Here is a 56537-nt window from a genome sequence, read left to right as displayed (position 1 = left end):
AAGGCATCCACATGATAGAGGCCCTTGCCGGTGAAGGTGCCTTCTCCCGTGATATCCTGATAGACGTCGGATACGGCGAAGACATAGGGATCGAGACCGCGATTGACCGAGAAAATGCGCTGGAACGCGGAGGCATCCTTGCCAGTCGTCAGCGACGGCGTCACGCGCGGCTGCAGAACACTGTAACCATCGACGACACGCTGGCTCTTGGCATCGAACACCGGACGGTTGATCGGGTGATGCAGCTTACCGACGAGCTTGGTAACGGTGTCGCGAATGATGCGCGTATCGCTGTCGAGCGTCATCACGTACTTAACGTCCTGCGGCACGATGTCGGCGCCAGCGATGAACGTGGTGTTTGGGTCGCCGCGCAGCAGCATGTTCAGCTCATGCAGCTTGCCGCGCTTGCGCTCCCAGCCCATCCAGGCGCCTTCGGCCTCGTTGTAAAGGCGGCGACGATGCAGGAGGTAGAAACGCTGCTTGCCTTCCTCGGCGTATCGCGCTTCGAGAGCGGCCATCTGGCGGCGTGCGTAGTCGAGGACTTCGCGGTCGCGATCGTTCTGCTCTTCCTGGCTGTCGGGCCAGTCGCTGAGCAGCGCGTAATAGACTTCGCCGCGCGGATTGGCGAGGTAGTGAACCTCGAGATTGCGGATCAGTTCATCGACGTGTTCGCGCCTGCCGATCAGGCTCGGAATGGTGACAAGCGTGCGCGCCTCTGCCGGCAGTCCCTTCTTGAATTCGTAGCCGATGAGACGGTCGGGAGCGATGAAGAACGTGGCGAAAAAGTTGAAAAGGCCAGTCGCACCTTCCGAAGCCGGAAGCGCGAAAGCCACCAGCAGAACGATCGTTGCGATGATCGGGATACCGGCGCTGACAAAAACGCTGCCGACAATGATCAATGCGAGCAGTGTGAGAGCAAGAACAGGCACCGCGATTGCAAGCCAGTTCAGACGGCGGATGATGCGCATGAACGAAAGGCCGATCGGCGGCCTGAAGCCAATTTCCTTTTCTAGAGCCGGACGCCCGGCGCCAACCAGGAAATAACCGACGTTTGCCGACGCCGACGACGGATCCTTGCCCCCGGTCGTTGCACGTTCGGCCAGGCTGATCGCCGCTTCGGCGATATCGAGCTCGGTCTTGTCGCTGCGCTTTGCGAGCTTTTCGATCTGACGGCGATAGGAGTTGCGCGAGCCGGAATCGAGCTCGGCATAATCGGTCTGCTTCCAGAGAAGCTTGTCGATCTTGCTGACCTCTTCGACCCAGGTCGACCAATCCGTATCGTTGATCTCGCGAAGGCTCTTAATGATGCTGCCCATCAGCGTATTAGCGGCCGCAAGACGGGTCTGCTCGACCGACATCACGGCTTCCGCATCACTGCCCTTGGCCGCAATTTTCGCCTCGAGCCAGCCAAGCGCAGCTTCGGTCGGCTCAAGCGCATTGCGCAGGCGATAATGCAACTGGGTGACGAAGGTCGGATCGTCGAGGTGTGGCGTCAGCGTATCGAGCAGCTCGACGGATTTTGCATCACCAAGCGCAATGACCTTGTTGGCCGCATCATTGGCGATGCCGCGCATCTCGCGGCTCTTGTCGATCCGGGTTGCAACACGGCGCAGATTGTCGATCAGCACATAGCGAACGAGGGACGGCAAGGCCCAGAGTTCGCCGATGTGCAAGGTCTGCTTGTCCTGGAAGCCTTCGGTAACGGCCGCCATGCCGGCATTGCTTATGTTGCTATGGGCATGCGCCATGTAGAGCCAGGCAAGCGCGAGCGTCCTCGGCACATCGACGCCATCAAGCTTGATCGTGCGCAATTCGCGATAGAACTTCTTTGGAAAGTCGCGACGAACTTCCTGAATCGCTTCTTCGACAATGTAGTGATTGTCGAGCAGCCATTCGGTCGCTGGCGTGATGCTTTCACCCGCATCGACATCGGCGGCGGCAGCGCGATAGACGCGCAGGATCTCGCTCTCGTTTTCGCGATGTCTTTGGAAGAAATCGAAATTCGCAAAGCTGGCGACGTCGAGTTTCCGGCTCTCGGCAAACTGCGCAGCCGCTGCTCTCAGCTGATCATTGGACAAAAGAGTAGAACGAATTCCAAAATCGGAGTCCGCGAGCGGCGATTTGGCCTGCGCGGTCGAGCCGCCCGTTAGATTTTGAGACACCATACCATCCTGCTCTTCTGTTGAAATCACGTCCGATAAGTCTCCTGACCAAACAAGGTGCGCCGGTGAGCGCGCTAACGTTTCCTGTTCGGTTTCCTCATAGGCATGAAGGGAAAATCACTCTGCTCGGACATGAAATTAGTGGAATCTGTTAAGGCTTCTAGATAGCGGCTGCAAAATGAACGCGCGATTAATCGATTTAGATATTTAACAAGCGGGTCCAGGGCTTCTGCCGGCCCACTTTTTTCGATGGAAGGCGCTTATCGGTAAACGCTTTGGCGAGAAGAGAGATCCCAAGTGAAATATTATAGCGTGCGCGCTCGCAATTTTTTGGCTCAAAACGCTTTGCTTCTGATTCAACTCAGAAAAATGGCAAAAGGGCCCCTTAGGGGACCCTTCGACACATCAGCAGGGAGGCTTTGTCCGCAAGATATTGGAGGCGATCAGGATCTCGGCGAGGTCTTGGCGTGCAATGGCTCCTTGCGGTGCCAGTTTTCCAGAACCCGGCCGTCAGTATGCTTCTGATGCGCCCAGTGAATTCCGTTGGAAATCACCCTCAAGACATGGGGGTTATGATAGACGGGATAGCTCTCATGACCAGGACTGAAAAAGAAGATCCGGCCGCGCCCGCGCTGGAAGGTGCAGCCGCTGCGGAACACTTCGCCGCCGGAATACCAGGAAATGAAGACCAGTTCGTCAGGCTGGGGAATATCGAAGGGTTCGCCATACATTTCCGAAGCCTCGACTTCGAAATAAGGTGGCAAACCTTCCGCGATCGGGTGAGAAGGATTGATGACCCATACCCGCTCGAGATCTCCTTCCGGCAACTCACGCCAGGAAAGGTTTGCATTGGTTCCCATCAGCCGGCGGAAGAGCTTGGAGTGATGCCCAGAGTGCAGGATCAGGAGACCCATCCCCTTCAGCACCCGTTGCTGGACGCTGTCGATCAGCCGGTCGCTCACCTCTTCATGCGCCACATGGCCCCACCAGAGCAGTACATCGGTATCCTCGAGCAGAGAGTCCGGTAACCCCTCTTCCGGATCGTCCATGGTGACACGACGGATTTCGAAATCCGCGCTTTCAATACCACTGGCGATCGCGCCATCCATGCGATCGGGATAAAGCTTCTGCACGATCTCATCGGTCTTTTCGTGCCGGCCTTCGTTCCAAATCGTCACTTTGATCGTCATCTTTACTCTCCTCCAATCGTATTTGAGCGTCGGCGAATGAGCCGAACAATCGTGTCGAAGACACCGGCACTATCGGGATCGGCCCACGCCTCTTCTGATCAGACTGATGTCTGCGATCGGCAGGAAAGCCCCCCTACCTCCTGCTTGTTCGACTTGCAACCAAGACGTACACACGTACGGCATTATTTTTCAAGTACATGTTTATGTCGCACCCAGATTTAAAGTTATACAGCTGTTTTCATGTTGAAAAATATTTCATACGCACTTAGATCAATTGTGCATACGTGTGCATAAATGGAGGAAATCATGTCACGTCCTGTTCGCCTTGCCGTCATCGGCGCCGGGCTGAAAGCGGCAGAATATGCCCGCAGCTGGGTTCGCCTGCCCGAGATTGAGTTTGTTGCGGCGGCCGATGTCAGCGTCGCGTCGCGTCAGCGCTTGATCGATATCTGCGTGAGCGCAGGGCGCGACGCCCCGAGGGAATTCGATGATTTCCGAGCGATGCTTGCCGAATGCAAAAGCGGACTGGATGCCGTTTATGTCTCGACGCCGCATGTTTTCCACGCCGAGCAAGCGCTGGCCGTGATCGAGGCCGGCCTCGATCTCTTCCTGGAAAAGCCGATGGTGACGACGGTCCCAGAGGCGAAGGCGCTGATCGAGGCCAGATCAAAGGCTGACAAGACTGTTGTCATTGCATTCAACGGCGCCTTGTCGCCGCTCGTAAGCGACACCCACAAGCGAGCCTCGGCCGGCGAATTCGGCGAGCTTGTCAGCGTCTCGGCAGCCATATGGGAAGGCTGGTCTTCGAAATATGACGGCCAGTGGAAGCAGAAGCCGGAGCTGTCCGGCGGTGGATTCATGTTCGATACAGGCGCGCACATGATGAACACCGTGTGCCTTCTGGTTCGTTCCGAATTCGAACGCGTCTCCGCATATATGAACAATTACGGCAAGCCGATCGACATCACCTGCGCGGTCGCCGCACGCCTTGAGAATGGTGCGCTCGTTACCCTCAATGCCGCCGGCGAAGGTCCACCCGGCTGCGCCTCGCACATCACTTTGTTCTATTCAAAAGCCATCGTGCGGATAGATGCGTGGGGCGCGTGGCGCGAAATCGAGCTTGAAGGGAAGCCCGGCGCACGTGAAGTCGCAGAGGCACCCCATCAGGAAAGTCCGCTGAAATCCTTCCTTGCGGTGCGTCGCGGCGAAGAGGAAAACCCGTCGACGGTGGAGAATGGGCTTCGCTTTGCGCGCCTTTGGGATGCTATCAAGGCGTCCGCAGCACGCAACGGAGAATCGGTGCGGATTTCCGACATCGGTTAGTCTTTAGGAAGCGGAATGAACAAGCGCATCACCTCGAAGGAAATCGCAAAGCTCGCCGGCGTCTCTCCGTCGACGATCTCCAGAGCCTTCTCAGGCGATGCGCGCATCAGCGAACGGACACGAAAGCGGATCATGTCCATCGCCGACGAGCATGATTATCGTCCCAACGCCATCGCCCGCTCGCTGAACAGCCATCGATCGGGCCTTGTCGCTCTCGTGGTGAATTCGATCGAAAATCCGTGCGAGGGGCAGCAACTGCAATATCTGGTCCAGCGGCTGCAGGAGCGCGAATTGCTGCCGATCCTGCTCTGCTGCGCTGGGTATGACGACAAGGCACACCTGATGCGCATGGCATCCGCCTATCAGGTTGATCATGCCGTCATTTTTTCCGATATGGTTTCGATGGCGGATGCCACGCAGATCTTTAGAACGGCACGGCCGATCATGGTCTCGTTCGAACCAATTTCCGATCCCAACATATCGCAGCTCGTCGTCAATGGCTCCAAGGCCGCGGACGAAGTTGTCGCGAAAGCCGTCTCCGACGGCCGCAACCGCTTTGCCTATCTGACCGGACGCAATTCGAGCTGGATTGACAAGCAACGCAAGCGCTGGTTTGCCGATGCGCTCGCCCGGCATGGCCTGAGCTTCATCGCGGAAAGCCATGGCGATTACTCCTACGATTCCGGTTTCAAGGAAGCGGTCGTGCTTCTTCGACGGTCTTCGATCGATGCCGTCGTTTGCGGCAATGATGTCATGGCGATCGGCGTTCGCGACGCAGCGACGCGGGTGCTGGGACGAAAGGTCCCCGAGGATCTCGCGATCATCGGGCAGGATGGCGTCAATCTGGCTCTGTGGGAATGCAACGACCTGACCACGCTCGCGTTGGATTACGCAGCCTATATGGATACGATCGTCGGCTTCATCGAAGACCAGGCCCTTGGCCGGGAAGGCGCTGCCACGGTAACCCACGACTATTTCGTCCGCTGGGGCACCACCTGCTGACGCCCCAAAGCTTCATAAGCTTCAGACATTGTCTTTGCGCGCGGGATCAGGACACGAAGCCCGTCGTCGCCAATGCCAGTGCGGCGTAGCGGCCAACCTTGGCAATGGCGACCAGCAGAAGAAACGTCGGCAGAGGCTCACGCAAGGCGCCTGCAAGCACAGTGATCGGATCGCCGACGATCGGGACCCAGCTTGCAAGCAACGACCATCTGCCATAGCGGCGATACCAGCCCTGCGCCCGGCCCAACGCACGATCGCCAACAGGAAACCACGATCGATGTCGAAAGCGCTCGATCCATCTTCCCAGGCACCAGTTGGCAAGAGAGCCCAGCACATTGCCGAAACTTGCGACGATAACGAGGGCAAGGACTGGATAAGTTTCAGTCAGCAGCATACCAACAAGCACTGCCTCGGATTGCATGGGCAGGATCGTTGCCGCGGCAAGGGCAGACAGGAACAAGCCGAGATATGCCGCAAGATCGATCATCGCGTCTCTATCCGGCAGCCGACTATGCAAGTCAACCCACAGACGAGAGGACATCGGCTCGAAGATCGCGCCTCTCATTCGCCTGTGCTCGGACTCGTTGACAAAGTATGAGAGCTAGATTTCAGCGGCGACTATAGTCAGAAGATCAGCTGTAATCTTCAAAGCATAGAATGAAGAGAAATTTGCGCAGGCAAATTCGAGTTTAGCAGATGGTCGCCCTGTTGAGGCAGCTATGGCCGGGCAGCCAGACCGGCGATTGGCTTCCCAGTCCGGTCCAAGTACGATTCCTGTCCGTCGGCCACAACTTTGATCAACTCGCCACAGTCCCATACCTCATTGTAAATAGGAGGCATCACCCACTCGAAAGTCGTGTCGAGAACGCCATATTTCCTGTTTGTTCCAGCGATTATGAGACCGGCTTCGGCGCTCCAAGCCACATCAAGGGTCGGCTCAAGCAGCCAATTGCCATGGATATCAATGAACCCGAATTGGTCGTCAAATTCGACGGGAGCCGTACCCTCCGCAAAATGCCTGACGCCTTGGAAACGTGGCTCGATCACCCATTCACCGTTGGTGTCGTGGAAACCCCATCTCTCGTTTTCGTTGTTATAGTCGTCTCCTTGTTCTCCCCTTTGCGCGCCAGCAAGCCCATTCCTGAAGCTGATGGCACGATGGAATTTAGGCTCTAGAAACCATTCACCCTGAACGTCAATATATCCTTCGAGATAGCCATTGTCTTTCCAATTCAACCCCACGGTTGCAGTATGAAATTCTTCCTCTTGAAAATTAGTTGCACTGGCGAATTGCGGCTCAATGGCCCAGTCACCCTGTCGATCAATAAAACCGACTTTTCCTTTAGGTAGCCGGGCGATCGCGAGCCCTCGTGAAAAACTGCCGAGTCTTTCGAAATGAGGTTCAATATGCCAATCGCCATTCATATCGACGAATCCATACTTTCCTGCATGGATAACCACCATTAAACCGGCATGAAAACTAAACTCATAACTGAACTTTGGTTCGACAATCCAACGGCCAAGCTCGTCAATTAATCCCCATTTGTCGGCGACTTTGGCGCGAGTTGGCCCCTCGCCGTAGGTGTTGATCATAGAGACGCCCGCGGGTGCTGGCGTCCAGCGTCCTTCCTTGTCGACAACACCCCATTTGCCGCTATATTTAGCTGCTGCTATTTCGCCATAGAATGAATGCGCTTCGTCAAAAACCGGTTCAATCGCCCAAGCGCCGCTACGGTGGATATATCCGGCTTTCCCGCTGACGTGAGAGCGAAGATCCCACAGATTCTTTTCCGAATATGGCGCTGATGTCATCGAAGAGCTACTCAATGTCGATCTCCACCTTCCCAATTCTACAACTAAAACGAGCCGGTCATCTGCCGTCACTGCATAAAGCAGTGTGGTCCTCTACGAGCTTTGTCAACAGAACCCAGGACTTATGATGAATCCAGTCTCCGAAGATGCCTGGTCCCCTTGGTCGCCAGCGGAACTCTCGAGCCGCCTCAGGCACGCTTCCGGCATATGGTATGTGGTTGGCGGATGGGCACTCGACCTTTGGCATGGCAACCAGACACGGGGGCATGAAGATCTTGAATTTGCGATCCTGCCGGAAAGCGCGCACGAGTTTCGCGCGACATTAAGCGAGTTGGTTTTCTTCACGGTGCACTCGGGGGTCATCAAGCCTCTTCCCGGAACAAGCGCGCCGCCACCGCACATTTCACAACTCTGGGGCCTCGATTCCCGCAGCGCTTGTTGGCGTGTCGATATGATGCTCGAAAGAGGAACGCCATCTACCTGGATCTATAAGCGCGATACGGCGATCCAAATGGCGCGATCCGAGGTGGTCAGGAGCAGTAAAACGGGAATACCCTATCTGGCTCCGGCGGCCGTGCTCTTATTCAAGGCGAAGCATCTTCGCGAGAAGGATGAGGCCGACTTCGCGCGCGCCCTGCCCCGCCTCGAACGGTCGGATCGGGATATGTTACGATACTGGCTGGATTTGTCTCATCCAGACCATCCATGGCTGAAGTCGCTATAGGCTGCGGAAGACGCGCCCAGCATCGGAAGACAAAATGGACAAAACCCGCGCAGTGAGAGCGCGGGTTTCGCAAATGTGCCGGCCTAGCGGCGTGCGCCGAACGGACGCAACGTCATATGGCGGTTGACGTCCTTATACAGTAGATAACGGAACGGCTCCGGGCCGCCGGCGTAGCAGGCCTGTGGGCAAAAGGCGCGAAGCCACATGAAATCGCCGGCTTCGACTTCGACCCAGTCCTGGTTCAGACGATAGACGGCCTTGCCCTGCAAAACGTAGAGACCATGTTCCATGACATGGGTTTCGGCAAAGGGAATGACGGCGCCCGGCTGCAGCGTGACGATGGTCACATGCATGTCGTGACGCAGGTCCGAGGGATCGACGAAGCGTGTCGTCGCCCAACGCCCTTCCGTGCCGGTCATGGTTGCCGGCGTGATATCTTTCTCGTTGAGGATCAGCGGCTCCGGATGATCGAGACCATCGACCGCCTCATAGGCCTTGCGGATCCAGTGGAAGCGCGCGTGTTGGCCTGAATGGTTGTGAAGCGACCATTTCAGACCCGGCGGCAGGAAGGCATATCCACCCGGCTGCAGAGTGTGCTTGCCAGTCGGCAACGTCAGCTCGATCTCGCCATCGACGACGAAGAGCACGCCTTCCGCTTCCGGATCTTGCTCGGGACGGTCACTTCCGCCGCCCGGCGCGACCTCCATGACATATTGGGAGAAGGTCTCGGCGAAGCCGGAAAGCGGGCGGGCAATTACCCAGCAACGCGTGTTGTTCCAGAACGGCAGAAAGCTGGTGACGATGTCCTGCATGACGCCCTTGGGAATGACCGCATAGGCCTCCGTAAAGACTGCCCTTCCCGTCAGCAGGTCACTTTGCGGCGGATGGCCGCCGAGGGAGGAATAATAGATCTTTTGCATCGTCTCGCCCTTCGTTCTCAGAATATCCCGGGAGGCTTCGGCCTTGCCCCACCCCATTGTTATTGGATGGCGACAAAGCCTTAACACCGCGTCACTTCGCGCCGGCTTTTTCCAACAATGCCGCAATCTTGTCGTAATCGCGGCCACGAGCATGTTGGAGCGGTGTCACACCTTCACGATCAGCGATATTGACATTTGCACCAGCCGTGATCAGCAACTCGACGATTCGCACATGGCGCGGGCCGCCATCGCTCAAAATAATCGCCTCCAGCAGAGCGGTCCAACCAAGCCGGTTGATATGATCGACGGCCACGCCGGCCTTGATGAGCGTTTCCACGGCCTCGACGTGACCGCGCTCGGAGGCAGGGATAAGCGCCGTGCCACCGTAGCGATTGACACTGCCAAGATCCGCTCCATGCGCCAGCGCAAGCTGAAGAATCTCAAGATAGCCGCGAGCGCCCGCATACAGATAGGTGCTATCCTGTATGTCATCCCTAGCGTTGACATCGGCGCCAGCCTCAATCAACGCCTGGGCCGCCTTCACCCTGTTACCGCGTGTTGCAACAAGCAGGGCGGTGGCGCCGCTTGCATCGCGCGCTTCAATATCCGCACCGGTGACGAGAAGCTGCTGTACGGCCGCAACATCGTCCGCCTCAGCCGCCTTGTGTAATCGAATATCCATTGTGTGACCTCTCGAAAAACCAGAAAAGACCAATGCCCGGGCGAACGCTAAGCCGGTAAAGAAACAAGCCAGTTCTCGATCACCTCGACCAGCAATTCCGGGCACTCCCTGTGTGGATTGTGACCGACATAGGGAAGGATGTGACAACGTCCGTGTTCGCCTGCGATGCGCCGCGGATGCGCAACGGAGCCGAATTCATCCCGTTCGCCGTGGATGGCGAGCTGCGGGCAATGCACTGCCCGAAGGGCCTTGTCGAGTGTCCAATCGCCGAACTCCGGTGCAAGCCATGTATCGATCCAGGCGCTCAAAACCCATTCAGCCTTTTTACCATGATATTTCGACAATCGGCCCATGCTGTCGGGCGACGCAAATTCCGTTTGGGCTGTCCTGATTCCAGCCAATGTTCGATCCTCGACGAAAGCCTGGGCCGCGATGGTGATCACGCCTTTGCACTGCCCCGGAAAGCGTGCGCCGGCCCCAACGGCCATGCCGCCGCCGACGCTATGGCCGCAGGCAATGAATTCCGAGAGCGACAAGGCCGCACAAAGAAGCGGAATGGACTGCTCAGCTTCGCGCGTGACGAAATCCTTGTCGAGCCGGTCGGTACGGGCATCTGAACGACCGAAACCCAGACGATCGTAGGCGATGATGGGCCGGCGTAGAGCCGTTGCCAGCAATTGCGGAAACGTCCTCCAGAGCGCGACGCATCCAAGCGAGTCGTGAAAGAGGATCACCGGCGGCGCCAGACGCGGCTCATATGGCGACCAGCTCTTGGCAAAAAGCCGTCCGCCCTCGGTATCAATCCAATGTTCCGTCTCTTTGATTTCTTTCACGTTTCTCGCTCTGGGCCTATGCATCGCCCTCCACATATAGCCAGCGAAAGCTTCCGAGGCCACCTCGATCGGCGGCCATGGATCGTCGTGAATTCGCAACTAGCGCTGATCTTTAGGCTTGCCACTCCCATAAACTAACAATATTAGGATAATGACTATATAAATTAGGATTCGAATGCGATGCCAAGAGCCGGTTTGACGCGGGCGCGGCTTATCGAGGCCGCTGTTAAGGTTGCCGACGAGCACGGATTCGATGCGCTGACACTTGCTGCGCTCTCCCGGCAATTCGACGTGAAACTGGCAAGTCTCTATGCACATGTGAAGAATTTGGATGATCTCAAATCCGGCGTTGCTCTGTATGCCCTGGCTGAGCTGGCTGATCGTGTGGACGAGGCCATAGCTGGTCGGGCCGGTGCAGATGCCTTGTTCGCTTTGGCCGATGTTCATCGTCGCTTCGCTCGCGAGCATCCAGGGCTATTTACGGCAGCGCGGTATCGTATCGACGCGGCGGATGCCGCGGCAAGTGGCGGAGCGCGATTGTCGCGTGCAAGCCATGCGATCCTGCGCGGATATCCGTTATCGGAAGACGATCGCGTCCATGCAATCCGTCTGCTGGGAAGTTTCTTCCTGGGCTTTTCGCTATTGGAAATGGCGGGAAGCTTCTCACACAGCCAGCCGGATACCGACACGTCCTGGCTGCGCAGCCTTCATGCCCTTGATGGACTTTTGAAGGCTTGGGCCACCAACATCCCTTCCACTCTTGCGAATTGATCGAGTTTTGCCGCGCCGATGACCTCTTCCTCCATCGTCACCCCCATCACCGCCGACATCTTGTTTGGCGCAATGGAGCTTGAACACACCGATGCCGGCCTTGTGCCGCATCGCCTGCCATCGAAGGCACGCTCCCAATGCAATGATCCGCAACTCCTGATGGCCGAAGCTCAACCATCCGGCGTGCGGCTCGCATTTCGAACCGAGGCGACAACCGTCGAACTCAATGTCATTCCGACCAAACGCGACTATATCGGAATGCCCCCTCGCCCCGACGGCATTTATGATCTGCGTGTCACTGGACGGCTGGAGAGACAGGAGAGTGTCTTTGGTGGCCGGGTTCTTCGCATCAACATGGCAACCGGCGCAGCCAGGCTTGAACAAGGCGAGGTGCAAACCCTTCAGTTCCTCGACCTTCCCGAAGGCATGAAAAGCTTGGAGATCTGGTTGCCGCATGACGAAGCGACGGAGTTGATCGCCCTGCGCTCCAATGCGCCAATCGCTCCGATCGAGCACGATGGCAAGCCGGTCTGGCTTCACCATGGAAGCTCCATCAGCCAGGGGTCGAATGCAGCATCGCCAACGGGCACCTGGCCGGCAGTCGCAGCCGATCTGGCGGAAGCGGAACTCGTCAATCTCGGCTTCAGCGGCAGCGCGTTACTCGATCCGTTCGTCGCGCGCACAATCCGGGACGCGCCAGCGGATTTCATCAGCCTGAAACTCGGCATCAACCTCGTGAACACCGACCTGATGCGGTTGCGCGCCTTCGGGTCGGCCGTCCATGGCTTCCTCGATACCATCAGAGAGGGTCACCCAAACACGCCTCTGGTGATCATATCGCCGATCTATTGCCCGATCCATGAAACGATGCCGGGACCGAGCCAAGCCGATCTTGTGGCGTTGAAGAAGGGTCGCCTGCTGTTTCAGGCGGCGGGCAACGCCGATGAGGTCAAAAAAGGCAAGCTGACCCTGACAGTCATTCGCGATCACCTCAGAGCGATCGTAGAGCATAGATCCAAAGCGGATGACCATATCCATTATCTGGACGGCCGGGCGCTTTATGGGGAAGCGGACAATCTTCGCCTGCCGTTGCCGGACGAACTTCATCCGGATGCTGAAACCCATCGTCTGATGGGATCACGCTTTGCCGATCTGGTCTTCGGGACGGGTCTGTTTTCGCATCAAGGCATCTCGAAAGGCGGGGACGAGTCCGATCGCTTGAAATAACGAGCCGGTGTCGTACCAAAATGAGCGCGAAACAGCTCGATGAACGCGCTGACCGTCTCATAGCCGAGATCAAAGGCGACCGTGGTTACGGAATGTCCCGCTGCCAACATTTCCAATGATCGCAAAAGCAGCGCTCGCTGGCGCCAGGTGCTGAAGGTCAGGCCGGTCTCCAGCACGAACCGCCGACTGAGGGTGCGGGGCGCAATGCCGGCCCATGCCGCGCGATCAGCCATGTTTTGCCGCGTGGCCGGATCGTCCGCGATGGTGCGGGCAATCTTCTGCAGACGGGGATCACTGGGCATCGACAGTCCGAGCGCCTCCTCCGGCGCGGCGGCGATTTCATCCAGAATGACGCCGGCAATGCGTGTCTGCGCATCACAGAGCGGCCCCTCCTTCCAGCTTGCCGCGCGAGCGACCGCTTCATTCAGCAGGCCGGAAAGACGGATGACCCTGGGAGCCGGCGGCAGCGCGGCACACGCATGCTCGGCCACGTAGACGCTCCAGCCATGGAACGCGCCGTGTGACGCAAGGTCGTGCTCGATATGTGGCGGAAGCCACACGGCGTTGACGGGCGGAATGAGCCACCGTCCCTGATCAGCACCAACCGTGACCACCCCCTGGATCGAGCCGAACAGCTGTCCCCTCGCATGACTGTGCCGATCCGTACGCCGCGTGACCGCCTGCTGACGGCGCGTCACCAAGATGAGGGGCTCGACGTTGGAACTGAGCCGGGAAGGATCGACAAGAAAATCGCTCATGGCCTCAAAGCCGTATTGAATGGCTCCGATACGTTAGCAGCGCAATTACCAACAGGCTAGATCTCAGTTGTACCAACCAACCCCATCTCGAGGAGATATCCATGGCGACGAATGACATCATGACACAGGATGAAGTGCACGATCTGCTCCGGCGCATGTTTGCCGCGTTTACCGATCCGGCCACCAAGCCGGAAGATTTTGCCGAGCTTCTGACCCCCGACTACGTGCAGCGGGTGGATGGCAAGGAGCTGGATTATGCCGGCTTTCTCCATCACAGCGCGGCGCTGCAGGCGAGCATCGCTTCGGGCAGCGTCAGCTTCGAACATATCGTTACCGACGGCGCTTCAGCGGCGACCGTCCACGTCGCAGACGCCGTCAAGAACAACGGCGAGCGCATACGTCTGAAGGTCATTGCCTATTATCAGTTTCGCGGAAACCGCATCAGCCTGATCGATGAGCTGACGCATCTGCTTGAGGGAACGGAACAGGACCGGGATCTCGGCTCACGCATGCCAGATTGAGCGCGTCCGAAACGGCTGGCCGGCGGATAGATACGGTCATTCCGCCGGCTGGCAAATTGAGGCGACGTCGGGCGACCCACGTTCGCCCGAGAGGCTTTTCTGACCGAGCGCGACGATCGCCACCGCCAGGGAACTTGAAATAACGGACACCCAAAAACCATTTGCGGCGCCGAAATTGTCGACGACCAATCCGGAGACGAAGGCGCCGAGCGCCATTCCGATACCGATACCGGTCATCACCCAGGTCACGCCTTCGGTCAGCATCGTTTCCGGAACGCGGCGCTCGATCAGTCCGAAAGCCGTAATGAATGTCGGCGAGATAGCGACGCCGCTCAGGAAGACGGCGAAAGCAAGCAGGCCAACCGACGAGGCTGCTATAAGTAGCGGTAAAGAGGTGATGACCAACACACCGACGGCGACGAACAACTGCTTGTGCAGAGGCGTTTTCAAGTTCAATGCACCGATAATCAGCCCGACGACAAAAGAGCCGACCGCGTAGACGCCGATAACGAGACTTGCCGCACCCGGCTGCCCAAGTTCTTTGGTGATCGCCACCACGCTGACCTCTGCGGTGGCGAAGGTCGCACCGACAAAGACCAAAGCCAGCGTGATGATTTGAACGGGACGAAGCCGGATGGCGGAATGTTGGACGTCATCTGCCGCAAGAGCGCGAACTTTGGGTTCAGTTGAGCGTTGCAGGAGAAACGCGATCGTCCCTAGCGCAAGAAACGTCGTGCTGGCGACCATCCCGGCTTCGGGAAACAGCGAGACGGCGAGGCCAACGGAGAGCGAGGCGCCCGATATATAGACGAGCTCATCGGCGGCGGATTCGAAGGCGAAGGCGGTATTCAGCTCCGGTCGATCGCGAAAAATCTCCGTCCAGCGGGCGCGGACCAGCGCCGGCATGCTTGGCATGGCCGCGGAAAAGAAAGCCGCCGCAAACAGCGTCCATATCGGCCAGTTCAGATTTGAGGCGAGGATCAGGAGGACGAAAGCGATCACTGACACGACGGACGCTGGTGCAACGATGGCACGCTGACCGCGCCTGTCGACCAGCCGCGATATCTGGGGAGAGATGAGTGCATTCGTGAGAGCGAATGTCGCGGCGACCGCGCCGGCAAGCCAATATTCGCCGCGCGTCTGAGACAGCATGGCGACAATGCCGATCGGCGCCATCGCGATTGGAAGACGCGCAAAGAAACCGGAGGCCGAAAATCCCTTGGCGCCCGGCGCCTGAAAGATCTGACGATACGGATTGGACATCGACATGCTCCTTGACCTTACCACGTCGCACACACATACGCGGCGTATATAAATTACTTAATTGCATACGTAACGTATGTCAACTAATATACGCGAGGTATGCAAATTCAAATTGAGCTTTGATGGAGGGATAATGCGCAAATCCCGGAGTGAAATGATTGCCGAGACACGGGCGAAACTGCTGTCTGCGGGGCGCCAGGCCTTCGGAAGCGTTGGCTACGCTGAAGCGTCCATGGATGATTTCACGGCGGAAGCGGGCCTCACCCGCGGTGCGCTTTACCATCATTTCGGCGACAAGAAGGGGCTTTTGCAAGCCGTTATCAACGAGATCGACGCGGAGATGACCGAAAGGCTGTGCGCGATTTCCACCAACGCGCCCTCGCGTTGGCAAGGATTCGTCGACGAGAATGTCGGCTATGTGCAGATGGCGCTCGAGCCGGAAATCCAGCGCATCGTATTTCGCGATGGTCCGGCCGTACTTGGCGACCCATCCGCCTGGCCAAGCGCCAACGGTTGCACTGCCGCTATTGCTCAAAGCCTTGAAAATCTGCGCGAAGAAGGCACCATCGCCGACATCGATCCGGAGGCAGCCGCCCGCCTCGTCATTGCCGCCAGCATCAGCGCCGCCCAATGGATTGCCAATTCAGATGATCCGGAAACAACCTCGAAGCGGGCGGTCAAGACATTCCGCATATTCCTTGAAGGGCTGCTGCTGAAACGCGATTGAGAGCGACCGAGATCGGATCATCGCTCTAGCGATAGAATTCCGACGGCGGCTTTCCGAAATGGCGCCGGAACATCGCCGTAAATGCGCTCTGGCTGGCATAACCGCAATCGAATGCGATGTCGATGACGCGCTCGCCATTGGCCAGGCGGCGAAGGGCGGACAGCAACCTTGCCTGCTCGCGCCACCGCCCGAAGCTCATTCCCGTCTCCCTGCCGAACAGTCGATGGATCGTTTTGGTGGTCACGCCGAGGCGGCCAGCCCACTGCGCCACGGTCGAGGTATCGGACGTGTTCTCGCTGATTACCTCGCAGATCCGTTTGATGCGACTATCGGTTGGCATTGGAAGATGCACGGGCAAGATATCGGAAACGCGAACCTCGTCGACAACCAATCGCATGAGGCGATCGTCCCTGCTGTTGTCCGCATAATCGAGCGGAACGTGAACCGCAGCGACGATGAGCTCCCGCAGCAAGGGTGAGACTTCAATGACACAGCTCTTTTCCGGCAGATGTCCGATGGCCGTCGCATCGATAAAGACCGTCCGGATTTTGACTTCACCCGACATTTTAACATCATGCTCCAGACCAGCCGCGAGCCACAGCGCCCGGCTCGGCGGGACGACCCATGATCCTTCTGCGGAGCGAACGACCATCACGCCCTCGATCGCATAGAGAAGCTGACCGCGTGGGTGGGAGTGCCATCCGGTCGACGCTCCATCCGGATAATTGACATCCATGGCGGCCATCGCCCGATGTGTATCGTGAAAATCCAAATGTTTGCGCGTGGGATCGCCGCTCATGTCTCAATCTCTACAATTATGGTCATCATAGAGCGATACGGACGAAAACGGAAAGGATAACCGTGGACCTTTCCGACAGTTCACGGTTATCGATCATGAAAAGCAAACTCGCATTCCTTTATCCTCTCATCGCCATCCTGCTCTGGTCAGGCAACGTCATCGTGTCCAGAATGTCCGCGCATACGATCGGACCGGAAGCCATCACCTTTTATCGGCTGCTGTTTGCCGTTCTTCTGATGAGCGGCTTCGTCGGCATACCCGCGTGGAAAAACCGGGCGGCCATCTGGCCGCATCTTGGCCAGTTCGCCATTCTGGGCTTCCTGGCAATGTGCCTGTTTCAGAGCCTTTCCTATTTGGCGGCGGAGTCTACAACGGCCACGAACATGGCGGTTTTCACAGCGTTGACGCCCTTGCTGACCGTGGCCCTCAGCGCCGCGGTCCTGAAGGAGACGCCGACGGTCGGAATGGTCGGTGGTGGCATCCTCTCACTTGTCGGGCTGATCTATCTGGTCAGCAGTGGCAACCCTGCCACGCTTGTTCAGAACGGCATTCATCTCGGCGATCCGCTGATGCTGATAGCCGCCATGGTGTATGCGCTCTATGGCGTGTTGCTGAAGAGATGGAACCTTCCCATCGCCGGCTGGCAATCGACCTACATGCAGGCGCTTTGTGCCCTAACGATCATGTTTCCGGCATTCCTCGCAACACCTGCACCCATGCGATCTCTTAACGCCGAAACTCTGCCGCTCATCGCCTATGCGGGTGGCTTCGCCTCTGTCGTTCTGCCATTCCTGTGGATTCGCGGCGTGCAAATTCTCGGACCAAGCCGCTGCGCCGCCTTCATGAACCTGCTGCCGGTCTTTACCGCGCTCGGCGCCATCATCATGCTCGGCGAGCCTGTGCATCTCTACCATGTCATCGGTGGTGGGCTAGCGCTGATAGGGGTCGCTTGCGTCGGAATTTTCCGCCGACCGTTGCGGACTGCCGCTCCGATCGCGTCGGAAGTCGTGGACTAGCGCCGCACGATCTCTGCGTCCTTATGCAATTCACTCCTTTGGAACCGGCGCTCTCTCAAGCAGGACCGCGCCGCTTCCCAGCCCGCTCAACCTGTCCCCCGGATTGCGGAGCGGGCAATCGTCCATGGACAGACAACCGCAGCCGATACAGCCATCCAACTCGTCTCGCAGCTGCGCAAGGCTGCGAATACGCTCGTTCAGCATATCGCGCCAACTCGTGGAAAGCTGCTTCCAATCATTCGCAGTCAGCGTTCGATCAGCCGGAAGTTTGTCCAATCCCTCCTTGATGATCGCCAGAGAAATCCCCGCGCGCTGCGCGATCTTGATGACGGCGACCCGGCGGAGAACGTCGCGCGCATAGCGGCGCTGATTGCCATCGCTGCGCCATCCCAGAATGAGCCCCTTGGCCTCGTAGAAATGAACGGTTGCTATCGTCACACCGCTGCGGCGCGCAACTTCGCCAACGGAAAGCGGTATCCGTGTGTCTATCGGCATGGCAAATAACCCTTGACCTCATCTATACATAAGGTTTTATGAGAGATGTCAGCTTGCTTGTGCAAGCCCCTTCATCGCGTTTGCGATCAACGTCCCAGAAGCGGAGCTGACATGGACTTCCCAAAAAAACCAACCGACGAACCGAGCCCTCTGCCGCGAGCATCTTCTGGCAAGGCCGCCACCATAGGCTGGGGCGCGCTGCTGGCCGGTGCCAATGGTGTGCGTTCGCTCGCCCTTGCCGGCGGTGTGGCATTGCATGCAATCAACGTTTATCTTGCAACCACCATATTGCCCTCCGTGGTGCAGGATATCGGCGGGCTGGGTCTCTACGCCTGGAACACCACGATTTTCGTGGTCGCATCCATCCTGGGATCCGCTCTTTCGGCAAAATTGCTGCAATTATGCGGACCGCGAGCAGCCTATGTGATCGCCGCGACGACGTTCGCTGCTGGTTCCATCCTCTGCGCGCTTGCTCCCACCATGCCTGTCATGCTCATCGGACGATCCGTTCAGGGATTGGGCGGCGGATTTCTCTTTGCACTGGCCTATGCGATGATCCGCGTGGTGTTTGACGAAGCGCTCTGGCCGCGTGCCATGGCGCTGGTTTCGGGCATGTGGGGCGTCGCGACACTGATCGGACCGGCGGTCGGTGGCGTCTTCGCAGAATTGGGAGTCTGGCGTGTCGCGTTCTGGTCCGTCGCACCGATTACCGTGTTGTTCGCCTTGCTGGCCGTGTTCGTTTTGCCTGGACGGGACAAGGGGCCGCCACAGCACTCTTCCGTGCCTCTGACACAGCTTAGTTTGCTCACCGCGGCCGTTCTTGCGATCTCGGCCGGAAGTGCATCCGTGGATCTCACGCGAAACATCGCCGGCATCGTCGTCGCGCTCGTTTTGGCTGGGTTGTTGATCACCGCAGAGGGGCGCTCGCGAAACAAACTGCTACCGTCAGATGCCATCCGTCCGGCCTCGACCATCGCAGCGCTTTATATCACCATGTCGCTATTGGTGCTGACGGTAACCAGCGGCGAGGTTTTCGTACCCCTCTTCCTGCAGGTCCTGCACAGCCAATCGCCGCTCGTTGCGGGCTATCTCGCCGCCTTGATGGCGGCAGGCTGGACGCTCGGCTCCATCGCCAGTTCGGGTGCGAGGGATCGCGGCGTTCAGCGCGCCATTATGATAGGACCGGCTCTCGGGCTGATCGGAATGGTTGGGCTTTGTGTTCTTTTGCCGAGAGACAGTGACGGAAACTGGTGGGCTTTGGCGCCGATCTGCCTCGCGCTTGTCGCCATCGGGCTTGGCGTTGGCATTGCCTGGCCGCATCTTCTGACACGTGTCCTGAAGGTGGCACCACCGGACGAACAGGAATTGGCCGGTGCCTCCATCACGACGATCCAGCTCTTCGCAACAGCGATCGGAGCCGCACTTGCCGGCATGGTCGCGAACGCCGCAGGCCTCATCGATCCGGGTGGCATCGCGGGGACGGCTGCGGCCGCGCGCTGGTTGTTCGGCATCTTCGCGCTGGCGCCTCTGCTTTGCCTTGCCAGCGCAAAACGGACTTCGACAAACGAATAGGCTAGACGCGTCAATCGTTGTTCAGGTCTGTCGTGTCGTCCCGCAGGCATGTGCAAGCCAGTCCGAAAACGCGCTGACTTTCTGTCGCGCCTCGGCACGCGCCGGCCATAGTGCATAATAGCCGTAGCCGCTGTCGATGATGCGCTCAAAGGGAGCGACGAGTTCGCCGCTCTCCAGGTCCTGCCGCGAAAAGGCAAGATCGCCCATCGTCACACCATAGCCGCTTGCCGCCGCAGTCATGGCAAAATCCTGAGTATCGAAAACCTGATGGCGAATGGCTTGAAAGGAATAGGCGCCTTCCGCCTGCAGCCATAGCGTCCAGTCGCTGTGGCGCGGATTGGAGTGCAGCAGCACGCAGTCTTGCAGGTTCTTCACTTCAGGCGGATCGCCGAGCTTGGGAAGAAATTGCGGAGAGCACATCGGCGTCAACCGCTCTTCCAGCAGCAACAAGACATCCATGCCGGGCCAATGGCCGTTGCCATAGGTGATGAGCATGTCGATATCGCCTACCGAGAACGTCGGACGCAGGAACCAGGCCGTATCGATATTGATGTTGAGATCCGGATGATGGCTATGCAAATCCGGCAGGCGCGGCAGGAACCATTTACGCGCAAAGGTCGGCGGCATACGGATTGTCAAAGTCCGGACGGTCGTTTTCGTTGCCTCAAACGAGGTCTTCAGAGAAGCAAGGAGGCTGTCGACAATCGGAATCAGCGCCATGCCGCGTTCCGTCAGCGCCACCTTGCGGGTGTGGCGTTCGAACAGGCTGCAGCCGAAATAATGCTCGAGCTGCTGAACCTGCCGGCTGATCGCGCTTTGGCTCAGATTGAGTTCTGCCGCCGCCGCCGTGAAGCTGCCCGTTTCCGCGACAACGGAAAAGGTCTGCAGCGTCTGCAGCGGCGGCAATCTGTTATGATCGAACCTCGGCTCCATTCCCTACCCGGCTTCTTTGCTGCTGTTTCGAACGGCAAGCATTAAAGCATGTGGATGGAATGGCAACCAACGGGACTCAAGCGATCGCCCGACGCACCGTCTCGATCGCTTGCCGAACCCTTCGCGGTGCTGTGCCGCCCTTGTGATCCCGGCTGGCAACGGAACCTTCCACCGTCAGCACCTCAAAGACATCCGCACGGATACCAGGCGCAAAAGACTGCATCTCGGCGAGCGAAAGCTCCGAAAGCGTCGACAACGCCTTGTCGCGGGCCGCACCGACGATTGCTGCGACGGCATGGTGCGCGTCACGAAAGGGCAAGCCGGCACGCACGAGATAGTCGGCAAGGTCAGTTGCCGTCGAATAGCCCTGATTGGCGGCAGCAAGCATTCTCGCATGCTTGACTGTGATCGTCGGGATCATCTGCGCCGTGACGCTGACGGCGGCGCGCACGGTTTCGAGCGTGTCGGTCAGTGGCGGCTTCGATTCCTGCTGATCCTTGTTGAAGGCAAGCGGCTGGCTTTTCATCAAGGCTGCGGAGAAGGCGAGATTGCCCATGACACGGGCGGCCTTGCCGCGCACCAGCTCGGCCAGATCCGGATTGCGCTTCTGCGGCATGATCGAGGAACCGGTGCAAAATTGGTCGCCGACCTCGATGAAATCGAACATCGGCGTGCACCAGAGAATAACTTCTTCGCTAAACCGCGACAGGTGCCCCATGATGATCGAGCCTGCACTGCAGACATCGACGACATAATCGCGATCGGAAACGGCGTCGAGCGAGTTGGCAAAGGACGTAGAGAAGCCAAGCTTGGACGCGCTGTATTCAGGATCGATGGGATAACCGGTGCCCGCAAGCGCCGCGGCACCCAGCGGTGAAATGTTGAGGCGTTCGCGCGCCGCACCGACCCGATCGAGATCGCGCAGGAACATTTCGACATAAGCCATGAGATGATGGCCGAAGGTCACGGGTTGCGCCACCTGCAGATGCGTGAAGCCGGGCATGATCGCATCGGCGTGCTTTTCAGCCAGATCCACAAAAGCGCCGATCAGAGTTTTCAGATCGTCGGCGAGAAGATCCAGTTGCTCGCGCGCATACAGACGAATGTCCGTCGCCACCTGATCGTTGCGCGATCTTGCGGTATGCAGCTTCTTGCCGGCATCGCCGATCAGCGCGATCAGCCGATCCTCGACATTGGTATGGACGTCTTCGAGTTCGGTCTTCCATTCGAAGGCACCCGAGCGCATCTCTTCGACCACCTGGTCGAGACCAGACTGGATTTTACCGTTTTCGTCAGCCGTCAGAATGCCGGCACGGGCAAGCATCTCGGCGTGGACCTTCGATCCGGCGACATCGTGCAGAGCAATGCGCTTGTCCTGGTCAAGGCACTCGTGAAAGCTCTCGAAATCCCTGGAGACAGCCTCCTTGAATAGCGGCGACCAAGTGGCTTCTTTCTGATTTCTCATCGCGGTCTTCCCTTTTGAACGAATGCCGCCCTCCTCCGGGCGCAACCTTTATTGAAGCAGCCCAAGCAGACTGCGGGCGTCGGTCTGATTTTCGAGATCGAGAACGTAGTCGCTGAGAACTTCGACCCTTGAAGCCGGCAGCACCATGCCGGCAAGCGCGGAATATTTGCCGATCAGTCGCTCATCGCTCAGCGGGTTCTGCGGACCTCCAAGCGGGAATTCGACGACGAGCCGATGTCGCGCACCCGCGGCAGTCACGATGGTGATTGCCGGTTCATCCTCGTCCTTCATGGCGGGATCGATACGCACCGTGATGCGCTCCATCAAGGGGCCGATCTCGGCGGCGGACCAGGCGGACTCCTCGAGTTCGGCCAGAAACACCTTGCCGTAATGTAGCCGGGCCGCCAGAGCATAGGGCAGGCTCATCTGGGCCTGCGCGCGGGACTCGATGACTTTGCCACCGCACATGCCGTACTGGAAGCCGCTTATATCCACCTCGATGCCTGCGATATCGGCGGGCTCGAGACCATGTTGCTGCAGCATGAGATCAAGCGCATCGATGCCCGCATGCGTGCCACGGCAAGTGGCGTGCGGCTTGATCGAGCATCGATTGAGCCGCCAGTAATCTCCGAAATCGCGCAAAAGCGCCTGTGGATCGCCCTTGCCCCCGCCGAAGGTCGCAAAAAAGCTGCCCCAGCGCTCCGCCTCGAAGGCGCTGTCGGGGCCTTCGAACCCATGGCGTGCGAGATAGGCGGCCATCAGGCCGCCTTCGGCGGCACGGCCGGCATGGAGCTTCTTGGTCGAGCTGCCATTGTGGATGAACGCCCAGGTGCCGCCGGCAAAGGAGCAGGCCGAGCCGAGAGCGGAGGCCATGGCATTCACGTCGAGCTTCACCATGCTGCCGACGGCGGCGGCAGCGCCGAATGCGCCGCACGTCCCCGTCGAATGCCAGCCAAGACCATTGTGCTCCTCATATCCGCCGACGGCTTCCAGCACGCGCCGGCCGACTTCATAGCCAAGCAGGACGCTGCGCAACAGGTTACGGCCACTTAACGGCTGGCTACGGTCGCCGAGTGCAGCAAGCACCGCAGGCAGGACGACGGCGCCGGAATGATCGCATCCACCGCTGTCATCGAGCTCGTAGGCATGGGCAGAAACACCGTTGACGAAAGCCGACGTTCTTGCATCCGACGCAATCGCTCGGCCCCAGATCAGGGAAGATCCTGTTCCGGCCTGGATATCGAGCATCGCGACGACGGCGTCGGTTTCGCGGGAAGCCGAACCGGCAATAGCAGCACCCAGCGTATCGAGAATATGAAGTTTCGCCTTTTGGATGGTCTCAGGCGGAAAGGCTTCATAGTTGGTCGAGCAGACAAGCTCCGCCAGCGCCTGGGTCAAATTATCGCTCACGGGACCGTTCCTCATCGACATAGGCTTCATAGACATTGATCGGGTGGTCGCCCGGTGCAGCAACGCCCTTGTCGGCGTGCCAGCGGGCGACGTCCGCAGCTGTCGCCAGCCACACGTCGTCGAAGCTCGTGATATGGGCAAGCAAGGCTTCAACGAGTGCGATCCGGCCCGGCGTGCCGGTCCACTCCGGGCGAAGCTGGATGACGTAACAGAGGCCGTATTTGCGGTAGGCATCGAACTCGGCGATCCAATTGCCCAGCACTGCCTCATAGGAGGGAATGCGACTTTGCCCCTTGGGGAAGGCGGGGGTGAAATTGAACTGGAAATAGGGCCGATCTTCCAGCTCGATGTGAACCGGGATCTCCACCAGCGACGAGGAATGGCTGTAGGGCACATCGTCGCCGTTCAGCGATGCAGACCAAGAATAGCCGGCCTCGACCAGCAGACGATCGAAGCGGCGCGGCCAATTGCCGGCCGGAAGCCGGAACCCGCAAACCTGGTTCGAGGCAATCGCACTCAGCGTCTCGCGGCTGCGCTTGAGAAGCTCGACAGCGGCAAGAGCAGACATCGCATCGTAGCGTTCGAAATTCCAGCCATGACTCTCAATCTCATGGTGCGGCACCACGACGTCGCGCAGCAGCGCTTCATGCTTCTCCGCGACGATACCCGGCACAAACCAGCTCGTGGAAATCCCGGCATCGGCAAAGGCGTTGCAAAGACGCTCGACGCCACGCGTGGCACCATATTGCCAGACGGAGAAACTCTTGCTGCGCCCTTTGAGGTCAGGCGCCTGCGCGACTGCATCAAGCCCGTCGTCAAAGATCACGGAGACGATTGCCGCGCATGTCTTGCCCTGCGGCCAGAAGCCTTTTGAAGCCGTATCGGTCATGCGGCATTCTCCGGATGTTGTGCGATCCACCACTTTGCGATTTCCGCACAGTGTGTTGCCCAGACGCTGTCGCCATGGGCCGTGATTGCCTTGAATAGACCTTCGAGGATCGCAAGCCGGCCGGGCCGGGCGCAAACTTTCGGATGCAGGATCGTCGTCCAGCAGAGTCCTTCGCGGTGATAGCCTTCGAATTCGGCGCACCAGTTCTTCTGAACATCGGCGTAGCCCGAGATGCGGTCGAGGCCGATGGGAAAATCAGGCTCTTCGGTATAGGCGAGCGCGGTATAATCATCGATATCCCAGCGCCCTGGAATCTCGACAAGCCCACGACCGCGCGATGTCGTATGAAAGTAAGGCCTGTCGTCGCCACGCATCGAGCTCGAATAGATGACACCGAACTCGTGCAGCAACTGCGCGGTCTCGTCGCTCCAGTCGCCAGACGGTGTGCGGAAGCCGACCGGCGTCACACCCATCCGGCTTTGAAAGATGTCGCGGGAGCGTCCCATGATATCGAGCTGCTGCTGGCGACTGCAGTCGATGAAGACCTCATGATAATGGCCGTGATAGGCGATCTCATGGGCATCGAGAAGGATTCGTTCGCATTGCGACGGCCAATGTTCGACCACCCAGGTCGGCACGAAGAAGGTCGCCTTGAGCCCATAAGCAGCCAGAAGATCGAGAAGCCGCGGCAGCGCTCGCCACGGGCCATAGGCGCCCTGCGTGAAATAGCGGGGATTGGAGAGCAGCGAGCCGTCGAGCATTGCATCGCCCGTCGGACCATCGACGTCGAAGGCGAGCGCCACAGCCGATTGCCGGCCTGCCGGCCACAGGCTTGGTCTTGCCGATTTGATTGCACTCTTCGCAGTCATGGGACTCTGGATGCGTTTCAAGGTGTTTTAGGACGCAACCACCCATCCGCGGGCGCTGACACGCCCCGGCCGATGGCTGCTTGCGATGGGAAAGAGAAGCGCCGTTGTTATCGCGGCGCTTCCTCAGGCGTTACTTGACGCCGTTGATCACGGCCTTCGGAACGGCATTGTGAACGAGGCCCCACTTCTTGAGGATCTCGTCATAGGTGCCGTCCTTGATCAGCCCGTCGAGAGCGCCGGCAACTGCATCGCGAAGCGCGGTGTGGTCCTTCTTGAAGCCGATGCCGAACGTGTCGTTGCTGAGCAGCGGCTCGCCGACGAGCGTATAGGTGTTGGGCTCGATACGCATCTGATAGGCGATGGTTTCGATGCCCTGCACGACCGCGTCATAACGGCCCTGCTTCATGCCGAGACGGGCAGCGTTCGAATCCGCAGTCCCCTCGAACTTGATGGCGGGCTTGCCCTTGCCTTCGCAATTCTCGGCACTCCATGCCTTGACGTTGTCACCGAAGGACGTGCTGCGGCTTCCGGCAACAGTCTTGCCGCAAAGGTCGCTCGGCTGCTTGTAGGTCGCGGCATTGGCGTTGACGGTAAAGAGGATCGGCCCGCTGGTGATGTAGTCGACGAAGTCCATGCTGGCCTGGCGCTTCACGTTGTCGCTCATGCCGGAGATGATCATGTCGGCACGGCCGGTCTGAAGGCCGCTCTGCAGTTCCTGGAAAGCGGACGTCACGAAGACGGTCGTAAGATTAAGCTTCTTGGCAATCGCGTTCGCCAGATCGACGTCGAAACCATCGATCGTACCGGTGTCCGGATTGACGAACTCCATCGGCGGATAGATCGGGTTGGTCATGATGCGGAGTTCGCCATCCTTGAGCAGATTAAGGCTCGAATCCGCGGAAGCAGCGGTGGCCGCAAGCGAAAGAAGGGCCGCCGAAACAGCAAGACGAATGAGTTTCATGAAATTCTCCTCTGATGATCTTTCTTCAGGTTCTTTTGTTGTTAAAGCACCGCAGAGATGAAGTTCTTCACTCTGGGATTCCTGGGGTTTTCCAATATGTCGCTGGGCGTTCCGGTCTCAACGATCATGCCGGCATCCATGAAGACGACACGGTCGGCGACCTCGCGGCAAAAGCCGATCTCGTGCGTAACGACAATCATGGTCGTTCCCGAAGCGGCGAGCTCCTTCATGACGCCAAGGACTTCGCCGACAAGCTCTGGATCGAGCGCCGAGGTCGGTTCGTCGAAAAGCATGGCCTTGGGCTTCATGGCGAGCGCGCGGGCAATCGCGATGCGCTGCTGCTGGCCGCCGGACAATTCGCCCGGATAGGCGCCTGCCTTGTCGGCAAGACCGACGCGCTGCAGAAGAACGCGCGCTTCGGCGATGCACTCCTGCTTCGGCCGCTTCTGCACGCCGACCGGACCTTCGATGATGTTCTGCAGGACCGTGCGATGCGGGAAGAGATGGAACTTTTGGAAGACCATGCCGACGGACTGACGCTGGCGGGCGATCTCACGATCCGGCAGCGGAAACAGCCGGTTGCCGTCGCGGCGATAGCCGGCGATCTCATCTTCGACCGTGACATAACCCGCATCGATCTGCTCAAGCTGGTTGATGCAGCGCAGGAAAGTGCTTTTGCCCGAACCGGAAGGTCCGATAATGCAAACGACTTCGCCCTTCCTGATCTCGAAATCGATGTCCCTCAGGACGTGAAAGGTGCCGAAATATTTCTGCAGGCCGTGTGCCTTGATGATCGTATCCATCAGGACGCCTCCCCGACCAGAGCCTGATTGGCGGCCTGCTGAGCGCTCGCATCGCGCCGGCCCCAGCCCTTGGAGAAGTGCCGCTCTATATAGACCTGTGCAATGCTGAGAATGGTGACGACGACCATGTACCAGATGGCCGCCACGATCAGCAGTTCGATGACACGCGAATTGACGTAGTAGATGTCCTCGACGTTTTTCAGAACTTCCGAATACTGGATGACGCTGGCGAGCGAGGTGAGTTTGACCATGCCGATGGTTTCATTGCCGATCGGCGGCACGATGACGCGCATGGCCTGCGGCAGCACAATCTTCAGCGTTGCCCGCAGCTTCGTCATGCCGATCGACTGCGCTGCTTCCATCTGCCCCTTGTCGATCGACAGAAGGCCGGCACGCACGACTTCGGCGGTATAGGCGCCCTGCTGGATACCAAGCCCAAGGAGAGCCGCAACGAACGGCGTCATGACATCGACGGTGCGGAGCGACCACAATCCCGGAATACCGATCGTCGGGAAAATCAGGGCAAGATTGAACCACAGGAGGAGCTGGAGCAGCGCCGGCGTACCGCGAAACAGCCAGACATAGCCGACCGAGATGCTGCGCAGAACCGGATTGTCCGACATGCGCATGATCGCGGCAATGACACCCAGAACGATGCCGACGATCATGGCGCAGAACGTCATGATGATCGTGTTGCCAACACCCGTCATGACGGCCCTAGTAAACAGGTTCTGTGCGACATATTCCCAGGCGATATCGCCCTTCCAGAAGGCTCTCGCCAGAAGAAGAAGGAGGATGATGCAGACTGCCGCCATGATCTTCGTGCCGATTTTTCGCTGCGGCACGATCACAAGCGCATTCACGTCCAGTGGCGCTGAGTTCGTCAAATTCGATCCCCTGAGCTCGTTGGTGAGCTTCAATCTTATAATGGGAAAAAACTTACGTTGCTTTGGAATTCATTCGCAAACGAGATTTAAGCATGTGATTTATGCAAACTACGCATAAATCAGAATTGCTGTTCCCGTTTCGCCCATGGCAAGGATCACGGGCAAAGCCGCGTCTAAGTGCCAGAAGGCCTGCCTCCGGAGCATCTGACAGTCGATAGGACCTACGCAGGACGGCACGAAACCTGATCCAGCCGGGTGGAAACCCTGGATTTGTGGGGTTGAAACCTGCCGGAACTAAGCCTTGCGGGGCTTGCGGCCGCCTGTCTTGGCACCGACTGGAGCCGCAACGGACGCCCGCTTGACGAGCGAGCATTCCAGCTTGGTCACCTGATAGCGCCGCTCGCGGGGCAGAACCGCCGTCTCCAGATGCTCGATCGCCCATTGCCCCATGGCCATGTGCGGGAGAACGGAAGTGCTCAACGGCGGCACGAGATGACGGCAGATATCTTCGTCATCGTAACCCATGACCGACATATCCTCGGGGATATGGAGCCCGGCTTCCTTGAGCGCCTCATAGCATCCGATGGCAGTTCGGTCATTCTGGCAGAAGATGGCGGTCGGACGCTCAGCAAGAGATAGCAGTTTCATCGTTGCGGAATAGCCCGCGCTGGCCGACCAGTCGCCTTCGATGACCAACTCTGGATCGAACGGAATGTCGGCGGTCGCCAGGGCGCGGCGATATCCGGTCAGTCGATCCTGCGCCGCCTGCATCCAAGGCTCGCCGGTGATTGTCGCAATGCGGTGATGGCCATGGGAGATCAGATGCCGTGTCGCCGTCTGGCCGCCGGCAATTTCGCTCGGAACGACAGCCGGAAAGGCATAATCCGCCGTGTAGCAGTTCAGCAGAACGATCGGGATATTGAGATCGTAGAGATAATCGGGGATTTCCACCTCGCGGGTGAAGATCGTCATATAGATTAGAGCCGAGATGCCGCTATTGCTGAGCGCCTTGATCGCTCGCGGCTCCATGACGGGGTCGCTCATGGTCTGGGCGACGAGCAATACATTGCCGGCATTCCAGCAGGCCTGACGCGCACCCTCGATCGCAACGACCGCTTCCGGGCTGGTGGCGAGCTGGTCGACGGCGAAACCGATAATGCCGTCGAGTTTCGATGATGACTGTAGTGCGGGGGGAGTTGAAAACACCGGCGTGACATAACCCAATTGACGAGCGGCCTCGATGACCCTGTCACGGGTCTGTTGCGACAGGCGCATGCCCGGCGTGTTGTTCAAGACGAAAGAGACCGCGGCCTGCGAACACCCAGCTGCCTTGGCGATATCCGTCATCGTCACTCTATTGCCGAGGCGACGGCCTTTGCGCTTCGCTGTCTTGGTATCGTCGGCTGCCTGGTCGCCGTCCGCGGCCGGTATCTTCTTCATGACAGCGTCTCATCTCCCCTGTGGCGAAATCGGTCGACGACCCCACCGCCGCTTCGCACGCTAATATTTATTATCATCAATGGAATGATTTCGGCAACTGCCGTCGCGATAAATAACGATCACAGTCTGCGGCGTTATCGCGCATCACCCTGCATTGCAATAAATATCGAGGTTTCCAAGGGGATGTTGGGCGGCGTAACGCAGATTCCCGTTGCTAATTCTATTTACTAATTAAAATTAGTCGTATACCGTCGCTCTTGTGGTTGGACGTGCCGCGTCTCGCTCGCGAGAGGCCCTAGGAGGGGGTGCAGGACCGATCTGCCGCGAATTGCAACTGGGCCCAGACAGAGCGGCCTACGGGAGGATTATCATGAAGTACCTAACAAGGGGCGCCGCCGCCTTTGCGGCAGGGTTGATGCTGAGCTACGCAACGGCGTCCTACGCCGCCGACAAGCCGACGCTGGCCTTTGTGGTCAACGGCGCTTCCGACTTCTGGAAGGCTGCCGAAGCCGGTGTAAAGAAGGCGCAGGCCGAACTACCCGACTTCAACATGGAATTGAAATATCCCGAGCAATCCTCGGTCGCCATCCAGCAGAGATTGATGGAAGATCTCGTTTCCGCCGGCGTGAAGGGCATCATGGTTTCCGCCGTCGATCCGAAGACGTCGACCGAAGGTCTGAACAAGATCGGCTCGCAGACGGCGCTCTTCACCACCGATAGCGACGCACCCGACACCAACCGTGTCGCCTATATCGGCTCGTCCAACGTCGACGCTGGCAAGCAGGCTGCCGAAATCGCCAAGAAAGCCATGCCGAATGGCGGCAAGTGCATCGGCTTCGTGGGCCTTCTCGGCGCAGACAATGCCAAGGAGCGCATCCAGGGCATGAAGGACGGCATCGCCGGCACGAAGATCGAGCTTGTCGATGTCCGCGGCGACGATATCGACCAGACCCGTGCGAAGAAGAACGTCGAAGACGCTCTTGTTGCAAGCCCTGACGTTACGTGCATGGTCGGCTTCTATTCCTACAATACGCCGCGCATCTACGAAGCGCTGCGCGAAGCAGGCAAGCTTGGTCAGATCACGGTTGTCGGCTTCGATGATGATCCGATCACCCTTGGCGGTGTCAAGGAAGGCACGATTGCCGGCACCGTCGTTCAGCAGCCTTACCTCTGGGCGTACCAGGGCATGAAGCTGATGGCGGCCTACCTGAAGGGCGACAAGTCCGGCATCCCTGCCAACAAGCTGATCATCATCCCCACGAAGATCATCGGCAAGGATGATGTCGACGCCTATGCGGCGAACCTGAAGGCGATGGCCGGCAATTAACGGTCCTCCCGCAGCAGCGCCGATTGCGGGGATCGGCGCTGCTGTTCCTTGAACGTCCACGACGCATCGGCTTGCAGGCCACATCGTACGGGCTTTAATTGGCATGAATGAGCAATCAGATACATTGGCGACGGACGCGACGGTGCCTTTTCTCAGCCTATCGAGAATTGGCAAGACTTATCCCGGTGTCGTGGCCCTCGATAACTTCTCCATGGATGTCACACCCGGCGAGGTCATCGGCCTCGTCGGCGAAAATGGCGCCGGCAAATCAACCCTGATGAAAATCCTCGGCGGCGTCGTCAAACCGGACCGGGGCAACATTCGGCTTGATGGCGTCGAGCAGACATCGTTCTCGGTCGAGACCAGCATCGCCTCCGGTATCGCGTTCGTTCACCAGGAGCTCAATCTTTTTGAGAACCTTGATGTCGCCGCGAATATTTTCCTGGGACGCGAGCCGCTTCGCGGCGGTCTCCTGAAGCTTGTCGACCGAGACCGCCTGCGCGCGATGGTCGCCCCTCTCCTGAAGCGCGTCGGTGCGAACTTTACGGCCGACACGCCCGTCGCCTCCCTCTCTCTTGCCCAACAGCAAATGGTGGAGATCGCCAAGGCGCTCTCGATCAATGCACGGCTCGTGATCCTCGACGAGCCGACATCCAGCCTGCCTCTGTCCGAGACAGAAAAGCTGCTTAACGTCATATCTTCGCTGAAGGCAGAGGGCATCAGCGTCATCTTCATCTCACATCGCTTGCACGAAGTCTCGCGCGTTGCCGATCGGGTGATCGTGCTACGCGACGGCACGCTGGTCGGCTCCTTGCCCAAAGAGCTGATCGATCACGACCGTATGGTCAAGCTGATGATCGGCCGTGCGCTGAGTGCACGCGACGCAGAGCCGGCTCGGCCCCCTGGCAATGTAGCGCTGAAAGTCTCCGCCATCCGGACCGCGGCCTACCCGACGCGACCCGTCGATCTCGATATACGCTATGGCGAAATCCTCGGACTTGCAGGCCTCGTCGGATCGGGCAGAACGGAACTTGCGCGTGTCCTTTTCGGGATCGATAGAAGCTATGGCGGTGGTACGACCGTGCTTGACGGCCGCGACATCAAGATCACCTCCGCCCGGGAAGCCGTTGCAAACGGCATCTTCCTTGTTCCTGAAGATCGCAAGCTGAGCGGCATCCTGCTGGATATGCCGATATCGCAAAATATATCCCTGCCCAATCTACCGGCCTATTCTCCGCGTTTTATGGTATCCTCCGAGCGGGAGAACGCCGCTGCCGAAAGCCAGCGCAAGCAGCTGAGCATCAAGGCGCCGTCGATCTCGACGCGTACGGGCACTCTTTCGGGCGGCAACCAACAGAAGGTTGTTCTCGCCAAATGGCTGTCGATGCGTCCAAGGGTCCTGATCTTCGACGAACCGACGCGGGGCATCGATATCGGCGCCAAGAATGAAATCTACAGCCTGATGCGCAAGCTTGCCGATGCCGGTGTCGCGATCCTGATGATCTCGAGCGACATGGAAGAGGTGATCGGTGTCTCAGATCGAATTGCGGTCATGCATGAAGGGCAGATAGCCGGCATTCTCGACAAGGATGAATTCAGTCAGGAAAACGTACTTTTGCTCGCCGTCGGCAAGACGCTACACTAACGGCTGCAGCCAACAGGAATTGAAATCGATGAGTAAGAAAGACCTTGGCCTGCTCCTTTTGATCATTGTCGTCGGCGTTGTCGTGACGGTCATCAATCCGCGCTTCCTTCTGCCGATCAATCTCGCCAATACGTCCAACCTGATCGGCCTCTTCGGGATCCTGTCGATCGGCCAGGCCTTCGTCATCATCACCGGCGGCATCGAGCTTTCCGTAGGCTCGCTGGTGGCCCTGCTGGGCGTGCTGTTCATCGATTTCATCGCCGTGCAAAACATGCCCTGGGCGGTTGCTCTACCCCTGATCCTGGTCCTCGGCGGCGTTCTCGGCGCCATTCATGGCTGGCTGATCACCAAGCTCAACCTCCAGCCCTTCGTTGTCACGCTGTGCGGCCTTCTGATTTATCGTGGTGCTGCACGTTTCTATACGGCAGACGGCACAGCGGGTTTCGCTTTCGGCCAGAATTTCCCTTCGCTGGAATTCCTGACGGCCGGCCGTTTTTATGGCGTGCCGAACACCTTCATAGCGCTTGTGATCATCGCGATTGTGATGTGGATCGTCCTCCACCGCTCTGTCTACGGACGCTATCTCTATGCCATCGGCAAAAACGAGGAGGCCGCAAAATATTCCGGCATTCGCACCTCGAAGATGGTGATGATCTCTTACGTCATATGCGGCGTGCTGACCGCGCTTTCGGCGATCTATTTCGCGATGTACACGCGCTCGATTTCACCGGCGAGCCATGGACAATTCTACGAACTTTATGCCATCGCGGCGGCCGTGCTCGGCGGCTTCTCGCTACGCGGCGGCGAAGGCTCGCTGGTTGGCGTGGTCTTGGGAACGATCCTGCTGCAGGAACTGCAAAATCTGGTCAACCTGCTGGGCATTCCCTCCTCCCTCAACTTTGCGGTCATGGGCGGCGTCATTCTGATCGGCGTGCTGATCGATCAGCAATGGAGCGCCATTCGCGCGCAGCGCCGCCTGCTGTCCGCCGCCCGGCAGGCAGACGTGCGACAGCCTGCCGAGTAGACGCAATCATGGCGGCCATCATTGGCCGCCATGGGAAAATACGACGGAATAGAAAGCAGAAGCGGCTGTGATTTCAGATCGCAGCCAGCTTCTTGACCCAGGCGCCAACCTCGTCACCGCTGCCCATATCGGCCTGCACGAGACCATCGATCATGAATGTCGGGGAAACGTGGATGCCGTTCTGTCGGGCATATTTGCAATGCCACTTGATCTCCCGATCCAGATCCGGGATCGAGAACGCCGACTTCAATTCGACACCGCTGTAGTTTTCAAGCCGCTCGATCAACTGGTTCGGCGTTACGTCCATGTTCGGCCCGCCGGCATGATGAGCAAACTCGAACTCCTCACGGTGGGCCGCGATTGCAGCCATCACCTTTTTCGCCGTCTCCTTGCCGCCGGCAAGTGTGGAGGCAGCCAGGATGCAGCGGACCAGAACACCGGAATACATGTGCCAGGGCTGAGACTGCAGCCGGATCTTGATGGTTATTCTATCCGCGCCCGCCTGTTCGAGGAGAGCGTCAAGCTTGTTGAATACCTTGACCGAGTATGGACACGTCGGCTCCAGAAAGACTTCGAAAACACGTGGGCCATGGCCCCAAGCCAGAGGATCCGCGCGCCAGGCTACATCGGTCATGCTGATTTCCCGTTGTTCGATGTAAGTTGCGATAGTTGCTTTCTCGATCCTTGCAGGAAGCATCGCGGGGATCAATGCATAGCATGAAATGATCCCCACAAACGCCATGCACTCTCAATGTGGCTAGTTCTGCGTACCGTTTCGGCTTGGCTGCTGCGGCGTACTGTTGATGCCTTGCTGGTTGTTATCCGTCCGATCGGTGGGGGCAGACTGGCTCGGCTGTCCGGCCGGCGGCGTGTTATCGATCGTACCGCCCTGCGGCTGATTGCCGTTGGTCGTGCTAATGGATGAACTGTTCGTTTGCGACTTATCGGGATCGATATGCCGACCCCAGATTTCGACGCCGACCCAGACTATTCCAGCCAACACGAGCGCAGCGATCAAGAGCGCGAAGAGATGCGTCCCACGGACGCCTTGCCGCGCTTCGGTTGCCGAAAGCGGCTCCTTATTATCCCTGGACATCATTGGAAGCCTCCGATTGTTGCGGGATGGTATTGTTACTTAACAAGCACCCACGGAGATGGTTCCCATATGGCCAGCCTTATTGACGTGCCGAAAGCGGGAACATTGCGAGCAACCGGACGTTAGCTTTATGAGGCTGCAGGTTGTGCCAAGCGGACGCGATGGTGCTGAAGAATATGGAGATTTTTCCGCTTTCTCTCCATAGCCAACGAAACGGCAGGCGAGCTTCTTATCCATCCGACCTGTGGCCTCTCCGACAACTCCGGCCAATTGGAAGTGCAACCGCTCCATTCGCCAAGAAGCAGTACGGAATTGGAAAATACGGTGCTGCAACCCGTAACATACGACGGCAAATGGCGAACCGAGCAATAGCTCCACGCCGTCATCGAGGTGAAAAATGGCAAGCAAGATCATGCGAAAACCGCCAATGGCGGGCCCATCAAGCACGGCATCAGGCCGTCCCTTTGGCGTTGCCGTCGCTCCTCTTTTACATCGACTTGTCGCGACGAACTGGCGGCCAGCCTTCGTGCCGATCGTCATTGCCGTCGCGGTCACAGGAGGCTCGGTGTTTGCGCAGCAGATGCCTGACGGCGACCGGTGCAAAGCGACCGGCTCTGACCATCAAGCCCAACAACAGAAAAACGAACCATCTGCCGATAGAAATAACAACAACGCTGACAAGCTATCCGACTGCAATGGCGTACTGAAACCACCAACGGTGGGCGACAGCGAGCTGGAAAAACCTGCGCCGCAGGTCGGACGCACACCTGTCATCAAGCCGGGTGATGCACCGAAGGAGCAGCAGGATAGTCAGCAACCCAAGCAATGAGGCTACGGTCAGGGTTTCGGTGCCGGCTTCTCGATAGGTCCGCTGGCGACGGTCGAGTCGTGGCCACTGTCGGAACTGAACGGTTTGATGACGAGGATGGCCAGAATTGAGGCGATCATCAGGCCCAAGATAACAAGCAGCAAGGTTCGCATCTAAACACCTGATTATTGTGTTTTGCGGACGATCAGATTTGTATGATGCGAAACAATGCCGTTTGCCTGACGACAAATGGCTTCCGCACGCTGCTTCGCTTCGTGGTCTTCGACCGATCCTTCGATCATCACACGGCCACGACTGACGGATACAAAGATTCCAGCAATATTTATGATAGGGTCCGCATCGAGCTGACGTTCTATCTCCTTGCGAATTGTCGCATCAGATCTTTCTGCGGCATGATGTTCGGTCGCCACCGCCTCATCGCGTTGCGCCGCTGTCGCGCCTGCATTTTTCGCCAGACGATCGAGCGACATCCGGTAGCCTCCCAGAGAAATTTCGTCGGCCTGTTGCTGCCTTTGCGCGTCGTACTCGGCAGTGTCTTCACAGCGCGCATCGTCTGTGCCGGGTTCAGGAGGAGCATCCTGCGAGGCCTGTGGCCTTGGTTCAAATCTTGTCTCTTCCAACCCACCTGCTGCCTGGTCAAGTGCCTGTACCGTGCGACTGACGCTACCATCTTCAGATGGTGACGCCGCTTTTCCACTTTTGAGATCAACCATCGTTCTCTCCCGTGTCTGATAGGAAAACAACCTTTCCCGCGAGCGAATGTTCCTGTTCGGCTCTGACCTCAGGCGTTGCTCTTTTCCATTTCAAAGGAAATAATCTTGTACTGCACCTGAAGCGACGCCAGCAGTTGCGCCCCGCCACCATCGACTCCTGCCCATTTCCAGCGAGCCTCAAAGGCAACGTTCGCACTCTCCGGAGTTGATCCGATCGTCTTGGCGACAAACGAAAAAGTACAATCGGATCTGCCAGGCATGCGGATTTCCGGAATGGCGATGTTCGCCCCCAGGGGAAGCTCGATGACGACGCGAGCCTTCTGCTTGCGCGGTATCAACCTGTCGCACCATTTGAGCAATGACAGGACGACAAAGGCAAGGATTGCGCCAGCGGAACCGATAATCAGCTGACCACCGCCGAGGCAAAGGCCTATCGCCGTCACGATCCACAAGGTCGCGGCGGTGGTGACCCCGGTCACGAGATCGCCACGCTTGAGAATGGCGCCGCCGCCTATAAATCCGACTCCGGTCAACACACCGAGCGGAAAGCGAAGGATATCCATCGAAGCAAAGGATTCCGGCGATTTACCCGATGTAGCAAGCAGGATGTTCGCCTGGATCATCGTAAGACATGCGGCCAGCCCGACGAGTATCGTCGTGCGAAAGCCTGCCGCGTGGCCGCCGCTTTCCCTGTTGAAGCCGATCAGAGCTCCGGCAGCGACCACAAGAAGCAGGCGCAGCAGGATATCCGGCCAGCTGGGGTTCAAAACCATGAGTTCAATCGTTGGACTGGGCAACGGACCCTCCGCAAACGGCGACACAGATCTCCGATTGCGGAACAACGTCAACGCATGTTTCGTTCCATCCTGCCTATAGCCCGGCTCCTCGGCATTGCGTGTCAACGTCCGCACCAGACGGACGCGATTTTCAATGAGCCCTGCTCAATGCGCCGGCGTTGCTTCCGGTTCCGGCTCGGCGTCTGGCGCCGTTTGCTTGTGATGGTCGGCAGCCAGCAGCATGTAGACGGCAGGTACAACGAACAGCGTGAACAAGGTGCCGATCGCAAGGCCCGTCGCGATGACCAGACCCATGTTGAAGCGCGCCGCGGCACCGGCGCCAGCCGCCAGAATGAGCGGAACCACGCCTAGGACCATGGCGCCTGTCGTCATCAGGATCGGACGAAGACGGATGCCGCACGCGCCTTCGATCGCCTCACGCTTGGTCTTGCCTTCGGCCTGCAGCGTGTTCGCCACTTCGACGATCAGGATACCATGCTTGGAAATCAGTCCCATCAGCGTCACCAGACCAACCTGTGTGTAGATGTTCATGGTCGCGCCGCCGATACCGAGACTGATGAAGGCGAGCGCACCTGCGATCGACATCGGCACCGACACGAGAATGATCAACGGATCGCGGAAGCTGTTGAACTGGGCAGACAGAGCCAGGAAGACAATGATCAACGCGAGGGCAAAGGTCGTCGCCATCCCGCTCGATTCCTGCACGAACTGTCGTGACTGACCGCCGTAGTCGACGGTATAACCCTGCGGCAACGTGCGCGCGGCGATCGATTTCAGCGTCTCCAAGGCATCACCGACGGCAACACCCGGCGCCGGAACGCCGGAAATGGTCGCAGAATTCAGCTGTTGGAAGTGGGCCACCGAACGCGGCGTCGCCTGGAGCTTTGCCGTCGCAATCGCCGAGAGCGGAATCTTCGAACCATTCACGTTGGCGATCGGATAATCCATGATCTGATCGATCGTCTGGCGCGAACGCTGTTCAACCTGCGGAATGACCTGGTAGGAGCGGTTGTCGATACTGAAATAGTTGACATAGCCGCCGCCCAGCATGGAGGCGAGCGCCGCACCGACATTGTTCATCGACAGCCCAAGCGCCGACGCCTTGCTGCGATCGATCTGGATCGAATATTGCGGATTGTCGACGTAGAGATCCTTTGTCAGGAAGATGAACTGTCCGGATTTTTGCGCTTCCTGCAGGAAAGTATTGGACACGTCGTTCAGCTGCTCGAAGCCGGCTGTACCACCGATGGCAAACTGCACGGGCAAACCGCTGGCGCCGGGGAGCGGCGGTATCTGAAAGACGACCGCCTGACCGCCCGCAATCTTGCCGAGGTCAGCCTGGACCAGCGGCTGAAGCTGGTCGGCCGTTCTTGTGCGCTGGTCCCATGGCTTCAGCACCATGCCTTCGAACGAGGTGCCAGGCACTTCCACCTGAAGCGTCTTGTCGGTCTCGGGGAAGCTTCGAAAGATCTTCGTCACTTGATCGGAATTCAGCAGTTTCTGTTGAAGCGTCGCGTTGGGTGCATTGGTGACCTGCGAGGCCAGGAAGCCCTGGTCTTCATTGGGAGCCAGCTCATTCTTGGCACTGCTATAAAGAAAGTAGATGCTGCCAAGCACGATGACGGCGAACACCAACGTCACCGGGATCGTATTCAGGCTGCCATGCAGCATGCGCGTGTAGGGTCGATGGATCTCCGAAAAGCGCCGGTCGATAAAGTCCGAAATCCGCTCTTCCCAACCGCTGCGATCGGTCAGATGCGGTTTGAGAATACGCGAACACATCATCGGCGTCAGGGTCAAAGCGATGATCATCGACACGGCGACCGCACCGACCAGCGTGAAAGCGAACTCGGTGAACAGGGCGCCGGTGAGACCGCCCTGGAAGCCGATCGGCACGTAGACGGCTATCAGCACGACGGTCATGGCAAGGATCGGCCCGACGAGCTCATGCGCGGCGTCCAGCGCTGCCTGCATCGGCGTCGCACCCTCTTCGATGTGTCGATTGACGTTTTCGACAACGATGATGGCGTCGTCGACAACAAGACCGATCGCCAGGACGAGGGCAAGCAAGGTCAGAAGATTGATCGAGAATCCGAAGATCAGCATCATCGCAAAGGTGCCGACCAGCGAAAGCGGTATGGCAATGATGGGAATGGCGACCGAACGCGGAGAGCCGAGGAAGGCAAAAACCACGAAGATGACGATGACAAGGGCTTCGATCAGACTTTTCACGACCTCGTCGATGGACTGTGTAACGAAGGTGCTGGAATCGTAGACGATGTAGCCTTGCAGGCCCTGCGGCAATTGTGCCTGAATGTCAGGAAACACCGCGCGAACGCCGGTGATCACGTCGAGCAGGTTGGCCGTCGGCGCAATCTGGATGCCCATGAACACACCATCCTGCGCATCGAACCCGATCTGGACGTCAGGGTTTTGCGACCCGAGCGCGACGGTGGCCACATCTTTCAGCCGAACGATCGAGCTGCCGATCTGCTTGACGATCAGCTCCCTGAATTCATCGGCAGAATGGAGGTCGGTCTGCGCGGTCAACACGGTCTGGGTCATCTGACCGCGCGTGGTGCCGATGCCGGAAATATAGTTGTTGTTGCTGAGCGCGATCCCGACGTCGCCCGCCGTCAACCCGTATGCGGCGAGCTTGTCCGGCTTCAGCCATGCTCGCAGCGCAAAGGTCCTGCCGCCAAGGATTTCAGCCGTCTGGACGCCATTGACGGCCTGCAATTTAGGCTGAACGACGCGCGTCAGATAATCGGTAATCTGGTTGCTGGCGAGAACATCGCTGCGAAAGCCGATATACATGGCATCGATCGACTGACCGACGGACACCGTCATGATCGGCTGCTGCGTGCCTGTCGGCAATTGATTGAGAACCGAGGAGACCTTGGCGTTGATCTCTGTCATCGCCGCATCCGCATCGTAGTTCAGGCGCAGGTTGACGGTGATAGTCGACGTGCCACTGGTGCTCGACGACGTCATGTAGTCGATGCCGTTGGCCTGCGCGATGGCGTTCTCGAGCGGCGTCGTGATGAAGCCGGCGATGACGTCCGGGGCGGCGCCCGGATAGGTCGTCGTGACGGTCACCACAGCATTTTGTGTCTGCGGATATTGCCGCACGGTCAGCGAGCGGAACGACTGGTACCCGATGACGATAATCAGCGCGCTCACGACCAATGCAAGAACCGGGCGCCGGATGAAAATATCGGTGATATTCATCGCCACACCTCAGTTCGGATTGGCCGGGTTTGCATTGGGATCGTTCGACGGCTGCACGTCATTGTTGATGATGACGGGCGAACCGTTATTGAGTTTCAGCTGGCCTGACGTGACGACCACCTCGCCGGCATCCAGGCCTTTGGTGACGGCGATCTGATCTCCCCGGGCCTGCCCCGTGGAAACGAACTTCTGATTGGCGACCAGCTGCGGCTTCCCATCGGCGGTCTTGCCCTTATCGGTAACGATATAGACGACGTTGCCATAGGGGTTGATGGTGACGGCGGTCTGTGGAAGCGAAACGTAGCTCTTCGGTTCCCCCACGACCACGGTGATATTGCCGAACATGCCGGGCAGAAGCTTGCGATCCGGATTTGCAAAAGTCGCGCGGATCGTCAGATTGCGGCTCTGCGTGTCCACCAGCGGGCTTATCGCACTGATCTTGCCGTCGAAGGTTTGGGTCCCATAGGCATCCAATGTTGCAGTGACTGCCTGTCCCACCTTCAATTGCGATAGGGCTTGCTGCGGCATGGAAAAGTCGAACTGGATCGGGTCGAGCGACTGAAGCGTCACAACGGCAGTTCCTGGCGCGAGATATTCGCCGAGGCTCACAAGCTTGATGCCGAGATGACCGTCAAAGGGTGCGCGGATCGAATATTGATCGATCAGTGCCTGCTGTGACGACACTTGCGCCTGCGCCGCCTTCAAGTTGGCGAGATCGCTGTCGACTTGGCTCTGCGCAATCGTATTCGCCTTGATCAGTTTGGAATCGCGATCAACGGCAATCTGCGCGTTCGCCGCCGATGCCTGATATTGCTGCAGCGTCGAGATTTGCTGGTCGGCCAGCAGCTGAACGATGAGGTCACCCTTCTTGACGTCCTGACCGTCTTCAAAACCGATCTTCTGCACAATGCCGGGCACCTGCGCGGAAAGATTGGCGCCTTCCACGGCATTGAAACTACCGACGGATTGCAGCGTCGTCTGCCACGGGCTCGTTGCCGCTGTTATGGTCGAGACAGTCTGCGGCGGCGACTTGAGGTTTGCCAGATAAGCGGCGATCATCCGGTTCTTGAAAGCCTGAAAACCGAAAATCCCGCCCAGAATCAGGCCTATGACGATCAGCATGATCACCATGCGTTTTATCATGTTCGCAAACTCTACTTTTTCAAGGATGGGTCAGTAGGAGATCGTCTCGATCGCGGCTCAAGGAAAAGACCTTTCAGCCCACGGAAGGCAGGGCGCACGCCACAATGATCGAGAAAGGTCACACCGAAATCGGCGTTCCCCATATAAACCGGACCAGTCAAACCTCATTGGCACGACTCCGTTTCTGATCAGGCGCAAGCGACCTCAATCATATTCAAGATAGCTGATTTGTTATAGCTGGACCATATCGAAGAGTCTAATTGCGGCAATATGGTAACGAAGAATGAACCCATGCGCATTGCATTCGCACTTTCTTGGAATTAATTCTTTGTTTTTACATGAGTTTTTCAAAACCTCGTTTGCCTTCAGCCGCGTGGGTAGGCGGTTCGGCAAACAGACATAACGGTATCGCGGAGCCAACGATGCGCCGGATCGGCGTCCATGCGAGGATGCCACAACGCTGAAATCTTGAACTCTGGCATGGGCAATGGAAGCTCAAAATGCTCTAGCCCGATCGTAATGGCATGCGCGTCCGACATGGTATTGCCGAGGCAAGAACGCGGCACCAGCGCCAGAAGATCCGACTGACGGGCAATGCGCATCGCGTCCGGATACCCCGGGACGACCACCGTTACGACTCGCTGAAGGCCAAGCTTCTCCAGAGCGACATCGATCGCCTCGACGAAGCCCCCGTCTCGTGACGCGGCAACATGCCTGCAGGCAGCATATCGTTCGGGCGTGATCGCGGCATCTGCCAGAAGCGGATGACCGGTTCGGGCAACACCGACAAGCTTGTCGTAGAAAAGAAGTTGCGTGCGGATTTCGGGCGCCGACGTGCCCAACAACCCGATCTCAAGATCGACCAGCCCTTCGCGAAGCGGCATAGCATCCTTATCCGGCTTGGCGACGAAGCGAAGGCGCACCGCTGGGGCGTTGCGGGCGACCGCGCTGACAACTGGGCCGGCCAGGAATTCCAGGAACGCCTCGCTGACGCGAATGGTGAACGTTCGTTCCAGCGTGGTCGCATCCACTTCGGTGGCCTGCGGCCGTAGGACTGCACGCACATCGCCGGTCAGCGCATGGACACGATCGCGCAATTCGATGGCGCGCGGCGTCGGTACCAGGCGACGCCCTGCCCGCACCAGCAGCGGATCACCCGTTACCGACCGAAGCCGGGTAAGCGTGCGGCTCATGGCCGAGATGCTCAGGCCAAGTCGTCGTGCAGCACCCGTGACACTGCCTTCCGCAAGCAGCACATCCAGGGCAACCAGAAGATTGAAATCGATATCGGCGTTATTCATGGGCCGAGCCTATCGCATTTCAAAAACCCAATATAGCGCTCGATGCAACTATACTTTGCTTTCGATGCGTCTGGCGCTCATAATGCCATGGACCATATCTATCGCGACACCACAAATGAGAGAGATAGATCGATGCCCACCAATCTTGTGAATGCCTCCTCCGGCACCATTCTTTTGATCGGTGCCTCCCGCGGTCTTGGTTACGCGATGGCGGTGGAGTTTCTGAAAAAAGGCTGGAATGTCGTCGGTACCGTTCGAGAGGACACAGGTCGCACGAAGTTCCATGATCTTGCCGACGAGTTCGTGGGCAGGGTCGAGGTCGAAACGGTCGATATTTGCGAACCGACACAGGTGACGGCACTGCGCGAGCGCCTGTCGGGCAGGACGTTCGATATGTTATTCGTCAATGCGGGCGTTACCAACAACCCGGTCGAAACGATCGCGGATGTGACGACCGACGAATTCATCAGAGTGATGGTCACGAATTCGCTGAGCCCGATGCGGGTTCTCGAAAGCCTGGAACATTATGTCCCGGCAACGGGCCTGATCGGCGTGATGTCTTCCGGACAAGGCAGTATCGCCAACAACGAGAATGGCCAACGCGAGGTTTATCGGGGCAGCAAGGCGGCGCTGAACATGTTCATGCGCAGTTTCGCCGCCCGCCACGCAGCAACATCGCGGGCCATGGTGGTGATGGCGCCGGGCTGGGTGCGCACCGAGATGGGTGGCCCCGACGCCAAACTCACCATCGAGGAAAGCATTCCAAGCCTGGTGAACGTCCTTCTTGCGAAACAGGCAAGGCCGGGGCTCGAATATCTCGACTATCTCGGGCGTACGGTCCCCTGGTAAGCCACCTACTCCGGAACTTCTTTCTGGACACTCAAAAGTCGACTTCGGTCGCCACGCCCTTCGCCACAGCAAGCTCGACTGCGGCGGAGGCAACGGCAAGATCCTGAAGGCCAACGCCAGTTCCGTCGAACAGGGTAATCTGGTCGTCAGACCTTCGGCCGGGATGCGTTCCGTTGATGACGGCACCGATCTCGACAATATCAGTGGCCCGGATCAGGCCGCGTTCAACTGCATGCTGGGATTCTCCGATAGTGATCGCTTGAGCGACTTCGTCGGTAAATACGGTTGCTATCGCCAGAATATCGGCTTCGACCTCCTGCTTTCCTTTTGTATCGGTTCCCATGCACGCCAGATGCGTGCCCGGCCGAACTTGCGACGCCTTGAGCATCGGCGCGAAAGACGAGGTGATCGAAATAATCACGTCCGCTTCGGCGCCCAATCGATCAAGATTGACTGCCTCGAAGGGAAGGCCCTCCTCCTTGGCAACCTCCTCCAGACGGCTCAGCATGTCGGGATGCAGATTCCAACCGACAACTTTTTCGAAGGCGCGCTGCTTGAGCGCTGCGCGCAATTGAAATGTCGCCTGGTGACCTGCCCCGATCATGCCAAGGACCTTCGCGTCTTTACGGGCAAGATATTTTATCGAGATTGCGGAAGCCGCTGCCGTGCGCAGCGCAGTCAAAAGATTGCCGCCCACGACGGCCCGGCATCTGCCGGTGTCTGGATCGAACAGAAAGACGCTAGACTGGTGGTTGGTAAGGCCCTTTTGAACATTATTGGGCCAGAAGCCACCAGCCTTCAGCCCCAGCACCAAGCCCTTGCGATCGAAGCCCGATTTAAAGCCGTAAAGAGCATCGGCATGCCCGATCGCCTCGCGGACGACCGGGAAATTATAGGCCGATCCGTCCGCCATCGAGGCAAACACTTTTTCGACCGCTTCTAAGCAATCGGCTGAAGTCACCAGCCCGGCAATTTCACTTTCAGGTACGATGATCATTGTCGCTTCCGCTTGGTTCTGGTGCATCCATCCAGCTTATCAGTAAGCCTTGCCGCGTGCTGAGATCGGCCACAGCGTCTCGACCTTTCCATTGCGCACTCCAACATACCAATCATGAACGTTGCACGTCGGATCGCAATGTCCGGGAACGAGGCGAAGTTTCTCGTTGATCTTGAGGACGCCGTTCGGGTCTTCGATAACGCCATGCTCATCCGAGCACTTGATATATTTCACGTCATCGCGACCGTGAATGAACGGCAGACCCGAGTCGACGGACTGCGCCTTGAGACCAGCATCGCAAATCGCCTTGTCGGCCTTTGCATGGCTCATGACACTGGTGAGGATGAAGAGGGCATTCTCCCATTCGCCCTGGTCGATCCGCTTGCCGTTCTCGTCGTGGATGCGCCCGTAATCCGCATCCATGAAAGCATAGCTTCCGCACTGAAGCTCGTTATAGACGCCTGAGTTGCTCTCGAAATAGTAGCTGCCCGTGCCGCCGCCGCTCACCAATTCCGGCTCCAGCCCTTCCGCCTTCAGTGCTTCGACAGCATCCTTGACCTGGGCAATCGCCGTATCGAGCTTGGCCTTGCGATCCTCATATTTGTCCATGTGCTGCATGGCACCCTGATAGGCCTGGATTCCTGCGAACTTGAGGCCTGGTGCTGCGTGGATGGCATTGGCGATCTCCACAACGGCTGCCGTCGTCGTGACGCCGCAGCGACCGGCACCACAGTCGATCTCGATAAAGCACTCCAACGTCGTTCCATATTTTTGCGTGGCCCGGGAGAGCTCGGCGACATTCGCCAGATCGTCGACGCAGACGATGATGCGCGCGCCGTGCTGCGGCAGAAGCGCCAGACGATCGATTTTCGCCGGGTCGCGGACCTGATTCGAGACGAGCACGTCCTTGATGCCGCCGCGAACGAAAACTTCCGCCTCCGAGACCTTCTGGCAACAAACGCCGATAGCGCCTCCCAGCTCTTGCTGCAGCTTCAGCACATCGACGGATTTATGCATTTTGCCATGCGCTCGGTGACGCATGTTGTGGGCCTTGGCGTAATCGCCCATCTTGCGGATATTACGCTCGAGCGCATCGAGATCGAGGATCAGGCAAGGCGTCTGAATATCGTTGACACGCATTCCGGGAAGAGCGGGTACGTCGTAGCCAACTTCCATGCCGGCAAATTTCGGTTCCATGTTCATTGCTTCTGCTCCCTATTGCCAAGGCAATTTATCGAGGTCGACGTTGCCGCCGGTTATGATGATACCGACGCGCTTGCCGGCAAAGAGGTCCCTGTTCTTCAAGATGGTCGCAAGCGGCACGGCACTGGATGGCTCCATCACCATCTTCATCCGTTTCCAGACGAGCTTCATCGCATCGACGATCTCCTCTTCCGAGGCCGTCAAAATATCGGTGACGTGGTTTCTGACGAAATGCCAGGTCAATTCCTTGAGCGGCACCTTCAGGCCATCGGCCACGGTATTCGGTGCATCATCGGCGATGATGTGGCCGGCCCTGAAGCTACGATAGGCGTCATCCGCCTGCTCCGGCTCGGCCGCATAAACCCGGATATGCGGGGCGAGATTGGAAAGCGTGAGGCAAGTTCCCGAAACCATTCCGCCGCCGCCGATCGGCGCAATGACAGCATCAAGACCATCCACCTGACCTATCAGTTCTTTCGAACATGTCGCCTGGCCTGCGATGACCCGCGGATCGTTGTAGGGGTGCACGAACTCGGCGCCTGTTTCCGCAACCACTTCCGCAAAAACGGCCTCGCGCGATGATGTCGATGGTTCGCATTCGACCACCTTGCCACCATATCCTCGCACGGCATCTTTTTTCGCCTGTGGCGCCGTGCGCGGCATGACGACGGTGCAGGGAATGCCGCGCCGACCGGCGGCATAGGAAAGACACGTTCCGTGGTTGCCGGACGAATGAGTGGCGACCCCCTTTGCGGCCTGCGCGTCGCTGAGGCCGAAAACGGCGTTCGACGCGCCACGAGCCTTGAAGGCACCCGCCTTCTGGAAATTCTCGCATTTGAAGAACAGTTCGGCGCCTGCCAGCGCATTGATGAAACTGGACGTCAAAACCGGTGTGCGATGGATATGGGGCCGGATCCGTTCTTCGGCGGCGCTCATATCGGCGAGCGTTGGAATATACATGCTCTCTGGGTCTCCTCAGGCCGCAGCCTGGACTTTCGACGTGCGACCGTCGCGATAATATTCCTGTGCGGCGGCAACACCCGTGCCAAGCCTGATGTTAAGGCCCAGATCGACCATGACCATTTCAGCCGTCGCAATACCCGACAGAGCCATGACGTCGGTCAGGCTGCCCAGATGTCCGATGCGGAAGACCTTGCCCGCGACCTCGCCAAGACCGACGCCGAAGGCAACATCATAGGTCTTGGCGGCGTGAGCGACGATGGAGGTTGCATCGAAACCCTCAGGCGTGCGGATCGCGCTCACCGTATCGGAATAGAGATCCTCGCTTCTGGCGCAGAGCTCCAGTCCCCATGCCCGGACAGCGGCGCGAATGCCCGACGCGATACGTCGATGGCGGGCAAAAACGTTCTCCAGGCCCTCCGCCAGCAGGAGTTCTGTCGATAGCTTGAGGCCGTTCAGGAGACCTACGGCCGGCGTGTAGGGATAGGCATTGTTCGCATAGCTCCGGGCCATGTCTCTGATGTCGAAGAAGGTGCGGGGAAGCTTGGCGGCGTCGACGGCGGCCAGCGCCTTCGGTGAAAATGCCGTGATCGCCAGCCCGGCGGGCAGCATAAAGCCCTTTTGCGAACCGGTCACCGCGATATCGACGGACCACTCATCCATCCGGAAATCCATCGAGGCGATGGAGCTGACACCGTCGACGAACAGCAGCGCAGGGTGCTTGGCTGCATCGATTGCTCGGCGAACGGCCGCGATATCGGATTTTACGCCTGTTGCCGTCTCGTTATGGGTGACGAGAACGGCCTTGATCTCATGCGCCTTGTCGGCGGCAAGGATCTCCTCATACCGCTCGGCGGGCGCACCGCCGCCCCATGCGGTCTCGATGAGGTCGACCTTCAATCCGTGGCGCTGGCACATATCGATCCAGCGTTGGCTGAACATGCCGTAGCGGGCGGCGAGAACGCGGTCACCGGGGCTGAGCGTATTGGTAATCGCGGTTTCCCATCCGCCGGTTCCGGTCGATGGGAATACGAAGATGGAAGCCGCGTCCGTCTTGAGAACTTTCTTCACACCGGCAAGCGCGGGTCGCAGAATCTCTCCGAACAAGGGCGAGCGGTGGTCGAGCGTCGGCATGTCCGCAGCCTTGCGAAGGACTTCGGGCATATTCGTCGGGCCCGGAATGAAGACGGGATTTTGCATATACATTTGGGCGTCCTCCTGTTGTTGAAGCAGGGATAGCACGCAGGGCATCGGAGATAAATTTTTTTGAAATGATTTTTCAGAATGGAAATTATTACGAAAATAGGCAATATAATCAGCAACTTCGTATTTTTTCATTGTGTAAATCGATTTTTCAAGTCAGAATTTTTATGGAATTTCACTGGAGATGATCGCCGCCATGCCGCAGGAACAGCGCCGCCGGGGACGCCCGAAGGCCTTCAACGGCCCGCAGACGCAAAACACCATCCAGGCGCTCGACCGGGCATTGGATGTGCTCAACGCGCTTGCCACACCGGAGGGCAAAACACTCTCGGAGCTTGCCGGTGAGCTCGGGCAATCTGCGGCGACCATGCACAGAGTGCTGGCGACGTTGGAGCGCCGCGAATTTGTCGAGATCAGTCCCGACCGGCAAATCTGGCATATCGGCCCGGAAGCCTATCGGCTCGGCGCGGCATTCCTGCGCCGCTCCAATGTCGTGGAGCGCAGCCGCCCGATCATGCGCGAGTTGATGCTCGAAACCGGCGAGACATCCAATCTCGGCATCGAGAAGGACGGGAACGTCCTGTTCATCAGTCAGGTGGAGACGCATGAATCGATCCGCGCTTTTTTTCCGCCCGGCACACTATCGCCGATGCACGCCTCCGGCATCGGCAAGGCGCTCCTCAGCACATTTGACGAAGACAGGCTGGCAGGGTTGTTTCACAAAAAGACGTTCGAGCGCTTCACCGAAAAAACCGTTCAATCCTTCGAACAGCTTCGCGAGGAGCTGCAGAACACGCGAGACAGAGGCTATTCGTTTGATGACGAGGAACGCACTAAGGGCATGCGCTGCGTTGCCTCACCGATCCTCAATGTGCACGGCGAAGCAGTGGCGGGCATTTCGGTCTCAGGGCCGAAGCATCGGCTCCAGGATGGCGGCATCGCGCAGCTCGGCGAGCGCGTGAAGAACGCGGCAAGAATGGTCTCCCGTCGTCTCGGTGCGCCCTGAGATCGGGCCACCGACACAAGCCGGCTCCAGCCTCAATCAGCCATGATCGGACGTGGCGTCACGCCATGGGCAGCGCCGCTGCCGCGCGCAGAAGATCATGAAATCCGATCCAGAGCACGATCGACCCAAATGCGAAGCTGCCACGGCCGCATGCGTATAGACCAACTCGACCGAAGGCCAACGGCTGCTTATATTGCCGACATGAAGATCTCCACTTCAACGGACGACCGATCGACTGGAATGAATATGGACCAGCTCAACAGCCCCAGCACCGCCAAAGTTCTTTTTTCGAGCAAGGATCGCGGCTGGAAGGGATTCGGGGCGGATCTCGTGCATATCCGGGCCGGCCGCACCCATGTATCGGAAACAGAGACCCACCGGATGGGCATTCACTTCGGTCGCGCCGTCAACGCCCATTGCCAATGCGATGGCCGCCAACATCGACGCCAGCAGGCGCATGGCGATATCGATATCGTTCCAGCGGGCCTGGACGGCTGGTGGGAGGATGATCGCGATTGCACCATTCTGCGATTGACGATCCGCCCGGAGCTTCTCATCGCCGCCGCCGACGAACTTGGCCGAAATCCGGACAGCATTTCTCTCACGCCACGGTTCCAGCTCCGTGATCCGCGGCTGGAATCGATTGCCTGGGCCATAAAGGCAGAGATCGAAGCAACGGTACCCTCCGACGGCACCTATGCCGATATGTTGGGAATGGCGCTCGCGATCCGCCTTCTCGAAAATGACGGACAACCACGCAGCGATCCGAGCCCCGCACACGCGAGATTGGGAAGCCGGCAGCAGCGACAATTGGCTGACTTCATCGAGGAACATATCGATCAATCACTGTCCCTCGCGGAACTGGCGGAGATCGCCGGCATGAGCACATCGCGCTTGAAGCCGCTATTTCACGCGACGTTCGGCATGCCGGTTCACAAATATGTTCTGACGCGTCGTGTCGAGCGAGCACGGCTTCTTCTGCTTGGCGCCGACATGCCCCTCGCCGAGATTGCACTGGCGGCGGGGTTTGCCAATCAGAGCCACATGTCCCACTGGATGCGGCGCATTCTCGGTCTCACGCCCGGCATGATCGCGAAAATGCACGCCTGACGTCGATTATCGTCCGAATCTGCAATAGGCGGTCTGAACCTGTGCGAACCGTTGCGCGGCAATGAATAGCGTTGCGATGAAACGAACAGGAGAAGACAAATGTACGTTATTCTTGGCGCAACCGGAAAAATCGGCCGGACGACCATTACCAATTTGCGCAAGGCGGATGCACCGGTGCGTGCCGTCCTTCGAAATCGCGAGCAGGCACGCGCGTTTTCGGATCTCGGCTGCGAGATCGCGATCGCGGACATCACCGATCGCGCTGCGCTCGCCGCCGCGATGAAAGACGCGCAAGCTGTTCAGGTCATTTGCCCGGTCGACGCTCGCGCCGAAAATCCATATTCCGACATGCTGCGGTTGATCGACGGTCTCGGAGACGCGTTTGAGGAAGCCAAGCCGCCGCTGATCCTCGCCATCTCCGACTATGGCGCACAACACGACTCCGGCACGGGCGTGACATTGATCTTCCATGCACTCGAGGCGCGGTTGAAAAAGCTTGATTGCCGGCTGATCCTCCTTCGCTCCGCCGAGCACATGGAGAACTGGGCACGTCAGGCGAACGGAGCCGCCGAAAGCGGGCGCCTGCCAAGCCTGCATCACCCGCTGACCAAACTGTTTCCGACCGTATCGGCCTTCGATGTCGGCGCGATCGCCGCCGATCTGCTTCTGGCGGATGAAGACGCCAAACTGCGCATCGTCCACGCCGAAGGTCCCAGGCGCTATACGCCAGACGATGTTGCCGCCGCCATCGGTGAAATTGCCGGCCGCGACGTTGTCGCGCTGGTCCTACCGCAAACGGAATGGCTGACGGCACTGACACGCGCCGGTCTTTCGGAGGATTACGCAAAGCTGCTGGTTGAGCTCTTTGCGGCTCACAATGCCGGCATGATCGATGCGGAGGCCGATGTCGGAGAAATCCGCCGAGGCAACACCGAACTGTTGGAGGCCTTTCGGCCGCTTCTCGGATCGTGAGATGCAACCCTCATGGTTCAATGCATCCCGCCGCCACCGCCGCCGTCCTTGAGATCCACATTGCTGAGGATCAGAGCGAGCGGGATAGCGCAAAGCACGATCAGCATCAACACGTGGAAAACATCGATATAGGCAAGAAAGCTCGCCTGGGTCTGGACCTGCTGCCCGATCCAGGCGGTTGCCTGACTTTGCGCATCCGCCGTGGTCGCTCCTTTTTCAGAGAAATAGCGCGACATTGTCTGCATTGTCTCATGATAGGCCGGCGAAGACGGCACGATGTGCTCGACAAGCCGGCTTTGATGCCATTGCTCCCGATGTGCCAGCACGTTGGACGCGATGCACACGCCGATAGATCCGCCGATGTTGCGGGCAGCATTGATCATTGCCGATGCCTGATTGGTCTGGTCGGGCCTCAGGCCATAGTACGATGCAGAGGTGATCGGGATGAAGATCAGCGGCAGGCCTAGCCCGATATAAAGGCGCGACCAGACGAAAAAGCCGAAATTCAGCCCTGGATAAAGCCGTGTCAGTTGCCACATGGAGACCGCGATGATCGCAGAACCGATTGCGATCAAATACTTCGGCTGTATCAGAGAGTTCACGCGCCCGGCGACGAACATCATCGCCATGGTGACGATACCGCCCGGCGAAAGCGCCAACCCGGCCCAGGTGGCGGTATATCCGTAGTTCTGCTGCACCACTTCGGGAATGAACTGCGTCGTCGCGATCAGGATCGCGCCCGTTGCCATCATGACAATGAAGCACGACCCAAATTGCCTGGTGCCGAGCAGCCGGCCGTCAATGATGGGATTTGCCTTCGTCAAAACCCACGGGATCGCGAGAAGGAACGCCAAGGCACATATGACGGTCGCCACGATGATGAAGTTTGACCCGAACCAATCCTCGGTCTGGCCGCGGTCAAGGACGAGTTCCAAGGCGCCGAGAAAGGTTGCCACCAGCAGGAAACCGACGACGTCGAAACGAATCCCCTTCTTGCGGAACTCCTGGCGCTTGCGCTCGACATCGGGCGTCTCCTTCAGCAGGGCATAGACGAGAGCGAAAGCAAAAACACCGACGGGGCCATTGATCAGAAAGCACCAGTGCCAGGAAAGATTGTCCGACAGGTAGCCGCCAAGCGTCGGGCCGACCACCGGAGCTACCACGACGGCAACGCCGAACATTGCAAAGGCCTGACCACGCTTTGCCGGCGGGAAGGCGTCTGCGAGAATGGCCTGCGATGTCGGCACCATGCCGCCACCGGCAAATCCCTGAATGACACGGAACAGGAGTAGCGCCTCCAGATTCCAGGACAAGCCGCAGAGAATCGATGCGATCGTGAAGGTTGCAAGGCAGAGAAGATAGAACCGCCGGCGGCCAAATCTTTCGGAAAAATAGCTGCTGGCGACGAGCACGATCGCATTCGAAACGAGATAGGTCGTGACGACCCATGAGGCCTGGTCGGAACTCACGGCAAGGCCGCCAGAAATGTAACGCAGCGCCACATTGGCAATCGTGGTGTCGAGGACCTCCATGAAGGTCGCCAGCGACACGACCATGGCAATCAGCCATGGATTGGTCGCCTGAGCAGAAGACGCATTCGCCCCGCCCGCGGTAGTGCTTGCGCCGCTCATCTTAATTGCCCGGCCGCACGGTGACCGTTGGAACAACGGACATGCCGGGTCCGATGGCAACGTCGGCCGGCCATTTGTCGACGAGGATTTTCACCGGCACGCGCTGCGTGACCTTCACGTAATTGCCTGTCGCGTTTTCGGCCGGCAGAAGGGAAAATGCCGTGCCGGAGCCAGGCTGCACCGAGGCGACTTTACCGTGCAACGTGTGATCCGGATAGGCATCGATGGTGACGTCCACCGGCTGTCCGGCACGCATGTCGGTCAGCTGGGTTTCCTTGAAGTTTGCCGTGATCCAGATTTCATCGGGCACAAACGTCGCGACCGCCTGCCCTGCGTCCACAAACTGGCCCTTCGCGCCGGTCAAGCGGACGACACGCCCCGGCTGAGCTGCAGTGATCGTCGTATAGTTGAGGTTCTGCTGCGCTTCTTCGGCTTGTGCCTGAGCCTGCTTGAGACTGGCAAGAGCGCTCGATTTCTGAGCCTCGGACACAGATTTATTTTTCAAGGCAGACGTCACATTGGCCTGCATTTGCGCAAGGCTTGCCTGATCCTGCTGCAGCGTCGCTGTTGCCTGTTGCACGGATTGCAGGCTACCCGAGCCTGTCTTCACCAATTGCTGCTGACGATTGGCCTCTTCCTGCGCGTATTGAAGCGCGGCGTTTGCGGAATTCTGCTGCGCCTTTGCAACATCGACAGCAGCAGTCGATGCCTCGATCTGCGCGCTCGCGCTATCGACGGATGCCTTGGCGACCTCGACCTGGCTATTCGCCTGATCAAGCGCAATCTGATAGTCGCGCGGATCGATTTTCAGAATGACATCACCAGCCTTGACATGCTGGTTGTCCGTGACGGGAACGTCGGCGACATAGCCTGAAACCTTGGCGGCGACAGAGAAACTGCGGGCGTCCACGAAGGCGTCATCCGTCGATTCATAGGGATAGAAAAAGATCTTCCAGGCAAACCATCCCGCCACGATCAAGACGGCCAGGATCACGATGCCGAACAGAATCCACAAAGGATGGCGGCGAATGAGAGAGGGCCGCTTTTCTTGCGGCTGGGTCGGTTGACGGTCTGACTCGTCACGGGCCTTCTGCTGAGGCCTCTCCTGCGTTTCCATGATGGTTGTTTGATTGTCAGCCATGACATGACCTTTGTTTTGTTATCCGCAAAATTGGATTTCATCGGCAGGCGGCGATCAGTGCCGGGGAAAACTCTGGATCTTTCGGAGATCCTTGATGAAGGCGAGCCGGTTCTTTTCCTTCTCGTCGGTCTCTCTCATGCGCAAAAGGGCAGAGGGATGGATGGTGACAAGCACATCGAAAGCCCCTGGAGGGCGAAGGATGCGGCCACGATCGCGCATGACCTTGATATGCGAGCCCAGCAAAGAGGACACGGCCGTTGCGCCCATTGCCACGACCAGCTTCGGCTTCAGGAGTTCAAGCTCGGCGCCGAGCCACCAGGCACAACGTTGCACTTCGCCCGCATTGGGACGAGCGTGGAGGCGTTTCTTGCCCTGCATCTGGTGCTTGAAGTGTTTGACGGCATTGGTGACATAACAGCGACCCCGATCGACATTCGCCTCTTCCAGGCATGTGTCCAGAAGACGACCCGCGGGTCCCACAAAGGGCCGACCGGTCAAATCCTCTTTGTCGCCAGGCTGTTCACCGACCAAAACGATATCCGCTGTCTCAGGCCCCTCGCCGAAGACGAGATGTGTGGCATCGCGATAGAGATCGCATCGTGTACAGGAGCATGCCTTGTCACGCAGATCATCGAGGGCATCGGCATTCGCATGCTCGTAGGCAAGCGTGGGGCCTGTACCGGAAGTAGGAAGTCTCTCGAGCATTGGGGGGCTCGCATTGGTTCCAGAACATTCCCAACTCAACTGATCGACGTTCTATTTGTTCCATGCGAGGTCGCGGCATCCTCGGGAACACCGCCGTCCACGGTTCGTTATTAGTCATGAGCATCCAAACGGAGGACTTGCCATGCACAGCGAAAACAAGATCGGCACTTTTGCGCTGACCGCATTTTTCGATGATGAATATGATGCCGAATCTGCCGCTCAAAAGCTGATAGACGCGGGTATTCCCCAGCAGGCCATCACCATGACCCCGGGCAATAGGCCCGATACCGCACCGATCGATCACATCGGCTTTCTCGACGCCTTATCGGGGATTTTCTTTCATGAAGAGCAGCGGGCGGCTTATGCGGCGGCTCTGGAGCGAGGTGGCACTTTGCTGACCGTTCAGGAAATGAACGAAGCACAGCATTATACGGCGCTGCCGATCCTTGCGGAGAAAGGCCAGATCGATTTCAACGAAAGAGAGGGCGATCGTTAGTGGCTGCCCGATGGGAGAAGCGACCGCCCGGCGGGCGGTCACATCAATCTGTTTACTGCGCCGGAAGCCGAGGCGACGACCTGTTAATCAGGCGCCCTTCCAGACCAGCTTTGCATTCGTCAGTTCACGCGCGCCGAGGCCGCCGAGTTCTCGCCCGAAGCCCGACCCCTTGATGCCACCGAACGGTGCGCGCGGGTCGGAACGGACGAAATCGTTGATGAAGACCGCTCCCGCCTCGATCTTGGCGGCGACACGCTCTGCACGCTCCGGATTGCCGCTCCACACCGTCGCACCGAGACCGTATTCGGTATCGTTGGCAAGCGCGATTGCTTCCTCTTCATCCTTGAAAGTGAACAGCATCGCAACGGGGCCGAAAAACTCCTCGCGAGCGACTGCAGCATCATGCGGCAGGCCGGACAGCACCGTCGCTTCATAGAAATTGCCCGGACCTTCGACAGGCTTCCCACCCGCAAGGACTTTCGCACCGGCCTCGACAGCATCCGTCACCTGACGGTGCACATTGTCGCGGAGATCTTTTCGGGCCAGCGGACCGAGCTTGGTTTCGGCTTTCATGGGATCGCCGACTGGGATCTTCTTCACGGCTTCGACGAAGGCAGCCGTGAAACGCTCGGCAATCGACTCCTCGACGAAAAGCCGCTTGGCGGCGATGCAGCTCTGGGCATTGTTGGAATAGCGCGAAACGACGGCCATCTGGACGGCCTTGTCGAAGTCGGCATCCGCAAAGACAATAAAGGGATCGGATCCGCCGAGTTCCAGCACGACCTTCTTGCCGAGCGACCCTGCCTGCTCGGCAACCGAGCGGCCCGCCTGCGTGCTGCCGGTGACGGTGACCGCGGCGATGCGTGGATCAGTGATGACCTTGGGCGCACGGCGGCGATCGATGACGAGATTGGTGTAAAGACCGGCAGGCGCACCCGCGTCGAGGATCAGCTTCTCGATAGCCGCAGCCGAGCCCTGCACGCTTTCGGCATGCTTGACGATAACAGTGTTGCCGACGAGCGCAGCCGGAATGAAGAAGCGCAGCACCTGCCAGAACGGCAAATTCCACGGCATGACGCCGAAGATCGGTCCAATCGATTGATAGATGATCTTGGCCGGCGTGCCGGGAATGGCCTCATCGGCCACATAGGCCGGGCCGTCGCTCGCAAAATGGCGTGCGCCGAAGGCGGATTTCTTCACTTCACCCACGGCCTCGGCAAGCGGCTTGCCCATTTCCGATACGATCAGGGCACCATACTCTTCGGCGCGGCTTTCGAGCAGATCGGCAAGACGGATAAGAAAGGCGCTGCGCTCGGTAATCGGCGTTTGCGACCAGCTCTTCCAAGTATCGTGGGATTGCTGCAGCAGGCGCTCGACCTCGGAATCGCTGTGCTCCTCGTAAGAACCGATGAGTTGGCCGGTCGTCGGATTGTAGGATTGAAAGCTCATTCTCGTTCTCCTCCGAACAAAATTAATCCCTGATTTCAACTGAGGCTGCGGAAACGGCTGATGCGAGCAAGCGGCTTTCGCCATTTACTCGCATCCAAAACAACATTTACTTCCCGCCGGCCAAAACTCCTATTCACCGAGCGATTTTCGGGACATCGACCCACCGGCGCTCGGCCCAGCTTTGCTGGGCAAGCTCGGCAAGCTGGACACCCTTGGCGCCCTCGCGCAGCGTGTACTTCCACGGCGCATCCTCGG

General features: G+C 58.5%; 53 protein-coding genes and 1 pseudogene (1 of these 54 running past the window's edge). 18 read left to right on the top strand and 36 right to left on the bottom strand.

Going from position 1 to position 56537, the window contains the following annotated elements:
- Both HGP17_RS12290 and HGP17_RS12285 read right to left on the bottom strand, forming a co-directional pair.
- A protein-coding gene (locus HGP17_RS12290) for a glucoamylase family protein (protein ID WP_168810051.1) crosses the window boundary here: on the bottom strand, window positions 1-2165 show its 5' end (the start). The gene continues 6331 nt to the left of window position 1, outside the view; the window shows 2165 of its 8496 coding nt (coding positions 1-2165); the start codon lies at window positions 2163-2165; the stop codon falls past the left edge of the window.
- 440 nt (window positions 2166-2605) lie between these two features.
- A complete protein-coding gene (locus HGP17_RS12285) occupies window positions 2606-3352 on the bottom strand; it encodes a ThuA domain-containing protein (protein ID WP_168809258.1) in 747 nt (248 codons plus the stop codon).
- Window positions 3353-3658: 306 nt separating this feature from the next.
- On the opposite strand from HGP17_RS12285, the gene HGP17_RS12280 reads away from it, so the two are divergent.
- Together HGP17_RS12280 and HGP17_RS12275 are read left to right on the top strand one after the other, a co-directional pair.
- Complete coding sequence (locus tag HGP17_RS12280; RefSeq protein ID WP_168809256.1) at window positions 3659-4675, top strand: Gfo/Idh/MocA family oxidoreductase; 1017 nt, start codon at window positions 3659-3661, stop codon at window positions 4673-4675.
- A gap of 15 nt (window positions 4676-4690) precedes the next feature.
- Window positions 4691-5677 (top strand): LacI family DNA-binding transcriptional regulator, encoded by a 987-nt coding sequence (locus HGP17_RS12275; RefSeq protein WP_168809254.1) that lies wholly within the window; start codon window positions 4691-4693, stop codon window positions 5675-5677.
- A 46-nt stretch (window positions 5678-5723) separates the two neighbouring features.
- Here HGP17_RS12275 and HGP17_RS12270 read toward each other — a convergent pair whose 3' ends face one another.
- Window positions 5724-6164 (bottom strand): YqaA family protein, encoded by a 441-nt coding sequence (locus tag HGP17_RS12270; RefSeq protein ID WP_168809252.1) that lies wholly within the window; start codon window positions 6162-6164, stop codon window positions 5724-5726.
- A 230-nt stretch (window positions 6165-6394) separates the two neighbouring features.
- On the bottom strand, window positions 6395-7504 hold the full coding sequence (locus tag HGP17_RS12265; RefSeq protein WP_168809250.1) for a WG repeat-containing protein: 1110 nt from the start codon (window positions 7502-7504) through the stop codon (window positions 6395-6397).
- Between the two features lie 199 nt (window positions 7505-7703).
- On the opposite strand from HGP17_RS12265, the gene HGP17_RS12260 reads away from it, so the two are divergent.
- Window positions 7704-8213: an amino acid transporter gene (locus HGP17_RS12260; RefSeq protein ID WP_348648927.1), complete on the top strand. Its 510-nt coding sequence runs from the start codon at window positions 7704-7706 to the stop codon at window positions 8211-8213.
- A gap of 83 nt (window positions 8214-8296) precedes the next feature.
- On the opposite strand, the gene HGP17_RS12255 is transcribed toward HGP17_RS12260, so the two are convergent.
- From HGP17_RS12255 to HGP17_RS12245, 3 genes are all read right to left on the bottom strand, one after another.
- The gene (locus tag HGP17_RS12255) at window positions 8297-9133 is read right to left on the bottom strand and encodes a bifunctional allantoicase/(S)-ureidoglycine aminohydrolase (RefSeq protein WP_168809248.1); all 837 of its coding nucleotides are present in this window, start codon (window positions 9131-9133) and stop codon (window positions 8297-8299) included.
- A gap of 91 nt (window positions 9134-9224) precedes the next feature.
- Complete coding sequence (locus HGP17_RS12250; RefSeq protein ID WP_168809246.1) at window positions 9225-9815, bottom strand: ankyrin repeat domain-containing protein; 591 nt, start codon at window positions 9813-9815, stop codon at window positions 9225-9227.
- A 47-nt stretch (window positions 9816-9862) separates the two neighbouring features.
- Entirely contained in the window at window positions 9863-10648 is a 786-nt protein-coding gene (locus tag HGP17_RS12245) for an alpha/beta hydrolase (RefSeq protein ID WP_348648926.1), read from the bottom strand.
- Between the two features lie 180 nt (window positions 10649-10828).
- Here HGP17_RS12245 and HGP17_RS12240 point away from each other — a divergent pair, with 180 nt between their 5' ends.
- Both HGP17_RS12240 and HGP17_RS12235 read left to right on the top strand, forming a co-directional pair.
- Complete coding sequence (locus HGP17_RS12240) at window positions 10829-11419, top strand: TetR/AcrR family transcriptional regulator (RefSeq protein ID WP_168809242.1); 591 nt, start codon at window positions 10829-10831, stop codon at window positions 11417-11419.
- An 18-nt stretch (window positions 11420-11437) separates the two neighbouring features.
- Window positions 11438-12646 carry an SGNH/GDSL hydrolase family protein gene (locus HGP17_RS12235; protein WP_168809240.1) on the top strand — a complete coding sequence of 403 codons (1209 nt, stop codon included), beginning with the start codon at window positions 11438-11440 and terminating at the stop codon, window positions 12644-12646.
- On the opposite strand, the gene HGP17_RS12230 is transcribed toward HGP17_RS12235, so the two are convergent.
- Window positions 12601-13404 (bottom strand): helix-turn-helix transcriptional regulator, encoded by an 804-nt coding sequence (locus HGP17_RS12230; RefSeq protein WP_168809238.1) that lies wholly within the window; start codon window positions 13402-13404, stop codon window positions 12601-12603. The genes HGP17_RS12235 and HGP17_RS12230 overlap by 46 nt on opposite strands.
- Window positions 13405-13505: 101 nt before the next feature.
- Between HGP17_RS12230 and HGP17_RS12225 the strand changes: the two genes are divergently transcribed.
- On the top strand, window positions 13506-13925 hold the full coding sequence (locus tag HGP17_RS12225; RefSeq protein ID WP_168809236.1) for a nuclear transport factor 2 family protein: 420 nt from the start codon (window positions 13506-13508) through the stop codon (window positions 13923-13925).
- 36 nt (window positions 13926-13961) lie between these two features.
- On the opposite strand, the gene HGP17_RS12220 is transcribed toward HGP17_RS12225, so the two are convergent.
- The gene (locus HGP17_RS12220; protein ID WP_168809235.1) at window positions 13962-15188 is read right to left on the bottom strand and encodes an MFS transporter; all 1227 of its coding nucleotides are present in this window, start codon (window positions 15186-15188) and stop codon (window positions 13962-13964) included.
- A gap of 133 nt (window positions 15189-15321) precedes the next feature.
- Between HGP17_RS12220 and HGP17_RS12215 the strand changes: the two genes are divergently transcribed.
- Entirely contained in the window at window positions 15322-15915 is a 594-nt protein-coding gene (locus HGP17_RS12215) for a TetR/AcrR family transcriptional regulator (protein WP_168809233.1), read from the top strand.
- 25 nt (window positions 15916-15940) lie between these two features.
- Here the strand turns inward: HGP17_RS12215 and HGP17_RS12210 are convergent, their stop codons facing one another.
- On the bottom strand, window positions 15941-16714 hold the full coding sequence (locus HGP17_RS12210; RefSeq protein ID WP_168809231.1) for a helix-turn-helix transcriptional regulator: 774 nt from the start codon (window positions 16712-16714) through the stop codon (window positions 15941-15943).
- A gap of 95 nt (window positions 16715-16809) precedes the next feature.
- Between HGP17_RS12210 and HGP17_RS12205 the strand changes: the two genes are divergently transcribed.
- Window positions 16810-17730 carry a DMT family transporter gene (locus tag HGP17_RS12205; protein ID WP_168809229.1) on the top strand — a complete coding sequence of 307 codons (921 nt, stop codon included), beginning with the start codon at window positions 16810-16812 and terminating at the stop codon, window positions 17728-17730.
- Between the two features lie 30 nt (window positions 17731-17760).
- On the opposite strand, the gene soxR is transcribed toward HGP17_RS12205, so the two are convergent.
- On the bottom strand, window positions 17761-18225 hold the full coding sequence (gene soxR, locus HGP17_RS12200) for a redox-sensitive transcriptional activator SoxR (protein ID WP_168809227.1): 465 nt from the start codon (window positions 18223-18225) through the stop codon (window positions 17761-17763).
- Between the two features lie 111 nt (window positions 18226-18336).
- On the opposite strand from soxR, the gene HGP17_RS12195 reads away from it, so the two are divergent.
- The gene (locus HGP17_RS12195; RefSeq protein WP_168809225.1) at window positions 18337-19797 is read left to right on the top strand and encodes an MFS transporter; all 1461 of its coding nucleotides are present in this window, start codon (window positions 18337-18339) and stop codon (window positions 19795-19797) included.
- A gap of 21 nt (window positions 19798-19818) precedes the next feature.
- Here the strand turns inward: HGP17_RS12195 and HGP17_RS12190 are convergent, their stop codons facing one another.
- The 9 genes from HGP17_RS12190 to HGP17_RS12150 all read right to left on the bottom strand — a co-directional run bounded on the left by HGP17_RS12190 (window position 19819) and on the right by HGP17_RS12150 (window position 29361).
- Window positions 19819-20730, bottom strand: coding sequence for a LysR substrate-binding domain-containing protein (locus HGP17_RS12190; protein ID WP_168809223.1), 912 nt, complete (start codon window positions 20728-20730; stop codon window positions 19819-19821).
- A 76-nt stretch (window positions 20731-20806) separates the two neighbouring features.
- Window positions 20807-22195: an argininosuccinate lyase gene (gene argH, locus HGP17_RS12185; RefSeq protein WP_168809221.1), complete on the bottom strand. Its 1389-nt coding sequence runs from the start codon at window positions 22193-22195 to the stop codon at window positions 20807-20809.
- 48 nt (window positions 22196-22243) lie between these two features.
- Window positions 22244-23605 (bottom strand): MmgE/PrpD family protein, encoded by a 1362-nt coding sequence (locus HGP17_RS12180; protein WP_168809219.1) that lies wholly within the window; start codon window positions 23603-23605, stop codon window positions 22244-22246.
- Window positions 23595-24494 carry a polysaccharide deacetylase family protein gene (locus HGP17_RS12175; protein ID WP_168809217.1) on the bottom strand — a complete coding sequence of 300 codons (900 nt, stop codon included), beginning with the start codon at window positions 24492-24494 and terminating at the stop codon, window positions 23595-23597. The genes HGP17_RS12180 and HGP17_RS12175 overlap by 11 nt, the downstream gene beginning before the upstream one ends.
- Window positions 24491-25363 carry a polysaccharide deacetylase gene (locus HGP17_RS12170; RefSeq protein WP_168809215.1) on the bottom strand — a complete coding sequence of 291 codons (873 nt, stop codon included), beginning with the start codon at window positions 25361-25363 and terminating at the stop codon, window positions 24491-24493. The genes HGP17_RS12175 and HGP17_RS12170 overlap by 4 nt, the downstream gene beginning before the upstream one ends.
- 130 nt (window positions 25364-25493) lie before the next feature.
- Window positions 25494-26324 carry an ABC transporter substrate-binding protein gene (locus tag HGP17_RS12165; protein ID WP_168809214.1) on the bottom strand — a complete coding sequence of 277 codons (831 nt, stop codon included), beginning with the start codon at window positions 26322-26324 and terminating at the stop codon, window positions 25494-25496.
- Window positions 26325-26365: 41 nt separating this feature from the next.
- A complete protein-coding gene (locus HGP17_RS12160; RefSeq protein ID WP_168809213.1) occupies window positions 26366-27127 on the bottom strand; it encodes an amino acid ABC transporter ATP-binding protein in 762 nt (253 codons plus the stop codon).
- On the bottom strand, window positions 27127-28014 hold the full coding sequence (locus tag HGP17_RS12155) for an amino acid ABC transporter permease (protein ID WP_168809212.1): 888 nt from the start codon (window positions 28012-28014) through the stop codon (window positions 27127-27129). The genes HGP17_RS12160 and HGP17_RS12155 overlap by 1 nt, the downstream gene beginning before the upstream one ends.
- A 294-nt stretch (window positions 28015-28308) precedes the next feature.
- Entirely contained in the window at window positions 28309-29361 is a 1053-nt protein-coding gene (locus tag HGP17_RS12150) for a LacI family DNA-binding transcriptional regulator (RefSeq protein WP_168810047.1), read from the bottom strand.
- Window positions 29362-29824: 463 nt separating this feature from the next.
- Between HGP17_RS12150 and HGP17_RS12145 the strand changes: the two genes are divergently transcribed.
- The 3 genes from HGP17_RS12145 to HGP17_RS12135 all read left to right on the top strand — a co-directional run bounded on the left by HGP17_RS12145 (window position 29825) and on the right by HGP17_RS12135 (window position 33450).
- Entirely contained in the window at window positions 29825-30781 is a 957-nt protein-coding gene (locus tag HGP17_RS12145; protein ID WP_168809211.1) for a sugar-binding protein, read from the top strand.
- A 103-nt stretch (window positions 30782-30884) separates the two neighbouring features.
- The gene (locus tag HGP17_RS12140) at window positions 30885-32426 is read left to right on the top strand and encodes a sugar ABC transporter ATP-binding protein (protein WP_168809210.1); all 1542 of its coding nucleotides are present in this window, start codon (window positions 30885-30887) and stop codon (window positions 32424-32426) included.
- 28 nt (window positions 32427-32454) lie between these two features.
- Window positions 32455-33450 carry an ABC transporter permease gene (locus HGP17_RS12135; RefSeq protein ID WP_168809209.1) on the top strand — a complete coding sequence of 332 codons (996 nt, stop codon included), beginning with the start codon at window positions 32455-32457 and terminating at the stop codon, window positions 33448-33450.
- A 73-nt stretch (window positions 33451-33523) separates the two neighbouring features.
- On the opposite strand, the gene HGP17_RS12130 is transcribed toward HGP17_RS12135, so the two are convergent.
- A complete protein-coding gene (locus HGP17_RS12130) occupies window positions 33524-34084 on the bottom strand; it encodes a thioredoxin domain-containing protein (protein WP_168809207.1) in 561 nt (186 codons plus the stop codon).
- A 123-nt stretch (window positions 34085-34207) separates the two neighbouring features.
- The gene (locus tag HGP17_RS12125; RefSeq protein ID WP_168809205.1) at window positions 34208-34549 is read right to left on the bottom strand and encodes a hypothetical protein; all 342 of its coding nucleotides are present in this window, start codon (window positions 34547-34549) and stop codon (window positions 34208-34210) included.
- Window positions 34550-34943: 394 nt separating this feature from the next.
- On the opposite strand from HGP17_RS12125, the gene HGP17_RS12120 reads away from it, so the two are divergent.
- The gene (locus HGP17_RS12120) at window positions 34944-35375 is read left to right on the top strand and encodes a hypothetical protein (protein ID WP_205925946.1); all 432 of its coding nucleotides are present in this window, start codon (window positions 34944-34946) and stop codon (window positions 35373-35375) included.
- A gap of 164 nt (window positions 35376-35539) precedes the next feature.
- On the opposite strand, the gene HGP17_RS12115 is transcribed toward HGP17_RS12120, so the two are convergent.
- From HGP17_RS12115 to HGP17_RS12095, 5 genes are all read right to left on the bottom strand, one after another.
- Window positions 35540-36088 carry a BON domain-containing protein gene (locus HGP17_RS12115; RefSeq protein WP_168809203.1) on the bottom strand — a complete coding sequence of 183 codons (549 nt, stop codon included), beginning with the start codon at window positions 36086-36088 and terminating at the stop codon, window positions 35540-35542.
- A gap of 68 nt (window positions 36089-36156) precedes the next feature.
- On the bottom strand, window positions 36157-36861 hold the full coding sequence (locus HGP17_RS12110; RefSeq protein ID WP_246704072.1) for an MgtC/SapB family protein: 705 nt from the start codon (window positions 36859-36861) through the stop codon (window positions 36157-36159).
- Window positions 36862-37029: 168 nt separating this feature from the next.
- The gene (locus HGP17_RS12105; protein ID WP_168809199.1) at window positions 37030-40116 is read right to left on the bottom strand and encodes an efflux RND transporter permease subunit; all 3087 of its coding nucleotides are present in this window, start codon (window positions 40114-40116) and stop codon (window positions 37030-37032) included.
- 9 nt (window positions 40117-40125) lie between these two features.
- Window positions 40126-41259 carry an efflux RND transporter periplasmic adaptor subunit gene (locus HGP17_RS12100; RefSeq protein ID WP_168809197.1) on the bottom strand — a complete coding sequence of 378 codons (1134 nt, stop codon included), beginning with the start codon at window positions 41257-41259 and terminating at the stop codon, window positions 40126-40128.
- Window positions 41260-41624: 365 nt separating this feature from the next.
- Window positions 41625-42560 carry a LysR family transcriptional regulator gene (locus HGP17_RS12095; protein ID WP_168809195.1) on the bottom strand — a complete coding sequence of 312 codons (936 nt, stop codon included), beginning with the start codon at window positions 42558-42560 and terminating at the stop codon, window positions 41625-41627.
- A 132-nt stretch (window positions 42561-42692) separates the two neighbouring features.
- Here HGP17_RS12095 and HGP17_RS12090 point away from each other — a divergent pair, with 132 nt between their 5' ends.
- Window positions 42693-43409 (top strand): SDR family NAD(P)-dependent oxidoreductase, encoded by a 717-nt coding sequence (locus HGP17_RS12090; protein ID WP_168809194.1) that lies wholly within the window; start codon window positions 42693-42695, stop codon window positions 43407-43409.
- Window positions 43410-43440: 31 nt separating this feature from the next.
- Here the strand turns inward: HGP17_RS12090 and bhcD are convergent, their stop codons facing one another.
- Genes bhcD through bhcA form a run of 4 tightly spaced genes read right to left on the bottom strand, consistent with a single transcriptional unit; the run spans window position 43441 to window position 47775 of the window.
- Entirely contained in the window at window positions 43441-44406 is a 966-nt protein-coding gene (bhcD, locus tag HGP17_RS12085; protein ID WP_168809192.1) for an iminosuccinate reductase BhcD, read from the bottom strand.
- Window positions 44407-44445: 39 nt separating this feature from the next.
- Entirely contained in the window at window positions 44446-45609 is a 1164-nt protein-coding gene (gene bhcC, locus HGP17_RS12080; protein ID WP_168809190.1) for a 3-hydroxy-D-aspartate aldolase BhcC, read from the bottom strand.
- Window positions 45610-45621: 12 nt separating this feature from the next.
- Window positions 45622-46569 (bottom strand): beta-hydroxyaspartate dehydratase BhcB, encoded by a 948-nt coding sequence (bhcB, locus tag HGP17_RS12075; protein WP_168809188.1) that lies wholly within the window; start codon window positions 46567-46569, stop codon window positions 45622-45624.
- A 15-nt stretch (window positions 46570-46584) separates the two neighbouring features.
- Window positions 46585-47775: an L-aspartate--glyoxylate aminotransferase BhcA gene (bhcA, locus tag HGP17_RS12070; RefSeq protein ID WP_168809186.1), complete on the bottom strand. Its 1191-nt coding sequence runs from the start codon at window positions 47773-47775 to the stop codon at window positions 46585-46587.
- A gap of 193 nt (window positions 47776-47968) precedes the next feature.
- Between bhcA and bhcR the strand changes: the two genes are divergently transcribed.
- From bhcR to HGP17_RS12055, 3 genes are all read left to right on the top strand, one after another.
- Entirely contained in the window at window positions 47969-48778 is an 810-nt protein-coding gene (gene bhcR, locus HGP17_RS12065) for an HTH-type transcriptional regulator BhcR (protein ID WP_168809184.1), read from the top strand.
- 246 nt (window positions 48779-49024) lie between these two features.
- Entirely contained in the window at window positions 49025-49888 is an 864-nt protein-coding gene (locus tag HGP17_RS12060; protein WP_168809182.1) for an AraC family transcriptional regulator, read from the top strand.
- Between the two features lie 99 nt (window positions 49889-49987).
- A complete protein-coding gene (locus tag HGP17_RS12055) occupies window positions 49988-50860 on the top strand; it encodes an NAD(P)H-binding protein (RefSeq protein ID WP_168809180.1) in 873 nt (290 codons plus the stop codon).
- A 17-nt stretch (window positions 50861-50877) separates the two neighbouring features.
- Here the strand turns inward: HGP17_RS12055 and HGP17_RS12050 are convergent, their stop codons facing one another.
- The 3 genes from HGP17_RS12050 to HGP17_RS12040 are packed head-to-tail and all read right to left on the bottom strand — an operon-like array spanning window position 50878 to window position 54337.
- Entirely contained in the window at window positions 50878-52491 is a 1614-nt protein-coding gene (locus tag HGP17_RS12050; RefSeq protein ID WP_168809178.1) for a DHA2 family efflux MFS transporter permease subunit, read from the bottom strand.
- A gap of 1 nt (window position 52492) precedes the next feature.
- Window positions 52493-53632, bottom strand: a complete 1140-nt coding sequence (locus HGP17_RS12045; RefSeq protein WP_168809176.1) for an HlyD family secretion protein — start codon at window positions 53630-53632, stop codon at window positions 52493-52495.
- A 54-nt stretch (window positions 53633-53686) separates the two neighbouring features.
- Window positions 53687-54337: a UdgX family uracil-DNA binding protein gene (locus tag HGP17_RS12040; protein ID WP_168809174.1), complete on the bottom strand. Its 651-nt coding sequence runs from the start codon at window positions 54335-54337 to the stop codon at window positions 53687-53689.
- 142 nt (window positions 54338-54479) lie between these two features.
- Here HGP17_RS12040 and HGP17_RS12035 point away from each other — a divergent pair, with 142 nt between their 5' ends.
- A complete protein-coding gene (locus HGP17_RS12035; RefSeq protein ID WP_168809172.1) occupies window positions 54480-54833 on the top strand; it encodes a hypothetical protein in 354 nt (117 codons plus the stop codon).
- Window positions 54834-54920: 87 nt separating this feature from the next.
- Here HGP17_RS12035 and HGP17_RS12030 read toward each other — a convergent pair whose 3' ends face one another.
- Both HGP17_RS12030 and HGP17_RS12025 read right to left on the bottom strand, forming a co-directional pair.
- Complete coding sequence (locus HGP17_RS12030) at window positions 54921-56282, bottom strand: NAD-dependent succinate-semialdehyde dehydrogenase (RefSeq protein WP_168809170.1); 1362 nt, start codon at window positions 56280-56282, stop codon at window positions 54921-54923.
- A 133-nt stretch (window positions 56283-56415) separates the two neighbouring features.
- Window positions 56416-56537, bottom strand: a pseudogene (locus tag HGP17_RS12025) (gfo/Idh/MocA family oxidoreductase); the annotation flags it as partial.

It is taken from the genome of Rhizobium sp. P38BS-XIX, from assembly GCF_012641435.1.
GTDB lineage: Bacteria > Pseudomonadota > Alphaproteobacteria > Rhizobiales > Rhizobiaceae > Rhizobium.
The sequence above is the reverse complement of the archived record's forward strand: the minus strand, read 5'-3'. Positions and strand labels throughout refer to the sequence as shown.

What these genes read in the sequence shown, in the direction of transcription:
- HGP17_RS12230 (WP_168809238.1), bottom strand. Translation starts at nt 13,404, where the DNA reads ATGAGCGATTTTCTTGTCGATCCTTCCCGGCTCAGTTCCAACGTCGAG.
- HGP17_RS12175 (WP_168809217.1), bottom strand. Translation starts at nt 24,494, where the DNA reads ATGACCGATACGGCTTCAAAAGGCTTCTGGCCGCAGGGCAAGACATGC.
- HGP17_RS12120 (WP_205925946.1), top strand. Translation starts at nt 34,944, where the DNA reads ATGGCAAGCAAGATCATGCGAAAACCGCCAATGGCGGGCCCATCAAGC.
- HGP17_RS12100 (WP_168809197.1), bottom strand. Translation starts at nt 41,259, where the DNA reads ATGATAAAACGCATGGTGATCATGCTGATCGTCATAGGCCTGATTCTG.
- HGP17_RS12050 (WP_168809178.1), bottom strand. Translation starts at nt 52,491, where the DNA reads ATGAGCGGCGCAAGCACTACCGCGGGCGGGGCGAATGCGTCTTCTGCT.
- HGP17_RS12125 (WP_168809205.1), bottom strand. Translation starts at nt 34,549, where the DNA reads ATGATGTCCAGGGATAATAAGGAGCCGCTTTCGGCAACCGAAGCGCGG.
- HGP17_RS12190 (WP_168809223.1), bottom strand. Translation starts at nt 20,730, where the DNA reads ATGGAGCCGAGGTTCGATCATAACAGATTGCCGCCGCTGCAGACGCTG.
- HGP17_RS12060 (WP_168809182.1), top strand. Translation starts at nt 49,025, where the DNA reads ATGGACCAGCTCAACAGCCCCAGCACCGCCAAAGTTCTTTTTTCGAGC.
- HGP17_RS12045 (WP_168809176.1), bottom strand. Translation starts at nt 53,632, where the DNA reads ATGGCTGACAATCAAACAACCATCATGGAAACGCAGGAGAGGCCTCAG.
- bhcD (WP_168809192.1), bottom strand. Translation starts at nt 44,406, where the DNA reads ATGATCATCGTACCTGAAAGTGAAATTGCCGGGCTGGTGACTTCAGCC.
- HGP17_RS12205 (WP_168809229.1), top strand. Translation starts at nt 16,810, where the DNA reads ATGAAAAGCAAACTCGCATTCCTTTATCCTCTCATCGCCATCCTGCTC.
- soxR (WP_168809227.1), bottom strand. Translation starts at nt 18,225, where the DNA reads ATGCCGATAGACACACGGATACCGCTTTCCGTTGGCGAAGTTGCGCGC.
- HGP17_RS12160 (WP_168809213.1), bottom strand. Translation starts at nt 27,127, where the DNA reads ATGGATACGATCATCAAGGCACACGGCCTGCAGAAATATTTCGGCACC.
- bhcC (WP_168809190.1), bottom strand. Translation starts at nt 45,609, where the DNA reads ATGAACATGGAACCGAAATTTGCCGGCATGGAAGTTGGCTACGACGTA.
- HGP17_RS12110 (WP_246704072.1), bottom strand. Translation starts at nt 36,861, where the DNA reads ATGGTTTTGAACCCCAGCTGGCCGGATATCCTGCTGCGCCTGCTTCTT.
- argH (WP_168809221.1), bottom strand. Translation starts at nt 22,195, where the DNA reads ATGAGAAATCAGAAAGAAGCCACTTGGTCGCCGCTATTCAAGGAGGCT.
- HGP17_RS12040 (WP_168809174.1), bottom strand. Translation starts at nt 54,337, where the DNA reads ATGCTCGAGAGACTTCCTACTTCCGGTACAGGCCCCACGCTTGCCTAC.
- HGP17_RS12285 (WP_168809258.1), bottom strand. Translation starts at nt 3,352, where the DNA reads ATGACGATCAAAGTGACGATTTGGAACGAAGGCCGGCACGAAAAGACC.
- HGP17_RS12135 (WP_168809209.1), top strand. Translation starts at nt 32,455, where the DNA reads ATGAGTAAGAAAGACCTTGGCCTGCTCCTTTTGATCATTGTCGTCGGC.
- HGP17_RS12210 (WP_168809231.1), bottom strand. Translation starts at nt 16,714, where the DNA reads ATGAGCGGCGATCCCACGCGCAAACATTTGGATTTTCACGATACACAT.
- HGP17_RS12035 (WP_168809172.1), top strand. Translation starts at nt 54,480, where the DNA reads ATGCACAGCGAAAACAAGATCGGCACTTTTGCGCTGACCGCATTTTTC.
- HGP17_RS12240 (WP_168809242.1), top strand. Translation starts at nt 10,829, where the DNA reads ATGCCAAGAGCCGGTTTGACGCGGGCGCGGCTTATCGAGGCCGCTGTT.
- HGP17_RS12115 (WP_168809203.1), bottom strand. Translation starts at nt 36,088, where the DNA reads ATGGTTGATCTCAAAAGTGGAAAAGCGGCGTCACCATCTGAAGATGGT.
- bhcA (WP_168809186.1), bottom strand. Translation starts at nt 47,775, where the DNA reads ATGTATATGCAAAATCCCGTCTTCATTCCGGGCCCGACGAATATGCCC.
- HGP17_RS12250 (WP_168809246.1), bottom strand. Translation starts at nt 9,815, where the DNA reads ATGGATATTCGATTACACAAGGCGGCTGAGGCGGACGATGTTGCGGCC.
- HGP17_RS12275 (WP_168809254.1), top strand. Translation starts at nt 4,691, where the DNA reads ATGAACAAGCGCATCACCTCGAAGGAAATCGCAAAGCTCGCCGGCGTC.
- bhcB (WP_168809188.1), bottom strand. Translation starts at nt 46,569, where the DNA reads ATGTATATTCCAACGCTCGCCGATATGAGCGCCGCCGAAGAACGGATC.
- HGP17_RS12145 (WP_168809211.1), top strand. Translation starts at nt 29,825, where the DNA reads ATGAAGTACCTAACAAGGGGCGCCGCCGCCTTTGCGGCAGGGTTGATG.
- HGP17_RS12255 (WP_168809248.1), bottom strand. Translation starts at nt 9,133, where the DNA reads ATGCAAAAGATCTATTATTCCTCCCTCGGCGGCCATCCGCCGCAAAGT.
- HGP17_RS12270 (WP_168809252.1), bottom strand. Translation starts at nt 6,164, where the DNA reads ATGATCGATCTTGCGGCATATCTCGGCTTGTTCCTGTCTGCCCTTGCC.
- HGP17_RS12170 (WP_168809215.1), bottom strand. Translation starts at nt 25,363, where the DNA reads ATGACTGCGAAGAGTGCAATCAAATCGGCAAGACCAAGCCTGTGGCCG.
- HGP17_RS12195 (WP_168809225.1), top strand. Translation starts at nt 18,337, where the DNA reads ATGGACTTCCCAAAAAAACCAACCGACGAACCGAGCCCTCTGCCGCGA.
- HGP17_RS12140 (WP_168809210.1), top strand. Translation starts at nt 30,885, where the DNA reads ATGAATGAGCAATCAGATACATTGGCGACGGACGCGACGGTGCCTTTT.
- HGP17_RS12280 (WP_168809256.1), top strand. Translation starts at nt 3,659, where the DNA reads ATGTCACGTCCTGTTCGCCTTGCCGTCATCGGCGCCGGGCTGAAAGCG.
- HGP17_RS12130 (WP_168809207.1), bottom strand. Translation starts at nt 34,084, where the DNA reads ATGACCGATGTAGCCTGGCGCGCGGATCCTCTGGCTTGGGGCCATGGC.
- HGP17_RS12095 (WP_168809195.1), bottom strand. Translation starts at nt 42,560, where the DNA reads ATGAATAACGCCGATATCGATTTCAATCTTCTGGTTGCCCTGGATGTG.
- HGP17_RS12165 (WP_168809214.1), bottom strand. Translation starts at nt 26,324, where the DNA reads ATGAAACTCATTCGTCTTGCTGTTTCGGCGGCCCTTCTTTCGCTTGCG.
- HGP17_RS12030 (WP_168809170.1), bottom strand. Translation starts at nt 56,282, where the DNA reads ATGAGCTTTCAATCCTACAATCCGACGACCGGCCAACTCATCGGTTCT.
- HGP17_RS12220 (WP_168809235.1), bottom strand. Translation starts at nt 15,188, where the DNA reads ATGTCCAATCCGTATCGTCAGATCTTTCAGGCGCCGGGCGCCAAGGGA.
- HGP17_RS12150 (WP_168810047.1), bottom strand. Translation starts at nt 29,361, where the DNA reads ATGACGGATATCGCCAAGGCAGCTGGGTGTTCGCAGGCCGCGGTCTCT.
- bhcR (WP_168809184.1), top strand. Translation starts at nt 47,969, where the DNA reads ATGCCGCAGGAACAGCGCCGCCGGGGACGCCCGAAGGCCTTCAACGGC.
- HGP17_RS12105 (WP_168809199.1), bottom strand. Translation starts at nt 40,116, where the DNA reads ATGAATATCACCGATATTTTCATCCGGCGCCCGGTTCTTGCATTGGTC.
- HGP17_RS12055 (WP_168809180.1), top strand. Translation starts at nt 49,988, where the DNA reads ATGTACGTTATTCTTGGCGCAACCGGAAAAATCGGCCGGACGACCATT.
- HGP17_RS12215 (WP_168809233.1), top strand. Translation starts at nt 15,322, where the DNA reads ATGCGCAAATCCCGGAGTGAAATGATTGCCGAGACACGGGCGAAACTG.
- HGP17_RS12235 (WP_168809240.1), top strand. Translation starts at nt 11,438, where the DNA reads ATGACCTCTTCCTCCATCGTCACCCCCATCACCGCCGACATCTTGTTT.
- HGP17_RS12225 (WP_168809236.1), top strand. Translation starts at nt 13,506, where the DNA reads ATGGCGACGAATGACATCATGACACAGGATGAAGTGCACGATCTGCTC.
- HGP17_RS12090 (WP_168809194.1), top strand. Translation starts at nt 42,693, where the DNA reads ATGCCCACCAATCTTGTGAATGCCTCCTCCGGCACCATTCTTTTGATC.